Raw genomic sequence first — 57,384 nt, forward strand, 5'->3', positions numbered from 1 at the left:
GGAGGTTGGGGACGCTGTACGGGGAGGGGTGAGGGCATGGCACCGGCCCGTCAAGATCCCGCCGATCCCGTCACTCCAGGTGCGTCCAGCCCCCCGAAGCACGATGCTGGTGCCGTGATGGACGAGACGGAGTTCTGGGAGCTGGTGGACGTCGCTCGGGAGGGTGCCGAGGGGGACCCCGAGGAGCAGACGGACCTGCTGGTCGCGCGGCTGCTGGAGCGGGACCCGGAGGCCGTCCTGGACTTCGCCCGTCACTTCGAGGCGCGGTACAACCGGGCGTACCGGTGGGATCTGTGGGGCGCCGCCTGGGTCCTGCTGGACGGCGTGAGCGACGACGCGTTCGATTTCTTCCGGTGCTGGCTGATCGGCCAGGGCCGGGACGTCTTCGAGGGCGCCCTCCACGACCCGGACTCCCTCGCGGAGCTGCTCGGCGACTTCGACGAGGAGATCGACGGCGACGGCGAGGAGCTGGGGTACGCGGCGGACGAGGCGTACGAGCAGCTCACGGGCGTGGTCGCACCGGACCTCGGCATTCCGCCGGCCCCGCCGGAGCCGGAGGGCACGCCGATCGACTTCGAGAACGAGGCGGCGCTGGCGGAGAGGTACCCGAGGCTGTGGGGGCGGTTCAAGGAGTGACGGGGCGTACGGCGCGAGTGGGTGACGCGCTGGTTCCCGACGGCCGCTCCGCCCCCGGACCACCGCCGCGCGCTCTTCTCACACCCGCCCCCTCCACGCCCCGCTCCTCACGCCCCAACGCTTCACGCGCCCCCCTCACGCCCCCACCGCCCGCCTCCGCGCGCTGTCGCTCGGGATGTACCCCTGCTGAGTCTCCGCCTTGAGCACCGCGTGATGCATCGGCGCCCGGTTCGCCTGGTCCAGCGCGGACGCGGTCGTCGCCGCCGGGCCGAGGACGACCGCGACGACGGCGCCCAGCACCGCCCAGGGGCTGCGGGTCCAGCTCTTCGTCTGCGGTGTGCGGTGCTCGTTCATGTTCCCCGGCCTCCCTGTCGGCTTGTGTCGTGCATGACGTTAGGCACGGGGAATGGGAGGACGCTGAAGGCCGCCTGAGACGTTCCTGTGAACGCCCGCCCCTGCAACTCGGCGGCGCGGGCGCGGATTTGGGGCAGGAGGTCCATCAGTGCGAGGCCGGGGCAGGTGGTCATGTACCCGTCCTTGTGACCGGCGATCACGGGGAGGTCGGCGGTGGTGCCGGAGGCGTACCGGCTGTACCCGCTCGTGGAGGTGAGGCGCGCGAGCCCGCGGGGGTCGACGTCGGACAGCCCGAGTTTCCAGGCGGCGAGCGCGGCGATGGCCTCGGTCATGGCGGGCGGGACCGGCGTCCCGGAGGTGAACGTGCCGAGCGCGGCGATACCTGTCGTCCGGTGGTTGAAACCCTGCGTGTGCGCGCCGGTGACCGCCCGGTCGACGCCGCCCGCGCGGCCCTCGTAGATGGTCCCGCAGCGGTCGACGACGAAGTTGTAGCCGATGTCGTCCCAGTCCCGGACGCCGGTCTGGCCCGCGCGCAGGTAGCGGATGGTGCGGGGCGCGTCGGCGCAGTCGTACCGGTTCGGGGAGTCGGTGTGGTGGACGAAGACGGCGACGACCTTGTCGTCGTAGCGGGGCGCGGGCTGGGCGCGGGGGCCGTCGAGCCAGGCGGCGCGGGGGACGATGCGGGGGCGGGGCGCGGTGTGCGGGGCGGGCCGGGGCTTCGCCGCGGTCGCCGGGGGACGGTCGACGCCGGACGCGCAGAGGCCGAGGGCGGCGACCGCGGCGAGGCCGGGAACGCAGGCGAGGAGCCTGAGCCGGCGTGTCCAGGAGCGGGCCGGGGGTTTGGAGCGGCGTCCGTTGCGCATGGTCTTACTGTCGGTTCGTCGCACTGCGGGCGCGATGTGCGGTGTGCCACTCGGTGGAACCAACGTCCCGTTCCGGGCGTTTCCCGAGGTACACGCACGCGTGGCCGGTTTCGATCACTCGTGCGGGTGCGGCTGATCAAAAGGGCCCTTCCCCCACGTATTCATGGGTTCGAGAGAAAGGCGGCTCCGTGGACCTGCTCGACATCCTGCTGGTGCTGGTCGTACTGGCGTACGCCGGCTCCGGCTACCGCCGCGGCCTGGTGGCCGGCTGCGTCTCGCTGGCCGGCTTCGTCGGCGGCGCGGTCATCGGCGTCTGGGTCCTGCCGTGGGTGATGAAGCTGGTCACACCGGGTACGACAGCGGCGACGGTCACCGCGGTGTGTACGGTCCTGGTGCCGGCCGTCGTCGCGCACAGCCTCGCCGGGCGGCTCGCCCTGCGGCTGCGCCGCGAACTCGACCAGGGCCCGCTGCGCGTCGCCGACGGCGTCGGGGGCGCCGCCGCCAACGCCGTCGCCGTCCTCATCGTCGCCTGGGTCGCGGCCAGCGTCCTCGGCGCGTCCTCCTCGACCCTGGTCACCTCCGCGATCCGCGACTCGCGCCTCCTCGGCACGGTCCAGGACGCCATGCCCGACACGACCCCCGCCTGGTTCTCCGACGCGACCTCCGCCCTCACCCAGGCCGGGTTCCCCCAGGTCTTCAACCCCTTCGAGAACGAGTCCACGGCCGAGGTCGCGAAGCCCACGGGTGACAGCGTCACGGCCAGCGCCACCAACGCGGCGAAACTCAGCACGGTCAAGATCGAGGGCGCGTCCGGCGACCAGGGCCGCGAGGGCAGCGGGTTCGTCTACTCCCGCGAGCGCGTCATGACCAACGCCCACGTCGTCGCCGGCATCGACCGTCCGACGGTCCGGATCGGCGGGGTGGGCCGTTCCTACGACGCGCGTGTGGTGTTGTTCGACCCCGACAAGGACGTCGCCGTCCTGTACGTCCCCGGCCTGCGCGCCCCCATCCTCCGCTTCGACGACGACGCGTCCCGGGGAGACCAGGCCGTCGTCGCCGGCTACCCCCAGGACGGCGACCTCAACCTCCAGGCGGCCACCGTCGCCAACCGCGTCAAGGCCACCGGCCGCAACATCTACAACGACGCGACGGTGACGCGCGAGATCTACTCGATCCGCTCCACCGTCCGGCCCGGCAACTCCGGGGGGCCGCTGCTGACCACCGAGGGGCGGGTGTTCGGGGTGGTCTTCGCGCGGTCGACGTCCGATGACGAGACGGGGTATGTGCTGACGGCGGACGAGGTGGCGTCGGATGCGGAGAAGGGGGTGGGGGCTACGGAGCGGGTGTCGACCGGGGAGCTCATCACATCGTGACTCTGACGGAACGACCCGATCCATCGTGCCGATTACCTACCTTCCGAAAGGGAGGTACAGAATTCCCGCGGCTACCACCGAGACGGTGAGCACCGCCGAACTGCGGAGCAGGAAAGCCGCAGCACGAATTCGACGATCTGAGGCATGACCACGGGATATCGCTGCCTTGGCCATGTAATGCACGGCTAGTCGGGTCACGGTGAGACCCGTGGTCAAGGATGCTCCGATCAAGACCGCAGCCCCTGCCGATGCGCCGACCCAACCGGTGGTAGGGGTGATCAGAAAAAGGAGCGCGATGAAGGTGCTCGACAGGAACCAGCAGAAGCCACTGAATCCCATGAATGATTCAACCCGGCCCCATTCTTCTTCGGTCTCGACCGACAGCGGCCCCGGATTCGACCTGACCGTGTCCCAGGCCAGCGCCAGTTCCTCCGTGCCGGACATCTCTGCGGGAGCGTGGAGCCGGTTGCCGATCTGATCGAGCAACCACCCTGCCAGCGCATCAGCGGACTTCGCCAGGTCCAGGCCGCCACTGCCCTGGGGACGGGCTTGCATAAATCATCTCTCCTTTGAGTTGAGCGACGCTGACGCCAGTCACCATAGGTTCCGTATCCGTACCAGCGGTCAAGGCGATTCGCTTTCACGCGACGGTTCTTCAACCACCTTCCGCGCGGCGACGGACAGCCCCATGCCGACGCGGTCGACCATCTTGCCCCAGCCGAACCGACCGTTGAGGTCGGCGGACACGGCCTGCTTTCCGCCAGGGGGTTCTCCCCACCCCCGGACGGGGGATGGCGTGATGGCTCAGGGGCGTCTCGGCCGACACCATGGACCACATGAGCAAACGATCACTCAAAACCGTCGCCGTTCTGCTCGCGGCAGCGCTCTGTGGAGGTGTCGCCGCCGTCACCCCCGCTCAAGCGACCCAGCCGGAGGGCAAGTTGAGGGGAGAAGTGGAACGCGTCCTCAAGGAGGCCGGGTTCGTCGGGATCTCCGTCGAGGTCAGGGACGGGGACAGGCGTGTCCGGGCGCGGGCCGGCACGGCGGAACTCGGCACCGACAAGCCGGTTCCGTACGGCGCGAACTTCCGCGCCGACAGCGCGACCAAGCCGTTCGTCGCGACCGTCGTCCTGCAACTCGCCGCCGAGGGACGGCTGTCACTCGACGACACGGTGGAGAGATGGCTGCCCGGAGTCGTCGAGGGCAACGGCAACGACGGCGGCAAGGTCACCCTGCGCCATCTCCTCCAGCACACCAGCGGCCTCCACAACTACACGAACGACATGGACTACGACGCGGCAGGTTTCGAGGAGCACCGGTACGAGCACCTGACGCCGGAGCAACTCGTCGCGGGCGCGATGCGCAGTGCGCCCGACTTTCCGCCGGGCGAGCCCGGGGACCCCGAGCCGGAGTGGAACTACTCCAACACCAACTACGTACTCGCCGGGATGGTCATCGAGCGGGTCACCGGCCGGAGTTGGCGGGAGGAGGTGCGGGACAGGATCGTCCGGCCGCTCGGGCTCACGCGGACGTACGCCCCCGGTGACGACCCCACGCTCCCCGCACCCCACGCGCACAACTACCACCGCTTCCCCGGCTCGACGGGCTGGACCGACACGACCGTACGGAACATGTCCTGGGCCGACGCGGCGGGCGAACTGGTCACCTCTCAGCGGGACTTGGACCGTTTCTTCACGGCGCTGCTGAAGGGACGTCTGCTGCCGCCGGCGCAGCTCGCCGAGATGCGGCGGGTCGTGCCCGCCGGCGCCGATTTCCAGATCGCGTTCCCCGGGCTGCACTACGGGCTCGGGCTGATGCGGCAGCCGCTGGAGTGCGGGGGTTATCGGTGGGGGCACGGGGGCAGCGCGGAGGGGGACTTCGTGCGCAACGGGTTCACCGAGGACGGCCGCAGGAGCGTCGTCATCACCGCTTCGGGATCCGTCCCCGAGGAGGGGCCGCTGCTGCGAGCCGAGGCCGCTCTCCAGAAGCTGACGGACACCGCGTTGTGCGAGGGCGTCAAGTAAAAAGACCGGGCCCCGGCGGCAACTCCCGCCGGGGCCCGTCCAGTTCGGGTCCTACAGACCGTAGCGCTCCCGCGCCTCCTTCACGGCCGTCGCCTTGATCTCACCGCGACGGGCGAGCTGGGCGAGAGCCGCGACGACGATCGACTGCGCGTCGACACCGAAGTGCCGGCGAGCGGCCTCGCGCGTGTCGGAGAGGCCGAAGCCGTCCGCGCCGAGGGACGAGTAGTCCTGCTCGACCCACTGCGCGATCTGGTCCGGCACCTGCCGCATGTAGTCGGAGACGGCGAGCACGGGACCCTCGGCCCCCTGAAGCGCCTGCCGGACGTACGGCACCCGGTCCTCGCCCCGCAGCAGCGCCGCGTCGGCCTCCAGCGCGTCGCGCCGCAGCTCGGTCCAGGACGTCGCGGACCAGACGTCGGCGGCGACACCCCACTCCTCGGCCAGCAGCTTCTGCGCCTCCAGCGTCCAGTGGATCGCCGTACCGGAGCCGACGAGCTGGATGCGCGCGGCGTTGGCGGCCGGCGAAAGGCCCGCCGACTCCGCCGTGTTGAAGCGGTACAGCCCCTTGACGATGGCCTCGTCGATGCCGAGCCCGGCCGGTTTCGCGGGCTGGGGGAGGGGCTCGTTGTAGACGGTGAGGTAGTAGAAGACGTTCGGGTCCTCACCGGGCGCGGCCTCGCCGTACATCCGCCGCAGACCGTCCTTGACGATCACGGCGATCTCGTACGCGAACGCGGGGTCGTACGTGAGGGACGCCGGGTTCGTCGCGGCGATCACCGGCGAGTGGCCGTCCGCGTGCTGGAGGCCCTCGCCCGTCAGGGTCGTACGCCCGGCGGTCGCGCCGATGAGGAAGCCGCGGCCGAGCTGGTCGCCGAGCTGCCACATCTGGTCGGCCGTACGCTGCCAGCCGAACATCGAGTAGAAGATGTAGAACGGGATCATGGCCTCGCCGTGCGTCGCGTACGACGTGGCGGCGGCGATGAAGTCGGCCATCGAACCGGCCTCGGTGATCCCCTCGTTGAGGATCTGCCCGTTGGTGGCTTCCTTGTAGTACATGAGCTGGTCGCGGTCGACGGGCTCGTACGTCTGCCCCTTGGGCGAGTAGATGCCCAGCGACGGGAACAGCGACTCCATGCCGAAGGTCCGCGCCTCGTCGGGCACGATCGGCACCCAGCGCTTGCCGGTCTCCTTGTCACGGACCAGGTCCTTGACGAGCCGCACGAACGCCATGGTCGTCGCCACGTTCTGCGAGCCGGAGCCCTTGTCGAAGGACGCGAACGCCTTCTCCGAGGCGGACGGCAGCGGAGCCAGAGCGTGCGTACGACGCGCCGGGGCCGGACCGCCGAGGGCCGCGCGGCGCTCCTGGAGGTAACGGACCTCCGGAGAGTCGGCGCCGGGGTGGCCGTACGGAACCTTGCCGTCGACGAACGCGCTGTCCGGAATGGGGAGTTCGAGCAGATCGCGCATCGTCTTGAACTCGTCCACCGACAGTTTCTTCATCTGGTGGTTGGCGTTCTTCGACGCGAAGCCCGTGCCGAGGGTGTGGCCCTTGACGGTCTGCGCGAGGATCACCGTCGGAGCGCCCTTGTGGGAGACCGCCGCCTTGTACGCCGCGTAGACCTTGCGCGCCTCGTGCCCGCCGCGCGAGAGGTGGAAGCAGTCGAGGATCTTGTCGTCGCTCAGCAGCTTCGCCATCTCGACGAGCGCCGGGTCCTTGCCGAAGAAGTCCTGGCGGATGTAGGCCGCGTCCCGCGTCTGGTACGTCTGCACCTGCGCGTCCGGCACCTCACGCAGCCGGCGGACCAGCGCGCCCGTCGTGTCCAGCGCGAACAGCTCGTCCCACGCGGTGCCCCACAGGGACTTCACGACGTTCCAGCCGGCGCCCCGGAAGCGGGCCTCCAGCTCCTGCACGATCTTGAAGTTCGCGCGGACCGGGCCGTCGAGACGCTGGAGGTTGCAGTTGATGACGAAGGTCAGGTTGTCCAGGCCCTCGCGGGACGCCAGCGTGAGCGCCGCCGTCGACTCCGGCTCGTCCATCTCGCCGTCGCCCAGGAACGCCCACACGTGCGAGGCGGAGACGTCCTTGATGCCGCGCGCGGTCAGGTAGTGGTTGAAGCGGGCCTGGTAGATCGCCGAGATCGGGCCGAGGCCCATGGAGACCGTCGGGAACTCCCACAGCCACGGCAGGCGGCGCGGGTGCGGATACGAGGGCAGGCCGTTGCCGCCCGACTCCTGGCGGAAGTTGTCGAGGTGCGCCTCTGTGAGACGGCCGTCCAGGAAGGCGCGGGCGTAGATGCCGGGGGAGGCGTGGCCCTGGATGAAGAGCTGGTCGCCAGAGCCGGGGGCGTCCTCGGACTCCTTGCCCTTGAAGAAGTGGTTGAAGCCGGTCTCGTACAGCCACGCGGCCGACGCGAACGTCGCGATGTGGCCGCCGACGCCGTACTTCGAACCCCGCGTCACCATGGCCGCCGCGTTCCAGCGGTTCCACGCGGTGATACGGCGCTCCAGCGCCTCGTCACCGGGTACGCCGGGCTCGGCCGCGGTCGGGATCGTGTTGACGTAGTCCGTTTCGAGCAGCTGGGGCAGCGCGATGCCGGTGCCCTCGGCCCTCTCCAGCGTGCGCCGCATCAAGTAGGCGGCCCGGTGGGGGCCGGCGGCCTTCGCGACGGCGTCCAAGGACGCCTGCCACTCCGCAGTCTCCTCCGGGTCACGGTCGGGGAGCTGGTCGAGTGCGCTCGGCTGGATGGCGTTGGGGTCGGTCATGTCGCCGCCTTCCTCAGTCGAAGGGGGGTGCCCTTGGTCTTTGGCAGGACAGGGCGTCGGACCTCGGTGGAGGTCCAACGGGGACTCTAACTCCCTGATCGATGATCGATCAAAGGGGGGAAGGGTAAAACTTCCCGAAGGAGGGAAAGTGGGCACGGGGTGTCTCGAAGCGGGACACCGGGTGCCGCAGAATTTGGCGGTTTGCGCAGGTGAGGGGTGCGTTCTGTAGTTCGGCGGCTACAGGTTCGCTGTGGTTGCTCGCGCAGTTCCCCGCGCCCCTAAAAGACAAAAGACTCGCCGCAGCCACGTCTTTTCAGGGGCGCGAGCAGCCACGACGCACCCGCACCCGCCACGTCACCGCCCCCACCCCACCCCTCACGCGCTCGGCGCACACCCCAGCACATGTGCCTTCACCAGATCCGCGATCCTCGGATCACGCCTCTTGAACGCCGCCACCAGCTCCTCGTGCTCCTCCGCGTACGACTGCTGGACCGTCCCCAGCCAGCGGATCGACAGGGCGGTGAAGACCTCGATGCCCAGGCCCTCCCAGGTGTGGAGGAGGACCGAGTTGCCGGCCGCCCGTACCAGCTCCCGGTGGAACGCGACCGTGTGACGGACCTGCCCCGTGCCGTCGGAGAGGCGGTCCGCCTCGTACAACGCGGCGACGTGAGGTTCGAGGGCGGAGCAGTCAGCGGCCAGCGTCTCCGCCGCCAGCTCCGCCGCGATGGCCTCCAGGCCCGCCCGGACCGGGTAGCTCTCCTCCAGGTCCGCCGCCGTCAGGTTCCGTACGCGTACGCCCTTGTTGGGGGCCGACTCGATCAGCCGGAGCGACTCCAGCTCGCGGAGAGCCTCCCGCACCGGCGTCTGGGACACCTCCAGCTCCGTGGCGATCCGGCGTTCCACGATCCGCTCGCCCGGCTTCCAGCGCCCGCTGACGATCCCCTCCACGATGTGCTCGCGGATCTGTTCGCGCAGCGAGTGGACGACGGGCGCGGTCATGTGGGCTCCTCAAGACGTTTGACGTTTAGACAATAAGGCCGGGAGCCGCCGCAGGCAGGGCACGTGGGCGCCCTTTTACGCAGGTGAGACGAGACTTACATGGAGCCTACGGGGAGAGACGACGAAGCCCCCGCCGGAGGATTTCCGGCGAGGGCGGCGACGTACAGCAAAAAGATCAGAGCCCGAGCTCGACCTCGAACTCGCCCGCTTCCAGGATCGCCTTGACGGCGGTCAGGTAGCGCGCCGCGTCCGCGCCGTCGACCAGGCGGTGGTCGTAGGAGAGGGTCAGGTAGGTCATGTCGCGAACGGCGATGACCGTACCCTCCTCCGTCTCCAGGACGGCCGGCCGCTTGACCGTGGCACCGATGCCGAGGATCGCGACCTGGCCCGGCGGCACGATGATCGTGTCGAAGAGCGCGCCACGCGACCCGGTGTTGGAGATCGTGAAGGTCGCCCCGGACAGCTCGTCCGGCGTGATCTTGCTGGCGCGGACCTTGCCGGCGAGGTCGGCGGTGGCCTTGGCGATACCGGCGATGTTGAGGCCGCCGGCGCCCTTGATGACCGGGGTCATCAGGCCCTTCTCGGAGTCCACCGCGATCCCGATGTTCTCGGAGTCGAAGTAGGTGATGGTCCCCTCGGCCTCGTTGATCTTCGCGTTGATGACCGGGTGGGCCTTGAGGGCCTGGGCCGCGGCCTTGACGAAGAACGGCATCGGGGAGAGCTTGACGCCCTCGCGCGCGGCGAAGGAGTCCTTGGCCTGCCCGCGGAGCTTCATCAGCTTGGTGATGTCGACCTCGACGACCGAGGACAGCTGCGCCTGCTCGTGCAGCGCCTTGACCATGTTGTCGCCGATGACCTTGCGGATGCGGGGCATCTTGACGGTCTGGCCACGCAGGGGCGACGCCTCCAGGACGGGGGTCGTCTTCTTCGGGGCAGCGGCGGCGGCCGGGGCTGCGGCGGGGGCCGCGGCGGCCTTCGCTGCCTCGGCGGCGGCGACGACGTCCTGCTTGCGGATCCGGCCGCCGACACCCGTGCCCTTGACGGCGCCGAGGTCGACACCGTTCTCGGCGGCGAGCTTGCGGACCAGGGGGGTGACGTACGCACCGTCGTCACCGGAGGTGGCGGCGGGGGCCGGGGTGACCGGAGCGGCGGCCACCGGCGCGGGGGCCGGGGCGGCGGCGGGCGCCGGGGTCGGCGCGACGGCGACCGGCGCGGGGGCGGCGGGGGCCGGAGCCGGGGTGGGCGCCGGAGCCGCGACCGGCGCGGGGGCCGGGGCGGCGGCCGGAGCCGGGGCGGCAGCGGCGGGCGCGGCGGCCGGAGCGGCACCGGGAGCACCGATGACGGCGAGCTTGGCGCCGACCTCGGCGGTCTCGTCCTCGCCGACGACGATCTCCAGGAGGACACCGGCGACGGGCGCCGGGATCTCCGTGTCGACCTTGTCGGTGGAGACCTCAAGCAGCGGCTCGTCCTCGGCGACCTCCTCGCCGACCGACTTCAGCCAGCGGGTGACGGTGCCCTCGGTGACGGACTCACCGAGCGCGGGCAGGACGACGTCCGTACCCGACGCGCCACCGGCGGGAGCGGCAGCGGGCGCCTCGGCGGCGGGGGCCGGGGCGGCGGGCGCCTCAGCCACAGGGGCCGGGGCAGCCGGGGCGGCGGCCGGAGCGGCCTCGGCGGCCGGCGCCGGAGCCGCTGCGGGCGCCCCGGTGCCGTCGTCGATGATGGCCAGCTCGGCGCCGACCTCGACCGTCTCGTCCTCGGCGACCTTGATGGACGCGAGGATGCCGGACGCCGGCGCGGGGATCTCGGTGTCGACCTTGTCGGTCGAGACTTCGAGCAAGGGCTCGTCGGCCTCGACGCGCTCACCCTCGGCCTTGAGCCAGCGGGTGACGGTGCCCTCGGTGACGCTCTCGCCGAGCGCCGGAAGGGTTACGGAAACCGCCATGGTTTCGGTTGCTCCTTACGAGTTGCGGAAAGTCTGTGTCGTCGCTTCGGTGACCGAGGGTCAGTCGTGCGCGTGAAGCGGCTTGCCGGCCAGGGCGAGGTGGGCCTCGCCGAGCGCCTCGTTCTGCGTCGGGTGGGAGTGGATGAGCTGCGCGACCTCGGCGGGCAGCGCCTCCCAGTTGTAGATCAGCTGGGCTTCGCCGACCTGCTCACCCATACGGTCGCCGACCATGTGGATGCCGACCACCGCACCGTCCTTGACCTGGACGAGCTTGATCTCGCCGGAGGTCTTGAGGATCTTGCTCTTTCCGTTGCCCGCGAGGTTGTACTTCAGGGCGACGACCTTGTCCGCGCCGTAGATCTCCTTGGCCTTGGCCTCGGTGATGCCCACGGAGGCGACCTCGGGGTGGCAGTACGTCACCCGGGGCACGCCGTCGTAGTCGATCGGGACGGCCTTGAGGCCGGCCAGCCGCTCCGCCACCAGGATGCCCTCGGCGAAGCCGACGTGCGCGAGCTGGAGCGTGGGGACCAGGTCGCCGACGGCCGAGATGGTCGGGACGTTGGTGCGCATGTACTCGTCGACCAGGACGTAGCCGCGGTCCATCGCGACGCCCTGCTCCTCGTAGCCGAGACCGGCGGAGACGGGGCCGCGGCCGACGGCCACGAGCAGGACCTCGGCCTCGAACTCCTTGCCGTCGGCCAGAGTGACCTTCACGCCGTCGGCGGTGTACTCGGCCTTCGAGAAGAACGTGCCCAGGTTGAACTTGATGCCGCGCTTGCGGAACGCGCGCTCAAGAAGCTTGGAGGAGTTCTCGTCCTCAAGGGGGGCGAGGTGCTTCAGACCCTCGATGATCGTGACGTCCGCACCGAAGGACTTCCACGCGGAGGCGAACTCGACGCCGATGACACCGCCGCCCAGGATGATCGCGGACTGCGGGACGCGGTCCAGGACGAGGGCGTGGTCCGAGGAGATGATCCGGTTGCCGTCGATCTCCAGGCCCGGCAGCGACTTCGGCACGGAGCCGGTCGCGAGGAGGACGTGACGGCCCTGGACGCGCCGGCCGTTGACGTCGACGGAGGTCGGCGAGGAGAGCCGCCCCTCGCCCTCGATGTACGTCACCTTGCGGGACGCGATGAGCCCCTGGAGGCCCTTGTACAGGCCCGAGATCACGTCGTCCTTGTACTTGTGGACGGCCGCGATGTCGATGCCCTCGAAAGTGGCCTTCACACCGAACTGACCGGCCTCGCGGGCCTGGTCGGCGATCTCTCCGGCGTGCAGCAGGGCCTTGGTGGGGATGCAGCCGTTGTGCAGGCAGGTACCGCCGACCTTGTCCTTCTCGATCAGGGCGACGTCCAGACCCAGCTGCGCCCCGCGCAGGGCCGCGGCGTAACCACCGCTGCCACCGCCGAGGATCACTAGGTCGAAAACGGTGCTGGCGTCGTTCGCCACGTCACGTCCTCCATGCATGTGCGCCGTACGCCGGTCGTCACTGACCGGCAGGCGGCTGGTGTCCGGCCGCTCATTGCTTCGGCCCTTCGGTGGGGGCCCTGTCCTGCCGGACCCCATCCTCGCACTTGTGGGACGTGGACGAGACACGGGGCTGGGGTGTGAGACACCACACGGGAGGGGTGCTCGGGTCGTCCCCCGAGCACCCCTCCCGCTGGGCGAACCCTCAGCCCAGGTCGCCGGCGGCGGTCAGCTCGGCGAGACGCACCAACGTCCGTACGGCCGACCCCGTCCCGCCCTTGGGCGTGTACCCGAACGGCCCGCCGTCGTTGAACGCGGGTCCGGCGATGTCGAGGTGCGCCCAGGTGATGCCCTCGCCGACGAACTCCTGGAGGAAGAGCCCGGCGACGAGCCCGCCGCCCATCCGGTCACCCATGTTCGCGATGTCGGCGGTGGGGGAGTCCATGCCCTTGCGCAGGTGGGCCGGGAGCGGCATGGGCCAGGCCGGCTCGCCGACCTCCTCGGCCGCGTCGTAGACCGCCGTACGGAACGCGTCGTCGTTGGCCATGACGCCGAACGTCCGGCTCCCGAGCGCCAGCATCATCGCGCCGGTGAGGGTCGCGACGTCCACGATGGCGTCGGGCTTCTCCAGCGAGGCCGCCCACAGCGCGTCCGCGAGGACGAGCCGCCCCTCCGCGTCGGTGTTGAGCACCTCCACGGTCTTGCCGCTGAGCATGCGCAGCACGTCCCCGGGCCGGACCGCGGTCCCCGACGGCATGTTCTCGGCGAGCGCCAGCCACCCGGTGACGTTCACCTCCAGTTCGAGCCGCGCGGCGGAGACGACGGCCGCGAACACGGCGGCGGCCCCGCTCATGTCGCACTTCATCGTCTCGTTGTGCCCGGCGGGCTTCAGCGAGATACCACCCGAGTCGTACGTGATGCCCTTGCCGACGTACGCGAGGTTCTTCGCGGCCTTCGGGTGGCTGTACGACAGCTTCACCAGCCGGGGAGCGGCGGCCGACCCCCCGCCGACGCCGAGGATCCCCCCGTACCCGCCCTCCGTGAGCGCCTTCTCGTCGAGCACCTCGACCTTGAACCCGTGCGCCTTGCCCGCGTCGACGACGAGCGCGGCGAACGCGGCCGGGTCGAGGTCGTTGGGCGGCATGTTGATCAGGTCCCGCGCCCGGTTCAGCTCCTCGGACACGGCGACGGCACGCGCGAGCGCCGCCTTCTGCCCGGCGTCCCGCGGCTTGCCCCCGAGCAGCGCGGCCTCACCGAGCGGCCCCTTGCCGTTCTTCCCCTTCGGGGACTCCTTGTACGTGTCGAAGGAGTACGCCCCGAGCAGCACGCCCTCGGCGACCGCCCCGACCTCCCCGGCATCGCCCAGCGGCAGCGCGAACGCGGCCTTCTTCGTCCCGGCCAGCGCCCGCGCGGCGGACCCCGCGGCACGCCGCAGCGCCTCCGCGTCGTACGCGGCGTCCTTCGCGGGCTCCGCGCCCAGGCCCACCGCGACGACGAGCGGTGCCTTGAAGCCGGCCGGCGCGGGCAGCTTCGTGATCTCGCCCTCGGCGCCGGACGCGCCGAGGGTCTCCAGGACGGTGGCGAGCTTGCCGTCGTAGGACTGGTCCACGGCTTCCGCGCCCGGTGCGACGACCGGGCCCTTCGCGCCCTTGGCGACACCGATCACGATCGCGTCGGCCCGGAGGCCGGGCGCCGCGGCGGTGCTGAGATTGAGAGCAGTCACGGTGGTGATTTCTCCGCTTCCGAATAGGAGAGTGCTGTGGCCGAACGGGGTGGGTCGACCGGGCCCGGCGGACGACCTTAGGTCGGCCGGGGGCGCACGGCTTCGCCGGGGTCTCTCCCGTCGGCGCGGCGAACCGACGCGACAGATCCCGTCAAGAGCGTACGCGGGTGTGCGCGTCCGCTCGTGCCCCCGTGCGTTCACCTCCGGGTGAAGCCGTGGCCATGAATGTGTCCGGGACGGGGGATCATCACGGGGAACGCCGCCGCACAGTCTGGAGCCGGTCCCTTGAGACGCGCCACCCTCGCCCTTCTCCCGCTGCTCCTTCTGGTGGGCTGCACGAGTGCGTCGGGTACCGACGAGGAGGACCCCGCCCCCGCCCCGACCGCGGCCCCCGCGTCGCCGGACGGCCGCTGGCAGCCCCGGCCCGGTGTGGACTGGCAGTGGCAGCTGAACGGCAAGCTCGACACGTCCGTCGACGTCCCCGTCTACGACATCGACGGCTTCGACCAGACCGCGGCCGTCGTCACCGCGCTCCACGCGAAGAACCGCAAGGTCATCTGCTACCTCTCCACCGGCGCGTACGAGGACTGGCGTCCCGACGCCGCCGACTTCCCGAAGTCCGTCATCGGCAAGGGCAACGGCTGGGAAGGCGAACGCTGGCTGGACATCCGCCAGTTGAGCATCCTCGAACCCCTCATGACCAAGCGCCTCGACATGTGCAAGGAGAAGGGCTTCGACGCGGTCGAGCCGGACAACATGGACGGCTACCTCAACGACACCGGCTTCCCCCTCAAGGCCGAGGACCAGCTCGCCTACAACCGCCTCATCGCGGGGCTCGCCCACGACCGGGGCATGTCCGTCGGCCTCAAGAACGACATGGACCAGATCCCGGACCTGCTCGCCGACTTCGACTTCGCGGTCAACGAACAGTGCGCCCAGTACAAGGAGTGCGACACCCTCACGCCGTTCATCGAGGCGGGCAAGGCGGTCTTCCACGTGGAGTACGAACTGCCGACGAGCAGGTTCTGCGGGGAGTCGAAGAGGCTGAGGTTGAGCTCGCTGGAGAAGAAGTACGAGCTGGGGGCGTGGCGGAAGGCGTGCTGACGGGGTGACGACAGGAGGGAGTGGGAGGTTGTGCGGGAGCCGGGAGCCGGGAGCCGGGAGCCGGGAGCCGGGAGCCGGGAGCCGGGAGCCGGGAGCCGGGAGCCGGGAGCCGCGTCTTTTAGGGGCGCGGGGAACTGCGCGATCAGCCACGATGGCGCCGCACCCGCCACTCAACCATCCACCCCCCCCTCGATCCCGCGCTCAACCCACCGTCATCACCACCAGACTCACCACCCCCGCCACCTCCGCCACCCCCCCGAACACATCCCCGGTCACCCCACCGAACCGCTCCCTGCACCGCCGCAACAACAACTCAGCCGCCCCCACTCCCAGAACGGCGGCCGGAAGGGCTGTGAACACCCCGGCCCACCACCCGACCGCAGCCGCGAGCACCCCCACCGCACCCCCGACCCCCCACACCCACCGCACCGGCACGACCCCGGCGACCGCCGCCCCCAACCCCTCCGGGCGGGCCGCCGGAACCCCGGCCCGCGCCGCGAACGTCAGCGCCAGCCGAGCCACCACCGCGGACAGCACCACCGCGAACCCACCCCGAACCCACGACTCCTCGTACAGCCGGGCCACCGCCGCCACCTGCCCCAGCAGCACGAACACCAACGTCAGCACCCCGAACGGCCCGATGTCGGACTGCTTCATGATCCGCAGGGCGTCGTCGGCGGGCTTCCCGCTGCCGAGCCCGTCGGCGGTGTCCGCGAGCCCGTCGAGGTGCAGCCCCCGGGTCAGCACCGCCGGTACGGCCACCGCCGCGACCGAGGCCACCATGGCCCCCGTACCCAGCGCCAGCAGCCCCCCGCCGACAGCAGCCGCACATCCGCCGACCACGAGCCCCACGAGCGGCGCGCACAGCATCCCGCCGCGCGCGGCGTCCCGGTCCCAGCGGGACACCCGGACCGGGATCACGGTCAGCGTGCCGAACGCGAACCGGACGCCGTGGGGGAGGAGACTGTCGGGCATCGAGGGCATCGGCGCAGATTATCCGACGGTCGCACCGGGGCCCACCGTCAGCACCGAGGCTCACCGCCGACAGGGATAAAGTGCGCACATGGGACATTGGCTCCAGCGGAACATCGTAGAACCGGGCAAACTCCCCCTCCTCCTCGCCCTCACCGCCTTCGTCCTCACGTTCCTCCTCACCCGCCTCGTCACCCGCCTGATCCGCGCGGGCAAGGGCCCTTTCGGCAACGTCAAGGCGGGCGGCCTGCACATCCACCACGTCGTTCCCGGCGTCGTCCTCACGGTCATCGGCGGCTTCGGCGCGATCGCGACCGGCCGGCAGGGCGTGGGCGCGGGCGCCGCCGCGATCTGCTTCGGCATCGGCGCGGGCCTGGTCCTCGACGAGTTCGCGCTGATCCTGCACCTGGACGACGTGTACTGGTCGGAGGAGGGCCGCAAGAGCGTGGAGGTGGTCGTCCTGACAGCGGCCCTCGTCGGACTGGTCCTCCTCGGCTACTCCCCGCTCGGCGTGAACGACCTCTCGGACGACGAGGTCGCGGGCAGGGGCGTCGCCCTCACGACCGTCGTCATCAACTTCCTCCTCTCCCTCGTCGCCCTCGCCAAGGGCAAGGCCCGTACCGCGATCTTCGGAGTCATCGTCCCCACGGTCGCCCTGATCGGCGCGGTCCGCCTGGCCCGCCCCGCGTCCCCCTGGGCCCGCCACTTCTACACCCGCCGCCCCCGCGCCAGGGCCCGCGCCGAACGCCGGGCCGCCCGCAGCGACCGCCGCTGGTCCCGCCTGCGCAGGGGAGTGGAGGAACTGGTCGGCGGCAAACCGGACCCGTCGTCCCACGAACCGACGTCGTCCCGCTGACCGACGTGGTCCCGCGTTCTCTGTCCCCACCGGCCCGCGAGCCCGTGCTCACCGCCACCCCCCGACCTGCGCTCCCACCCCTCCCGCACCCCCACCAGCACCCCCACCGCGACGATCGCCGCGACGTGTTCCTTGCCCGCCAGGTTCGCCTTGACCGCCACCTCCGCCACCATCGCCAGCACCACCACCGCCCCCGTGGCGTACGCCCGGTACCGCCAGGCCAGGTACACCGCGAGCCCCACGACGGCCGCCGACGGCCCGGTGTCGACGACCTGCGCGTCCGAGGCGGGCAGCCCCAGCACCGGCACATCGGGACCGAGCGCGATGCCCGCCCGCGCGTACAGCGTTCCGGCGAGCGTCGCCGTGTACGCCACCACCAGCGTCCGCCCCCGGCCGATACAGATCTCCGCCAGCCCGAACACCAGCAGGATCTGCGCGAGCGCCCCCCAGACCGGCAGATCGAGCGCGGGCACGAAGAGCGAGAGCGGCGTACGCAGGAGGGCGAGGGGCAGGGGGTCCGCCGCGCGGACGGCGCCGAGGTCCTGGACGACCTGATAACCCCAGTCGAGATTCTGTACGGCTTGCAGCACCGACGTCGTACAGACCGCCGCGACCGTCATCACCGGCACGGCCCACCGCCGCCGCACGGCGAGCCACAGCGGACCCCACTCGGTCCGGGCCCACCGGCCGAGCGCGTTCACCGGCGGCCTCCCGGCCACCATCCCGGCACGTCCAAGAATCCCTCCGCCCTGGCGGAAGCCCACCCGATCCGGGGCAGGTCCGCGCTCTTCTCGAAGAGCAGGAACCGCGGCTCCCAGATCGGCCGGTACTTCGCGTTGGCCCGGTAGAGCGACTCGATCTGCCACCACCGGGAGCAGAAGCTGAGCAGCGACCGCCACAGCCGCAGCACCGGACCGGCCCCGATCCGGGCCCCACGTTCGAAGACGGAACGGAACATCGCGAAGTTGAGCGAGACCTGAGTGATCCCGAACTCCCGCCCCCGCCGCAGGAGTTCGATGACCATGAACTCCATCAGCCCGTTGTCGCCGTCGCGGTCGCGCCGCATGAGATCGAGCGAGAGCCCGTGCGGCCCCCACGGCACGAACGACAGCAGCGCCCTCGGCGCACCCCCGGCGTCGAAGCACTCGACGACCACGCACCGCCCGTCCTGCGGATCCCCCAGCCGCCCCAGCGCCATGCTGAACCCGCGCTCGGTGGCCCCGTCCCGCCACTCCTCGGCCCGCCGCACGACCCCGGCCAGCTCACCGCCCGGCACCTCCTCGTGCCGCCGGATCCGTACGGTGTACCCCGCCCGCCGCACCCGGTTGTACGCCTGCCGCACGGTCCGCATCGCCCTGCCCTCCAACGTGAACTCGTCCACCTCCACGATCGCCTCGTCCCCGAGTTCCAGCGCGTCGAGCCCGTGCCGCCGGTACACGTTCCCGGCCTCCTCCCCGGCCCCCATCACCGCCGGGATCCACCCGTGCGCCCGCGCCTGCGCCAGCCACGGCCCGATCGCGCCGGGCCACGCCTCCGGATCCCCCAGCGGATCTCCCGACGCCAGCGAAACACCCCCGACGACCCGATAAGTGACCGCCGCTTTGTACGTCGGCGACCACACCACGCTCTTCTCCCGGCGCAGCGAGAAATAGCCGAGAGAATCCCGCTCGCCGTACTTGCCGAGGAGTTCCCGGAGCCGTTTCTCGTCCTCGTGGCCCAGCGGCTCGACGACCCGGCGCGAACGGAACGCGGCATACAGCACGGCGAGCACGAGGACGGTGCTCACCCCGTCGACGGCGGCATCGGCCCACCACCACAGCAGCCCGCCCCCGCCGACCAGCGCCACGAGCCGCGGATTGGCCCGGTCCCCCTTGGCGTAGAACTCCCGCCGCCCCAGCAGCAGCGCCGCCACGAATCCGGCGGTCACCCCGAAGGAGACCCAGTTCTGCGGATGGCGCCGGACCTCGGGCAGGAAAAGGGCCACCGAGAACAGCAGCAGAAAAGCCCCGCCGAGCCCCAGGTTGAGAATCCAGGCGGCCCGTTTCCGCCTCCGCATCATCACGGCGAGAAAGGCGGCGAAAACCCCGGAGGAAAAGCCGGAGGTCAGCAGATAAGGCGTGAAGAGATCAGCCTGATTGTGCTGCCGGACACCCTGCCCCAGCGACTCCCACACCGCGCCGAGGAAGTTGACGCACGCAACCACCCGCAGATACCAGACAGCCACCGCACCGGCCCGAACGCTTCCCATGCGTCGGGATGCTATGTCCCGTTATGCGGAAATTATGCAAGGGGCGCGGCCCGGCACCACCGAACCGCGCCCCTTCCACGCCCCTACTCCTCGGCGGCCCCGGCGGCCCCGGCGGCCTCGACCGCCTCATCCACCGGCTTCTCCACGACCGCCTCCGGCAACTCCGCCGCCAACGCGGCGGCGGCCTGCACCAGCGGCAGCGCCAGCACACCCCCGGCCCCCTCCCCGACCTGCACGTTCTGTTCGAGGAGCGGCTCCAGGGCCATCCGGTCCAACGCCTTCGCCTGCCCCGGCTCACCCGTCCGGTGCGCCGCGAGCCACCAGTCCGGCGCCCGGAACGCGACCCGCTGCCCCACCAGCGCACACGCCGCCGCCACCACCCCGTCCAGCACCACCGGCAGCTTCCGTACGGCGCACTGCAACAGGAACCCCGTCATCGCCGCCAGATCCGCCCCGCCGACCGTCGCGAGGAGCTGAAGCTGATCGCCGAGCACCGGCCGGGCCCGGCGCAGCCCGTCCCGGATCGCCGCGCACTTCCGCATCCAGGCGAGGTCGTCGATGGCCAGGCCGCCACGCCCCGTCACCACGGACGCGTCCGTCCCGCACAACGCGGCGATCAGCACCCCCGCCGCCGTCGTCCCGCCCACGCTCACATCACCCAGCACCACCAGGTCGGTCCCCGAGTCCGCCTCCTCGTCGGCGACCGCCACGCCCGCACGGAACGCCGCCTCCGCCTCCTCCAGGGTCAGCGCGTCCTCGACGTCGAGCCGCCCGCTGCCCCGGCGCACCCGGTGGCGTACGACATCGGCGGGGAACAGGTCCGGCTCGCAGTCCAGGGACATGTCCACCACGCGCACCGGCACCCCGGCCCGCCGCGCCAGCACCGAAACCGGGCGGCCACCCTCCAGGACCGCCCGCACCAGCTCCGCAGCGCTCCCCGCGGGCCGCGCCGAGACGCCGAGTTCGGCCACCCCGTGGTCCCCGGCGAACAGCACCACACGAGGACGGTCCACGGGGCGCACCGGGACCGAGCCCTGCGCCGCCGCCAGCCACTCACCCAGGTCGTCGAGGCGCCCCAGCGCGCCGGGCGGCACGACCTGACGCTCACGCCGCGCCTCCGCGTCGCGCCGTACCCCGCCGTCGGGGCGCTCGATCAGATCGGTGAAGTCGTCGAGATTAAGCGAGCTCATTCGCCGAACAGTACCGGCCCCGGTCGAACAGTTTCCGCGCCACATCTCCCCGCCGGGGGTGCGGCGTCGTTGCACGCAAGATCGCGATCCCATACGTTCCGTTTCGCGAAGATTGTCGCCCACTGGGGAGCACTCATGACGGACGTCCAGGAACCCCGCCGCGACGACTGCCCCTGGTGCGGCTCGCAACGGCTCCCCGAGGGGGGCTTCGCCGCATGCGCCGACTGCGGACACGTGGTCCGTACGTCCGCCGGGGGCCCCACTGGTGTACGGGGAGCCCTCCTGGAGCGTGTCCTCGCCGCCCGCACGACCCGGCGCCGCCTGCGCGCCACCGCCCTCACGATGACGCCCTTCCCGGAACCGGAGAGCTGGCTCGACATCGGTACGGGGGCCGGGCGCTTCCCGGAAGCGGCGAAGGAGTTGTTCACGTACACGTCCTTCGACGGCGTCGACGCGACGTCCCGTGTGGACCGGGCACGCTCGGCGGGCCGCGTGGAGGAAGCCCACCGTGCGCTGAGCCCCGCCCTCGACTCCCGCTACGACGTGATCACCGTCCTCCACCACCTCCAGCACACCCCCGACCCCCGGGCCGAACTCTCCGCAGCCCTCCGCGCACTCCGCCCCGGCGGCCACGCCCTGTTCGAACTCCCCGACCCCGCTTGCGCCTTCGCGCCCCTCCTGGGCAAGTGGTGGCTCCCCCACGACCACCCCCACCACCTGATCCCCCTCGACAACCTCCGCACGGAACTGGAGTCCCAGGGCTGCGACATCATCACGACGGACCGCCGCGGGGCACACATCCCGTACGACGTATCAACGGCGCTGGCTCTGCTCCTGACGAGCCACGTCCCACCCCGCCTGTTGCCCCTGACAAGACCCCTCACGGCCCTGGCAACAGCGCTGGACCACAGCCTGGCCCCGATCCTGCGCCGGACCCGCTTCGCGAACACGTACAGGGTGATCGCGAGAAAGAGGAAGGGGGTGGCATAGGTGGTGATCCGGCTGCGGCCCGGTGGGGGTTGGTCGCGCAGTTCCCCGCGCCCCTAAAAGCAAAAAACTGAGCGCAACCCCTGTTCTTTTAGGGGCGCGGGGAACTGCGCGACCAGCCACACTCCACCCGCACTCGCCCCACCCCCTCAGCCCCGCAGGACCACCGCCTGCCCCGCCACCACCAGCACCACCTGTTCGCACTGTCCGGCCACCCCCGCGTTCAACCGGCCCAGCTCGTCCCTGTACCGCCGGCCGGAGGCCGTTGACGGGACGATTCCCGAGCCGACCTCGTTCGAGACGAGGACCACGGGGCGGCGGGTTTCCCGCAATGCCTCCAGCAGTTCGGCGGAGCGTTCGCGGAGGGATTTCTCGCCGCCGTCCGACCAGACCGCGTCGTCCCACGCCCCGACGGAGTCCATCGCGTCGGTCAGCCACAGGGAGAGGCAGTCGATCAGCAGGGGCGGGCCCTCCGAGGACAGCAGGGGCACCAGGTCGCAGGTTTCCGTCGTGTGCCAGGAGCCCGGCCGGCGTTCGCGGTGGAGGGCGACCCGGGACGCCCACTCCGTGTCACCCCCACGCGTCCCGCCCGTCGCGACGTACAGGACGTCCGGGAACGCCTCCAGCCGCCGTTCCGCCTCGACGGACTTCCCGGAGCGCGCGCCGCCGAGGACGAGGGTGCGGCGGGGTATGTCGGGTACGTCCTCGTAGACGCCGACGGAGAGGGTCGTACCGTCGGGGACGGCCCGCGCCCCCGCCGCCGCGAGCCGGCGTCGCAGCTCGCGTCCCGGCGGGACGTCGTGGTCGAGGTGGACGGCGATGACGTCGGTGGTGGCACCGACGGCTCCCACGGCCCGGAGCCGGGCGAGCGCGTCGGGCCGCCCCACGACGTCCAGCAGGACCATGTCGTACCGCTGCTCCCCGTCGTCGGAGAGCCCCGCGGGTGCACCGCCCGGCGGCAGGTACAGGAGCCGTTGACCGTCGGTGCCGGTGACGGCGTACCCCGTCCCCCCGGCGTCCATCGCGACGGCCCGCACCCGATGGCCCGTCAGGAGGGCCAGCTCCCGCCCGTCGGGGACGCGGCCGGGGCGGGGGAGCCCGAGAGGGACCTCGACGGCGGGCCCGTCGTGGGGGTGCGACAGCAGCACCTGCCGCACACCTCCGAGCGACTGCCCGGCCCGCGCGGCGACGAGCGCGACCCCGGGCGTGAGGTCGAGCAGCAGGGCCCCGTCGACGAGGACGGAGGTGGCCGCCCGGACGTCCGCCCCGAGGGACACGGCACAGACCGCGCAGGCACAGCCGGGGCGGGGGAGTCCAGCGGGGGCACCGGTACCGAGCAGAGTCAATTCCACGGGTTGATTTTCACCCGGAGGAGAAGCAACCGCACGAGCAGCCCTCCACCGGCGCCCGGCCGAACAAACAACCCCGAAGCCCCCTACGCCGCACTCCCCGAACCGCATACTCTGGGCCACCGGACCAAGATCAGACCCCGGTCACACCAGGAGGCGTACATGGCGGCATGGACGTGGCGGTTCGAGAAGGCCGACGGGACGGAGGTCCAACCCGCCGTGGAACCGGAGGAGTTCACCACGCAGGGGGACGCCGAGTCCTGGATCGGAGAACAGTGGCAGGCCCTCGCGGACGGCGGCGCCGACCAGGTCCGCCTGTTCGAGGACACCACGGAGATCTACGGCCCGATGAGCCTGCACCCGGCCGGCTCCTGAGCGGTGACGCCACACCGCCCGGTGGACACTCACCGGGCGGTGACCCGGGACGTCAGCCCCGCACCCCGCACAGATGGACCAGCGCGGCGACCCGCCGATAGGGGTCCGTCCGCCCGGCCCGCTCCTCGGCCGCGAGCAGCGGGCCCAGGTCCGCGGGGATGACCGCGTCGTCGGGAGCCGCGTCGGTGAAGACCCGGACGCCGTACCACGCCTGGAGCGGCGCCCCGATCCCCCCGAGCGCGTCGGTGAGCGTGGCCAGCCGGTCCGCGCGCACGTCCAGCCCGAGCCGGTTCGTGTAGTCGACGGAGTCGAACGCGGCCATCGCGGTGGCCCAGTCCCCGGACAGCCCCGGCCGCATGGCCAGCGCGTCGCCGTTGCGGACGAGCAGGGACACCATCCCCCCGGGCGCCAGCATCCGCCCGAGCCCCGCGAGCAGCGCGTCGGGATCGGGGACGTACATCAGGACCCCGTGGCAGAGCACGATGTCGAAGCTGCCCGGCAGGAAGTGGACCCCGGTCTCCCGGCCGTCGCCCTCTATGATCCGCACCCGCTCCCGGATCCCGTCGGGCTCACGCGCGAGCGCCTCGCGGGCCGTCGCCAGCATCAGCGGACTGCGCTCCAGACCGGTCACCTCGTGCCCGAGCCGGGCCAGCCGCAGCGCCTGCGTGCCCTGGCCCATCCCGACGTCGAGGACCCGCAGCCGCCGCCCGACGGAGTACCGCCCGGCTATCTGCTCGTCGAGCTGGCGTGCCACCAGTTCCTGTCGTACGACGTCCCGCAGCCCGCCCAGCCGGTCCAGCCAGGCTTCGGCCGCGTCCCCGGAGAACGACGGCGTGGCACTCAGAGCTTCGCACCCCGCTTGACCTGCGGCTTCGGCAGGCGGAGCCGGCGAACCTGGAGGGAGCGCATGAGGGCGTACGGAACGGCGCCCTTGTGGCGCTCCTCCGGGAAACGGGCCGTGAGCTGCTTGCGCAGCCGGAAGCTGATCACGAACGAGTCGAGCACGATCAGCACGATCAGGACCAGCCACAGCAGCAGCGACAGCGTCTGGAGCTCGGCGACCCGCACGATGCTCAGCGCGAGGATGACGACCGCCATCGGCAGGAACGTCTCCGCGACGTTCAGCCGGGAGTCGATGAAGTCGCGGGCGAACTTGCGGACCTTGCCCTGGTCGCGCGCGGGCAGGTAGCGCTCGTCGCCCCCGGCGAGGGCCTCACGCTGCTTGTCCAGCGCGCGCCTGCGGTCCTCGCGCTGGCGCTTGGCCGCCTCCTTCCGCGTCATCGGCGTGTTGGCGACGCTGCGGCGCGTGGAGCGGGCCTCACTGCGCTTCGGCGTGGGCCGGCCCTTCGGGGCCTGCGGGTCTCGGGGCTGAGTGGAGTCGGTCAGCGACGCCTCGTCGGCGGCGGCCTTCTCGTCCTTGGTGGCACGGCTACGGAACACAAAACCCAAGGGTAAGCGTTCCGGGCGCATGGACCCCAGTCGGGCGGGGAACGATCCGGCAACGCCGGTCGTCCTGTAACCAAGGGGTCCACCTACTCCTTACGCCGGATCGGGGGCGGGCGCAGTCGTCCTTGGGGAGGAGCGCATCCGTCCCGGAACAGTGCGTCAATGGAGGCAGGGCCCGTACTGTGGGTTCTGTCGCAGATCGTGAGCCGGAGTCTGTCAGAAGGGGGCGCGCGAAGCCCATGAGCGGTGTCATGAAGCGTATGGGGATGATCTTCCGCGCGAAGGCGAACAAGGCCCTTGACCGGGCCGAGGACCCGCGCGAAACCCTCGATTACTCGTATCAGAAGCAGCTGGAGCTGCTCCAGAAGGTCCGCCGGGGAGTCGCCGACGTCGCGACCTCCCGCAAGCGCCTGGAACTCCAGCTCAACCAGTTGCAGTCCCAGTCGTCCAAGCTGGAGGACCAGGGCCGCAAGGCGCTCGCCCTCGGCCGTGAGGACCTCGCCCGTGAGGCGCTGTCCCGCCGCGCCGCGCTCCAGCAGCAGGTCACCGACCTGGAGACGCAGCACTCCACCCTCCAGGGCGAGGAGGAGAAGCTCACCCTCGCGGCCCAGCGCCTCCAGGCCAAGGTGGACGCCTTCCGTACGAAGAAGGAGACCATCAAGGCGACGTACACCGCCGCCCAGGCCCAGACCCGCATCGGCGAAGCCTTCTCCGGCATCTCCGAGGAGATGGGGGACGTCGGCCTCGCGATCCAGCGTGCCGAGGACAAGACCGCCCAGCTCCAGGCCCGCGCGGGCGCGCTGGACGAGCTGCTCGCCTCCGGCGCCCTCGACGACCCCACGGGCCTCGCCAAGGACGACATCCAGAGCGAGCTGGACCGCCTCTCCGGTGGTACTGATGTAGAGCTGGAGCTCCAGCGCATGAAGGCCGAGCTGGCGGGCGGTCCCTCCGCCTCCCAGCAGGCCATCGAAGGCGGCGCAGGCCAGTCCCAGCCCCAGCAGCAGCCACAGGACACCCCCCGCTTCGACAAGCAGTAGGGGGGCCACGCCAAGGAGGGCGTCATGATCGTACGGATCATGGGAGAGGGGCAGGTGGAGCTCTCGGACTCCCACCTCCCCGAACTGAACAAGCTGGACGACGACCTCCTCGCGGAACTCGAATCCGCCGACGAGCAGGCGTTCCGCCGAACCCTGACAGCCCTCCTGGACGCGGTCCGCACCCTGGGCACCCCCTTGCCCCCCGACGCCCTCCACCCCTCCGACCTGATCCTCCCCGCCCCCGACGCGACCCTCGAAGAGGTCCGGGCCATGCTCAACGACGACGGCCTGATCCCGGGCTGAGGTGTGCGGCAGCGGGCGCGACCGATCACGAACAAGCCCCACCACCCCCGATGACGCCCCACCCACCCCCGCCGTACCTTGGCAGCGTGAGCACACGCACGCGCACCCTGGACAGAGCCCGCGGCGGCCTCAAGGCGCACCCGCTCGCGCTTGACGCCACTCTCGCCGCCGGCGTTCTCGTGTGCATGCTCGCCGGCAGCTTCGTGGACCCGCACGGGCAACAAGGTGTCAGTTGGGCGATCCGCACCCCCGACCCCCTGAGCCTCGTCCTCATGACGCTCGGCGCGATTGCGCTGATCTTCAGGCGAAGGGCTCCGATCCGGGTGCTCGCGGCGACGTCCGGCGTAGCTCTCGCGGAGTGTCTGACGGCCGGCGACCCGAGGGCGCCGGTGGTCATGTCGGCGGTGATCGCCCTGTTCACGGTCGCCGCGACGACGGACCGCTCGACCACTCTCCGCCTGGGCATCCTCACGGTCACGGTCCTGACCGGCGCCGCGATGCTGGCCGGCCCCCTCCCCTGGTACGCGCAGGAGAACCTCGCCGTGTTCGCCTGGACCGGCATCGGCGCGACGGCCGGGGACGCCGTACGCAGCCGGCGGGCGGTCGTGCAGGAGATCAGGGACCGCGCGGAGCGGGCGGAGCGCACGAGGGAGGAGGAGGCGCGGAGGCGGGTCGCGGAGGAGCGGCTGCGGATCGCCCGGGACCTGCATGACGTCGTGGCGCACCACATCGCGCTGGTGAACGTCCAGGCGGGAGTCGCGGCGCACGTCATGGACAAGCGCCCCGACCAGGCGAAGGAGGCCCTCGCGCACGTCCGCGAGGCCAGCCGCTCGGCGTTGAACGAACTCCGCGCGACAGTGGGCCTGTTGAGGCAGTCCGGAGATCCCGAGGCCCCCACCGAGCCCGCCCCCGGCCTGGGCCGCCTCGACGACCTTGCGGACACCTTCCGCAACGCGGGCCTGAAGGTCGAGGTCGCGAGGGCGGACCAGGACACGACGCTCCCCGCAGCCGTGGACCTCGCCGCGTACCGGATCATCCAGGAGGCCCTCACGAACGTACAGAAGCACGCGGGCGGCAACGCGAAGGCGGAGGTCAGCGTCGTACGGGTGGGACCGAACGTGGAGGTCACGGTCCTCGACAACGGCACGGAGACGGACGGGCGGCCCGCCGAGGCGGGCGGTGGGCACGGGCTGCTCGGGATGCGGGAGCGGGTCACCGCGCTGCGCGGGACGCTGACGACCGGCCCCCGCTACGGCGGCGGCTTCCGGGTCCATGCGATCCTGCCGGTCAAGACGACCAGCAAGGCGGAGACTGCGCTATGACACCGATCCGGGTCCTGCTCGCCGACGACCAGGCGCTGCTGCGCAGCGCGTTCCGGGTGCTCGTGGACTCGGAACCGGACATGGAGGTCGTGGGGGAGGCGTCGGACGGCGCGGAGGCGGTACGCCTGGCGAAGGACGAGCGCGCGGACGTCGTCCTGATGGACATCCGGATGCCGGGGACGGACGGGCTCGCGGCGACGCGGATGATCAGCGCGGACCCGTCGCTCGCGCACGTCAGGGTGGTGATCCTGACGACCTTCGAGGTCGACGACTACGTCGTGCAGTCCCTGCGCGCGGGCGCGTCCGGCTTCCTCGGCAAGGGCAGCGAGCCGGAGGAGCTGCTGAGCGCGATCCGGGTCGCGGCGGGCGGCGAGGCGCTGCTGTCGCCGGCCGCGACGAAGGGCCTGATCGCGCGGTTCCTCGCGCAGGGCGACGACGACCCGGGCGACCCGGTGCGCGAGGCCCGCCTGGAGGCGCTGACCGTCCGCGAGCGCGAGGTCCTGGTGCAGGTCGCCGGGGGCCACTCGAACGACGAGATCGCCGAGCGGCTGGAAGTGAGCCCGCTGACCGTGAAGACCCACGTCAACCGGGCCATGGCCAAGCTGGGCGCCCGCGACCGGGCCCAACTCGTCGTCATCGCCTACGAATCGGGGCTGGTACGCCCGAGGGTGGAGTGACGTTCGTACGCTCGTACTGCGGGCGGAGTATGCGGCGGATAAGGAACGGGACCTCGGGGCTACACAACCGCCCCGGGCGATGAACCAGGGTTATGGGGGCCCGCACTTCTGCCGCTCCCAGAAGAGAGAACTCCCGCCCTATGTCCTGGCTGTCCAGGTTCAGTCTCGCCCAGCGTGCCCTGATCGGGCTGATGTCGCTGGTCGCGCTCGTCTTCGGGCTGATCGCGATACCCCAGCTCAAACAGCAGCTCCTGCCCACCATCGAACTGCCCATGGTGTCGGTGATCGCGCCGTACCAGGGCGCCTCTCCCGACGTCGTGGAGAAGCAGGTCGTCGAGCCGATCGAGAACAACCTCGAAGGCGTCGACGGCATCACCGGCGTCACCTCCACCGCGAGCGAGGGCAGCGCCGTCATCATGGCGTCCTTCGACTACGGCAACGACACGAAGCGCATCGTCGCCGACGTCCAGCAGGCCGTGAACCGCGCCCGCGCGGGGCTGCCGGACGCTGTCGACCCGCAAGTCGTCGCCGGGTCCACGGACGACATCCCCACGGTCGTCCTGGCCGTCACCTCGCAGAAGGACCAGCAGGCCCTGGCCGACCAGCTCGACTCGACGGTCGTCCCCGCGCTGCGGGACATCGACGGCGTCGGCCAGGTCACCGTCACGGGCGTCCGCGACCTGCGCGTCACGGTCACGCCGGACGACGCGAAGCTCGCGGCGGCCGGTCTGACCGTCCAGTCCCTCGCGCAGGCCCTCCAGGCGGGCGGCGTCACCCTGCCGGGCGGCTCCTTCGACGAGGCGGGCGCGAACCGGACGGTCCAGATCGGGGGCGGCTACACGTCGGTACGGCAGATCGCCGACCTCCGCATCCCCGGTAAGTCCGTCAAGGTGAGCGACATCGCCGCCGTCCGAGAGGGCGAGGCCCCCGCCGACTCGATCACCCGCACCGACGGCAAGCCCAGCCTCGCCGTATCCGTCACCATGGCCCACGACGGCAGCGCGGTCAGCATCTCCAACGCCGTCGAGGACAAGCTCCCCGCGCTGCGCAAGGACCTCGGCGCCGAGATCACCGTCGTCAGCGACCAGGGCCCGGCCGTCTCCAAGTCCATCAAGGGCCTGACGACCGAGGGCGCGCTCGGCCTGCTCTTCGCGGTCATCGTGATCCTGGTCTTCCTCGCGTCGGTGCGTTCGACGCTGGTGACGGCCGTCTCGATCCCGCTCTCCGTGGTCCTCGCGCTGATCGTCCTGTGGACCCGCGACCTGTCGCTGAACATGCTGACGCTGGGCGCGCTGACGATCGCCATCGGCCGGGTCGTCGACGACTCGATCGTCGTCCTGGAGAACATCAAACGGCACCTCGGCTACGGCGAGGAGCGCCAGACGGCGATCCTCACGGCCGTCCGCGAGGTCGCGGGCGCGGTGACGTCCTCGACGCTCACCACCGTCGCCGTGTTCCTGCCGATCGGGCTGGTCGGCGGCATGGTCGGCGCCCTCTTCGGCTCCTTCAGCCTCACGGTGACAGCGGCCCTGCTCGCGTCCCTGCTGGTGTCCCTGACGGTCGTACCCGTCCTGTCGTTCTGGTTCCTGCGCGCCCCCAAGGGCACCCCCGAGGACGCGGCCGAGGCCCGCCGCGTCGCGGAGGAGAAGGAGGAGAACAGCAGGCTCCAGAAGGCGTACGTCCCTGTCCTGCGGTTCGCGACGGGTCGCCGTCTGCTCAGTGTGGGGATCGCGGTCGTCATCCTGCTCGGCACCTTCGGCATGGCACCGCTGCTCAAGACCAACTTCTTCGACCAGGGCGAGCAGCAAGTGCTCACCGTCAAGCAGGAGTTGAAGCCGGGTACGAGTCTGGCGGCCACGGACGCCGAGGCGAAGAAGGTCGAGGCGCTGCTCGCGCGGACCGAGGGCGTCAAGGACTACCAGGTCACCATCGGGTCCTCCGGGTTCCTCGCGGCGTTCGGCGGGGCGACCGACAGCAACCAGGCGTCGTACCAGGTCATGCTGGAGGACTCCGCGTCCTACGACGACGTCCAGAAGCGCGTCGAGGACGGGATCAAGAAGCTCGACGGCGCCGGGACGGTCACCGTCTCCGCCGGGGACGGGTTCGGGGCGCAGGACCTCAGCGTCGTCGTGAAGGCGTCCGACGGGGACACGCTGCGCACGGCGTCCGAGGAGGTCCGCAAGGCGGTGGCCTCGCTGGACGACGTCACGGACGTCACCAGCGACCTGTCGCAGAGCGTGCCGCGGATCTCGGTCAAGGCCAACTCCGAGGCCGCCGCGGCCGGGTTCGACGACCAGACGCTCGGTCTCGCCGTCGCGCAGGCGGTACGCGGTACGACCGCCGCCAAGGCCGTCCTCGACGACACCGAGCGCGATGTCGTGATCACCTCCGCGAAGCCGGCGAAGACACTGGCCGAGCTGCGGGCGCTGTCGCTGGGCGCGGTGAAGCTCGGTGACGTGGCGACGGTCCAGGTCGTCGACGGCCCGGTCTCCATGACCCGCATCGACGGCCAGCGCGCGGCGACCGTCACCGCGAAGCCGACCGGCGACAACACGGGCGCGGTCAGCACGGCCCTCCAGTCGAAGATCGACGCCCTGAAGCTGCCCGAGGGCGCGCGGGCGGAGATCGGCGGTGTGACCTCCGACCAGGACAGCGCGTTCAAGAACCTCGCCCTTGCCATGCTGGCGGCTATCGCGATCGTCTTCATGCTGCTCGTGGCGACGTTCCGCTCATTGGTTCAGCCACTGATCCTCCTGGTCTCCATCCCGTTCGCGGCGACGGGAGCGATCGGGTTGTTGTTGATCACCGGCACCCCGATGGGCGTCCCCGCGATGATCGGCATGCTGATGCTGATCGGCATCGTGGTGACGAACGCGATCGTCCTGATCGACCTGATCAACCAGTACCGGGCTCAGGGGTACGGCGTGGTCGAGGCGGTCGTGGAGGGTGGCCGCCACCGTCTGCGCCCCATCCTGATGACGGCGTTGGCAACGATCTTCGCCCTGCTCCCGATGGCCCTCGGGGTCACCGGCGAGGGCGGCTTCATCTCGCAGCCGCTGGCGGTCGTGGTGATCGGCGGGTTGATCACGTCGACGCTGCTGACCCTCCTCCTCGTCCCGACGCTGTACGCGATGCTGGAACTCCGTAAGGAGAGGCGGGCGGCGAAGAAGGCGGGCACGGTGGCTGAGGAGAGGCCGGTGGAGGAGCCGGTGGGCGTGTGACCCAGAAGGGCCGGGTTCCTTATACGGGACCCGGCCCTTTCCCATGCTCAGAGGAACTCGGTGGTCTCCAACTCGAACCCGAAGGGCTCGGGGAGGGGGAGGGGTTCACCTCCAGGACCAGGGCCACGCCGTCGGGAGGCATCCAGATGTCGGCGCCACGGTAGAGGCGGAGCGCTTGGGGAGTGAAGGTGCCGTCCGGAACCACGAGGTCCCTCGAAGCGTTGCTCCTCAGATCCAGGCCCTTGTTGCCGGAGAACTGCATGTCGACCCGCGATTTCCTGATCACCTGGCCCACGATCAGGCCGATGCAGTCCTCGTGGTCCCCGTCCGGCGGCGGCGTCACAACGATCTCCCCTTCGATCAGCTCGGCCCGGAAACTCTCCGGAATACCCAGCGCGAGGAAGCCCTCCAGCAGAACCTCTGCCATGTCACGTCCCTCCCTCTGTCGCTCGCCAGACTGGAGCACCGGTAGATCACTTGTCCGGGAGATCGGGAACCGGTCCCTCGATCGTGGAACCCCGCGTGCTTTGCATATCCTGTGACCTCGAACTGCTTTGCGGGTGAGGGGTGAACGGGGCGGTGGCACTGCGCGAGGGCGACCCCGAGAAGCTCGGCGAGTATGTGATCGTCGACCGGCTCGGGGCCGGGGGCATGGGCGTGGTGTATCGGGCCCGTTCCCGTTCCGGGCGGGAGGTCGCCGTCAAGGTCGTGCATGACCAGTACGCCGCCGACGCGGTGTTCAGGGCGCGGTTCCGGCAGGAGATCGCCGCCGCGCGGAAGGTGAGCGGCGCGTTCACGGCGGCTGTCGTCGACGCCGATCCCGATGCCGATCGGCCCTGGATGGCGACGCAGTACGTGCCGGGGCGTTCCCTCGCGGCCCGCGTCCGTGATGACGGGCCGCTTCGGGGCATCGAACTGCGCCGCCTGGCGCTCGGGCTGGTGGAGGCGCTGCGGGACATCCACCGGGCCGGGGTCGTCCACCGCGATCTGAAGCCCGCGAACGTCCTGATGGCCGACGACGGCCCCCGGGTCATCGACTTCGGCATCTCCCGGGCCGCCGAGAACCAGCAGCTCACCGAGACCGGCCACATGATGGGCACGCCGCCGTTCATGTCCCCGGAGCAGCTCACGGACGCGCGTACGGTCGGCCCGGCCTCGGACGTGTTCTCCCTCGCCGCGCTCCTCACGTTCGCCGCGACGGGGAAGGGCCCCTTCGACGCGGACAGCCCGTACATAGCGGCGTACCAGGTCCTCACCGACCCCCCGGCCCTGGACGGCGTGCCCGAGGCCCTGCACGCGACGCTGGTCCACTGCCTGGCGAAGGACCCGGCCGAGCGCCCCGCCCTCGACGCGCTCGCCCCCACCCTGGCGACGGCCCTCCCGGACGACGACGGCCCGGACGAGATGCCGACGGTCCCGCACCGCCCGCCGGACCCGGCCCCGACCCAGCTCCCGCCGGTCGCCGCACCGCCCGCACCAGCGCGGCGCCGAAGACGCCTGCCCATGCTCGCCGGGGTCGCCGCCGTCCTCTCGATCGCCCTCACGGCGTACGTCGTGGGCCCGTTCGGCGAGAAGGACGACACCGCGAAGCCGTCCCCGTCCCCCTCGCCGACCCGCTGGGAGGCCCTCCCCGCCGGCTGGAAGCCCTGGCAGACGACCGTGTACGCGACGGCCGCCGCGGGGGTGAAGCAGACGACGCGGCCGAGCACCGCCGACTACACGTACCCGTCCTGCGTCCTCGACCTCGGCTCCGTCTACTGCACGGGCAACAGCACCCTCCCCGTCCGCATCGACGCCGGGACCGGCCGCATCCTGTGGCGCGTCGACCCCCTGCCCTCCGGCGTCACGGCCGACCGCTACATCGCCCAGGTCATCGGCGTGCACGACGGCGTCCTGCTCCTGAACGAGACCACCAACGACCGCGCGGGCAACGTCACCACGGACCAGGTCACCGCGTACGCCACCGCCGACGGCGAACGCCTGTGGACCCGCCCCGTCGACGAGGGGTACGCGCACCCGACCCTCGTCGGCGACCTGGTCCTCCTGCCGAGAGGCGGGTCCGTCACGGCCCGCGACCCGAAGGACGGCAAGGCCCGCTGGAGCACGACGCTCCCCTCCGGCTACGGCTGCGACTTCCACGCCGGCTACATGGACTGCACCAACCACCGCTCGCCGTCCGGCCCCGACCGCCGCCTGTACACGGTCGACCCCGCCGACGGCACGACCAGCCGCCTGCGCTCGGCCCCCTCGGTCGACTCCTGGTACGCCGGCCTCCTCGACGGCCGGCCGCTGTACATCGAGCGGAGTGACCAGTCCGACTTCTCCCAGAGCCGCTACACGAAGATCTTCGCCATCGACCTGACGGCCGACAGCATCCGTACGACGCCCCTGGCGCAGCAGCAGGGCGGCATGGCGGCCCTGGCCGACGGCGCCCTGACCTTCGCGACGTCGAGCGGCCGGGTGACAGCGGTCGACCCCCTCACCGGCAAGCAGCTCTGGCAGACGGCGACGACCCTCGAACACCCCGGCAGACCCGTCTTCGACACCCGGTCCACGCTCTTCCTCACCACCGCCAGCGGCAGGGTCGCCGCCCTGGACTCCCAGACCGGCACGCTCCTGTGGGAGACCCGCCCCCGGGTGACCGTCCCCAGCATGGTCGGCGGCATGTCCCCCGACGCGCTGCTCGGCCACGGCCCGTGCCTGGTCCTCACCCCCGAGGGCACGCTCTTCCGGATCGACCCGGCGAACCCCGGTAACTGACCGGCTGAGCGCCCTCACCGATCGTCAGCCTCTGGCCTGAACATGACTCAACAGTCAGGTCCGGGCGTGCCACGCTCTTTGCCGACAGTCCGGCGCCACGCGGACCGGGGGAACCGCTCTGGCGGCAGGCATGTTTCCGGCTGCGCCGGGCGGCTCCCTGAACCTGTGAGTTCCTCTTTCCCGACCAGAAAGCAGGGCAGTCGCATGGGAAATCCACTACGTCGCATCCCCCGCCTGATGGCTACGGCCACGCTCGCTGCCGTGCTGGCCGCGGTACCGGGCATCGGCCTGTCCGCCCCGGCCTCCGCCACTACGGACACCGTGGCCGCGGTCTCTCCGTACGGCTCCTCCATCGGCTCGGCCAGAAACGCCGACGGCAGACTCGCGCTCTTCGGCACCAACAGCGCCGACAACATCTGGCACCGCGCGCAGACCAGCATCGGCGGTTCCTGGAACGCGTGGACCCAGTTCGACGGCGCGCTCCGCTCCATCGCTGCGGAGACCAACGCGGACGGCCGCATCGAGGTCTTCGGCGTCAACGGCGCGGGCCAGATCTGGCACCGCTCGCAGACCACGCCCGGGGGTTCGTGGTCTGCCTGGGTCCAGTTCGACGGCGCCCTGTCCTCGATCGCCGCCGCCCGAAACGCCGACGGCCGCCTACAGATCTTCGGCTCCAACAGCGCCGGTCAGATCTGGACGCGCTCCCAGGTCTCCATCGGCGGCGCCTGGTCGAGCTGGGTCCAGCTCGACGGCGGCCTCTCCCAGGTAGCGGCGGAAACAAACGCGGACGGCCGCATCGAACTCTTCGGCGTCAACAGCGCGGGCCAGGTCTGGCACCGGTCGCAGACCACGCCGGGTGGTTCGTGGTCGGCCTGGGTCCAGTTCGACGGCGCCCTCGACTCCATCGCCGCGGCCCGCAACGCGGACGGCCGCTTGCAGATCTTCGGCTCCAACAGCGCGGGTCAGGTCTGGACGAGGTCGCAGGTCTCCATCGGCGGCGCGTGGTCGAGCTGGGTCCAGCTGGACGGCGGCCTGACGCAGGTGGCGGCCGAGACGAACGCGGACGGCAGGATCGAGCTGTTCGGGGTCAACAGTGTCGGGAACATCTGGCACCGCTCGCAGAGCACGCCGGGTGGTGCGTGGTCGAGCTGGGTGCAGTTCGACGGGGCGCTGAGGCCGTAGCAGGCTGATCCGATGCGGGGCAGTGCTGTTGACGGCGCTGTCCCGCATCGGCTTACGGCTTGAGAGGGGCCACCGAAATCCCTTTGCCCAATAGAACACCCGTACGTAATCTGATCCGGCGCCGAGCGGATCTTGACCACTTCTGTTCGGGTGTTTGGTAGTTGGTGACCGGGGGGTTTCTGTGCGTTCCAGACCTATTGCTTCTCTGCCTCGTAGACGGGGGTTGTCCACTCGTCTGACGCTTCTGCTGGGTGCCGCCGCGACGTTGGCGTCGCTGGTCGTGCGGCCCGAACTCGCCGTGGCCGATACGGCCGTGGCGAGTTCGAGTGATCGGCCGGACGACTGGTTCGAGACGACGGCCGCTGAGCAACTGCGGTTCGACCAGTGCCTGATGAACGACGCTGTGCGGCTGGGCGGGCGACAGATGCACGACTTCGCGCAGGGGGCGCTGAACCAGACGCCGGAGAAGCTGCGTGAGATGGCGACGCTGGACGGTGCTCATAACGGTCCGCTGAGGCAGGTGAACGAAAAGGACAAGGCCGCTCGCGAACGTGATGTGAATCGCTGGGACACCGTCATGAAGGGGTGGGAGGCCCCGGTCCAGGGGCTGGAGACCCCGGGCGGGTTCGCTTCCAGTGCCGACTTCGAGGAAGTACCCGACTACACCGACGAGGGTGGGGACTTCTACGACCAGGCGGGTTTGGGAAACTGGGCTGCGGCTGTCAACTGGACCAAGACGTTCGACTTCTACGACCCGACCACGGAGTTCGACGCCGCGACGCGGAAGGCCGTCGTGGATCTCGGCACTCCGCTGTACACCAAGGAGTACGACCCCGCCACATGGGCCCGCTACTACTACGAGAAGCAGGCGTTCGAGTACCTGCTCGACGGGTCCGACGGTAGTGGCGCCGACGACGCCCGGATCTTCCTCGCGTCCGGCGGCTGGTCCGCGACCGCACCGGAGCCGGGGACGGCGGAGTACCGGATCGCGGTGGAGGACCTGAAAACCCGGTTCGCGGCGTGCACCTGGCGCGATCCCATCGACCCGAACAAGGCGCTGCGCGCGGTGGAGGACACCGCGGCGGCGGAGTGGCAGCAGGAGATCGCTTCCCAGGCCGTCCAGCGCAACCAGATCCTGACCGCCGGCCGGGACGCCAGGCAGGCGCTGGTCACGGGTGCCGAGACGATGGCTGATCTGCTGGGCCAGTCGTGGACCGCCGACCATCTCGCGCGCTGGCAGGACTACTGGAGCCCCGGAGGTATCGGCCCGATCGGGGAGGGCCGCGTCGTCGTCCAGGTGGAGGCGGCCAAGGGCAAGTGCCTGGACGTCGCGAACGCGGGGACGGCCAACGGCACTCCCGTACAGCTCACCACCTGCAACAAGAGCGTCGCGCAGAACTGGCAGCTCGTCCCGTACTCCGGCGGATTCTCCCTGCTGAACCCGAACGCGGGCAAATGCCTGGACGTCTCAGGCAGCAACCCCGCCAACGGCACGAAGATCCAGCTCTACACCTGCAACAGCAGCCCGGCCCAGCAGTGGAAGTTCGACATCCGCGCCGGGGGCGAGCTGCGCAACGCCGTCACCGACAAGTGCCTCGACCTCGCGAACTTCACCAACGGAACCGACGCCCGCCTGTGGGCCTGCACCGGAGGCAACTCGCAGAAGTTCCGGGTCGTCCCCACGGAACAGAACGGCAAGGTCCCCCCGGCCGCCCAGTTCGACCAGGCCAAACGCGGCATCACGGCCGCCCAGGCCCAGGCGAAGAAGCAACTCGCGGTCCTGAAGACCCAGTTGGAGACCGCCCGCAAGGCCGCCACCGCATCCGACACGGCCGTCCAGACCGCGTACGGCATCGCGGACACCACCGGCGCCCCACGTGGCCGTGGCCTCCTGGCTGCCCAGCAGAAGGCGCAGGTCACCAAGGGCGTGGTAGCCGCGCTGACGGCGATGGTGAAGGCGGGCGAGACGGCCGAAGCGGCGACGCGTGCCTCTGGCGCCGACAGCCAGACCATCGCGCAACGGGCCCTGGCACAGGCCGCCCAGTCGAAGGCGGAGTTCCGTCGGGAAGCCGCGCGCACGGCCGAGTTGCAGGCGAAGGCGGCAGCGGACGCCGCGAAACTGCACCGCGACAACGCGAAGAAGGACAAGGAGACGGCCGAGGCGAAACTCGCCGTCGCGCTGAAGGCGGAGGGCGACGCGAAGGCCGCCGCAGCGGACGCGCACGCCAAGCGGCTCGCCGCCGAGGCGGAGGAGAAGACGGCCCTCGCGGAGCAGAAGAACGCCGCCGCGAAGCAGGCCGAGGCGAACCAGTACAAGCAGACGGCCCAGACCGAGGCCGCGAACGCGCAGACGTCCCGGGAGCAGGCTGAGGCCGCCGAGGCGACGGCTTCCGCCCGCCGCGACGACGCGGTGAAGGCCCGCGACAACGCGAAGGCGAAGCGGGACGACGCGTGGGAGGCGGAGCAGAAGGCCGACGCCCTGCGCGCGAAGGCGGACGCGAAGGAGGCGTACGCGCAGTCCCTGGACGCCGGGGACGCCGCTGATGCGGCGCGGGGTGCCGCCGACGAGGCCGACCGGCACGCTGGAGACGCGGAAGCGGCGGCGGGCCGTGCCCGTACAGCCGCCGACGCGGCCACCCAGGCCGCAGCCGACGCCGACGCCGCAGCCACCCGCGCGGAGGCCGCCGCCAAGCGGTCCCGTGCGAACGCGGACGGCGCCCAGGCGGCGAAGCTGCGGGCCGACGCGGCGGTGAAGACGGCGACGTCGGCTGTCGCGGACGCCATCGAGGCGGCCCGGCACGCCGCCGAGGAGGCCGACGCGGCCGTCGCCCAGGCCGCGAAGGCGGAGGCGCTGGCGCGTACGGCTCGGGCAGAGGCGGGCGCAGCGCGCGAGGAGGCCGCGAAGGCTCTGGCCGCCTCGGCGAAGGCGGCAGGCTTCGCGTACGTCACCGCCCAGGCCGCCGCCGACGCCGGCGCGGCTGCCGCCCAGGTCGCCGACCCCGCAAACGACGCGATCCAGATCGGCTCCGCCTACCAGGAGAAGGACTCGGTCGCCTCCCTGGTAGTCCTGACCGGCCAGGCATCAAAAACGATCGCCGAACAACAGAAGGCCGTAGCCGACGCCCACGCGAAGAACGCCGCCGCCGAGGCCGCAGCCGCGAAGAACCTCGCCGACCAGGCGAAGGGCGACGCGAAACAGGCGTACGTCCACGCGGCGAACGCGGCAGGGTACGCCTCCACGGCCCGGGGCTACGCCAACGAGGCCCTCGGATACTCAGCGGACGCGGCAAAGGCCGCCGCAGCGGCCTCCACGTCCCTGACCCGCACGGTCGAGTACGACCGCCAGGCGACCGCGGACGCGACCGCCGCGGACGCCGCCGCCGGCCGTGCGGAGGGGTACGCCACCTCGGCCCGCGCCTCCGCCGACCAGGCGGCGCTGGACGCCTCCGCCGCACGGGCCGCCGCCGCTGAGGCCGAGCAGGCGGCGAAGGACGCCCGCGCCGCCGCCGACCGGGCGAACGTGGCCGCGACCGAGGCCGAGCAGGCCGCGAAGGACGCGGACAAGTACGCGAAGGAGGCCCAGGAAGCGGCTGACTCCGCCGAGCGGAAGGGTGCCAACGACCAGGTCAAGAACGGCGCCGGTACCGGTCTCGGCGGCATCTTCTACGTCGTCGACGAGAACGACGTCGAGGTCACCGACGCCAAACAGGACAACCCCTGCGAGCTTCCGCCGGGCATCGGCACGAGCTGCACCGTCACCTTCACCTTCACGTTCAACGCGAAGGTCGACTTCTACCTGTGCACCAACCCGGATGTCCCCGCCACGGAATCCGGCTGCCCGACCGCCGACACGGTGTTCCTGTCCACCCAGCCCTACAAGGGCCTGACCAAGAAGGTGACCCGCACCTTCAGCCAGCTCGACATCCTCAAGGGTCTCATCGAGACCTACCTCACGATCGGCAAGGACCTGCTGGTCCAGGACTTCATCGACTGCTGGCACGGCAGCGCGGGAGGTTGCGCCTGGGCGGCTTCGAACTTCATCCCGGGCAAGGCGTTCGGCAAGGTTGCCGAAGGCATCCGCGCGCTGGATGCGGCCATGCACACGGGTGTCGGAGTGCGTGACGCGTTCAAAGCGCTGAAGGCCCTGGACGGCATCGACCCGGCGACCATCGCCAAGATCGAAGGCGCGGTCAACGTCTACGAAGACGCGGTCACCGCCTGCCGCCGCAACAGCTTTCCAGGCGTCACCGAGGTACGCATGGCGGACGGTTCCCGCAAGCCGATCCGCGACATTCGGGTCGGTGACATGGTTCTTGCCACGGACCCGGAATCCGGCCGGACTGTCGCTCGCTCTGTGACCGATACTTTTCGGCACGACACTCGACGACTGCTGGACATCACCGTAGCCAGCGGAGTGCTCACCACCACCGTGGGACATCGCCTCTACGCCGAGGGACGCGGTTGGACCATCGCCTCTGACCTGAGGGCGGGAGACCTCCTGCGCGCTTCGGACGGCATGCTGCTGACCGTGACCGCGTTGAAGGACCGGTCCGGGCTGGCGCCGCACGAGGTGTACGACCTCACAGTGGACGAGTTGCACTCGTTCTACGTGGCCGCTGGGGGCGACCGTCCGCAAGACGTTCTTGTCCACAACTGCACCGATATCGTGGGCGATGAGGGTATCGAAGGGGCCCATACGCTGGGGGATCATGTCAGACCCGATGACGAGGCGATGGTGCGGAAGGCGAGGGGATCACAGAGAGGCATTGCGACGCGCTGGGCCAGCGAGGACATCGCAGCGCAGGCCGTCGACATGGCCATGCAGCAGTGGATCGCCCAGCCCGGCAAGGCGCAGGAGCTGGCGGACTGGACGATCAAGCAGGCTCAGCGGATCGGGAAGAGGCAGCCCTTTATTCCGACCCGCGATCTGAAGACCATCCGCTGGGACGTCAGGAACATGCCGGGCCCTCTCGGGAAGAAGTGGGTCGTAAGAGGAGATGACGTGGAGGTTCACGACGTTGAGAGCAACGTCGTTGTCATTCAGTTGAAATACGTAGGAAAACCCCACAAGGGTAAGTACGTCGTCTACACCTCATACCTGGAGGGCTGACCGTGATACCGGAGGACTCGTACTTCGAGGACGACAACGTTGAGGACATCGGTCTCACGTGGGTGGCCTCGAAGCGGAGCGTGTTCGATGCTCTTTCGGCGGAGGATGCCGAGCGTTTCCTGTCGGACGGCGGCCCGGACATGATGTGGCTGCACTTGGCCGAGACCGCGGTGGACACGTTCGACCGGACGAAGGCGCGGCAACTCGGGCAGGACATCGACCGGCTGACAGGCTCTCCGCTTTCCGAAGACACCCTGCACACGGTGTGGCTAGGGGCCGTCCATGGCTGCTTCGACCCGGCCGAGCACGGTCTGGACACGCGGGCCTGGCTGAATCGGATGAGGGCGGTGTGGCTGGCGCGTGTCCGCCAGGACGACCCGGACTTCGTTCCTGCACCGCCGCGACCTGTACGCGACGAGGAACTTCGGCGAGCCGTTCTCCGAGCCGTCGAGCTGGTCGCGGGCGATCTCGACCGGGCGCTGACGGACGAGCGTCTGTACGGCGTCCCGGTGACCGGCTTTGTTCCTGCTCTGGAAGCGGTCGTCGGCCAGGCATGTGCCGATCTCGGGTACCGGTTGTTGCTGCGCGCGATGAAAGAGTATTTCGTGAGGGTCGAGACACCGGTCTATGGCACCTTCATCGCTCTGGGAAAGCGCTTCGGCCATCCGCCGGTTCTTGTGGGAGACAACCTCAACTACCAAGACTGAGGCGGGGAGAGACTGCTGACTGGATGCTGGACCGGTCAGTTCGTGCCGGAACTGGAGTTCTCAGGGGAGTACTTCTTCCACTGGAAGTCAGGGGCCAAGATTCCCAGCCGCATCGACCGGTAGGCGTTTGAGTCCTGGAAGACGTGCTACTGGAAGAACCGAGCGAAAGAGATCGCTGGATGACGGCTGCGGTCGAAGCAAGTGAACGGGCCATTGTGCTCATCCGTGCGAATGGTGATATTGCCCATCATGCCGAAGGCTGTGACGGGCAGACGCTGGCAGCCGCCGAGCGTGCGTTGGGTCTGAAGTTCCCTCCGTCCTGTCGTCGTCTCATCGAGGAGTTCGGTACCTGGGACGTACCCCCGAAGGAATTCCTGGGTGTCTACCGGACTCCTGCCAGAGGGGACACCTTGCTGGGGTCGGTCGCGCAGACCTTGGAGGCCCGGACTGCTGTGCGGCTGCCGAGGCACCTGCTGGTCGTCATGCTCGACGATGTGTGGTCCTTCGTCGTCCTCGACACTTCTCAGACTGACGAAGACGGCGAGTGTCCGGTATTCGCGTGGAATCCCGGTGTTCCTGAGGGCGGACTCATGGACGGCTGAGGAAGGAAGGGGGAGGGCATGGGTGACCCGTACTCGGACGTGGTCGCTTCCGGTGGCCTCGGGGCGGCTGCGGGGACGCGATATCGGAGTGCCGAACTGGGCCATCGATTACGTCACGGTCGCGACGACGAGGGGGTATATGTCGGTCGATCCAGCCGACGGGGAGCGTCTCTTTCGTCTGCGTGTCCACATTCCCGGCTTTGCTTGGGAGATCGGGGCTACGGACGACCTCGGGCTCCTCGTCGACGTGATCGCCGCGTGGCGGGACGGGGTGGCGCTCGACGTGTTGGCTGCGGAGTTCGAGTTCCTGGAACTGGAGGAATTCGCCGGAGCGCTCGACAGAGGTGAGCCGACCTCCTCACAGTGGGCCGACCTTCTGTCCTCCGACGACGACTCAGGAGACCTTCTGCGCCGTCTCCACGCGGATGAGGGACTGCGGACCATGTTCCCGACGATCACGCACCGTGCCGTACGCCTGCGAGTGGATCCGATGGACTGGAGAAGCCATCACGTCCTGGTGTACGAGGTGGACACGGAGCGTTACATGACTGAAGGGCCCGGAGCGCCCCGGGCAGAGGTGCCGGCCGGCGACCTCATCCGTCACTTGAGGGCGGCCCTGGACGAGGGGCAGTGATTGAGTCAGAAGTGCGATGACATGCGGTTCATGGGGAAGGGGCGACCGACCTACGTCGAGCTGGGTTACTTCGGAGACTTCGGACTCACTGGCCTGACAGAGCAGTTGAGTTCCTGCTCCGACGCCGACTTTCCGGCCGCGCTCACGATCACCGCTGACCTGATGGACGGGTTCGGCGACGTGGAACCCGTCGCACTCGGGGAGGACGTGCGGCGTTTGCTGGGTGGGGTGTTGGCGGAGGTGACTCTTCACAGGGTATGGGTGGCTGCGGTTGGGCGGGGTTTTGATCCAGTCGAGCACGGCGGCATGGATACCTCTGCCTGGCTGAGGGCTGTCTCGGAGCTGGCCAAGGACCGCCTCCGCCGGAACAGGCGCTCTGACACCCCGCTTCCGGTTCAGCCGGTACGGGACGAGGACCTGTGCGAGGAGATCGTGGCGGAGCTGCGCGGGCTGAGCGCGGATCTGGCCTCGGACCTGGAACAGGTGGTCGTGCTGGCCGACGCCGATGTCGGCTTCCGGCTCTTCCTGCGAGCCTTGAAGACGCACTCCGTGTGTGTCTCGAAGGAGCGTTACGACAGGTTTCTCGGCCTCGGTGAGCGGCTTGGGTACCCGGTCGCGGTAGTCCGGGACGGTCTCACCGTCGACTGGCCGCCCATCGACACCACGCACCGTCAGACGTCGTGGGACTTCGGGTTCTCCCGTCTTGCCGGAAACGCTCACCAGGACTGGCGTCCCGAAGCCGCCGCGGACGAGGTCCACAGGGTGGCTGACACGGACGAACCCCTTCAGTCCCCGGGGGCGTCGGCCGCTCTGCTGCTGGAGGACGCGCTCCGGCTGTTGCGCTCCCCGTTGCCCGACAACGTGATCACCGAGTTGTGGATCGCCGTATCGGACGCGGCACTTCGCATCGACGGACGCGACTGGTTGCGGCTGGTCACGACCGTCTGTGAAGAACGGCTGCGGGAAGTCGCCCCCGCGTACACCCCCGTGATCCCGCCCGTTCGAACAGACCTGACGGACACGGTGCTGGCTGAACTGAGGGAGATCGCGCTCGTAGTGGGAGACAAGGCCATCAGCCCCTACTGGCAGCCGCTTCCCGCCGCGAACGCCATGACCGCACTGGAACAGGTCATCGAACGGGTCGATCCCGATCTCGGGTTCCGGCTCTTCCTGCGCGTGCTGTGGACACTGTCCGTGCGGATCACGCGGGAGCAGTACCAGCGGTACGCGGCGATCGGGGAGCAGTTCGGATACGGCGAGTATCACGTCAGTGACGTCGAGCAGCTGGTCGAGTAGGCGGCGATACGGCCGGGTCCTGGGGCCCGGCCGCTCGTTCTCGGCTATGCCTTGAGGGAGCTGATGAAGGCGTCCCAGACCGGCGTTGGGACAGTGAGCATGGGGCCGCCGGGGTTCTTGCTGTCGCGGATCGGTACGAGGCCGGGGGAGTGGTCGGCGACCTCGACGCAATTGCCGTTGTTGCTGCCGCTGTAACTGCTGCGGCGCCAGCGGGGGTTGGGCGGCATGAGGTCCCCTAGGACTTGAGGGAGCGGACGAACGTGTCCCAGGCGAGGGTTGGGACAGTGAGCGCGGGGCCGTGAGGGTTCTTGCTGTCGCGGATGGGGACAACACCGGGGAAGTCCTCACTGATCTCGACGCAGGCTCCCCCGTTGGCGTTGCTGTAGCTGCTCCGGCGCCAGCGGGCGGCGTTCAGCTCGGGGGTGTAGCGCATTTCTCGTAGTCCTCCATCGCCTGTTGGATCAACTCCGCCGAGTCTTCCGGAGGGAGAGCCTTGGAACGGAGCACTTCGTACCGCCGTCGCCACTTCTTCACCGAGTCCCGGTCCTCGTAGAGGCGGCCGACCTCGATGCCCTCCTCGTAGGCCACAACAGAGTTGTTGGGAAGAGCCAGCAGGTGCAGGGCGCCCCCCATCAGGTAGTGCGCACCGGCGCTGAAGGGCATGACCTGAACCTTGCTCTCCGCAGTATCCACGTGTTCAAGCAACCGAGCCAGTTGGTTGAACATGCACTCCGCACCGCCCAACGGCCGCCTGAGGACTGCCTCGTCGATGATCGCCCAGCGCAGCGGAGGTTCTGCCGCGCGGAGGCGATCCTGCCGGGACAGGCGGGCGTTGACGAGTTCCTCCACCTTCTCCGAGGACAGTTCCTCCTGGAGCCGGAACTGAGCTGTGCAGTACTCCCGAGTCTGCAGCAGCCCGGGGAAGACCTGCGGATCGTAGGTATCGATCCCCTCCGCCCTCGCCTCGAAGTCCATGAACCGCCGGTACTGGTCCGGATGCGCCTCCCTCTTCGCCAGCTCATACAAGTTGCAGTACTTCTCCCCCGTCCCGAACGCCGCGTCCAAGTGCGGCGGCAGATCCGGCGGCGGCATCAACTCCGCCGTCTCCACCCTTGCCAACGTGCTCTTGCTCGACGCGACGATCCCCGCGAGCTGGACGAGGGACAGGCCGGCGATCTCGCGGTCCCTCCTCATCTCCGCTCCGAAGTAGTGCCGGGCCGAGAGGAAAGGAGTCAGCTCATGCGGCGTGAACGTCATTGTTCGAACCCTCTCTTTCAGCCGGTGTCCCATTCTCAACGGCGGGACCGGAAAGCCCGGTTGGGATATCTGCCGGACAGCAATGATGGTGGCACAGAAGGTGACCCGGCGAAGGAAAGAGAGAAAAGAACGTGCGAGATTCGAGTGGACGTCCGATGAGGCTCCTGCCGTGGACGTCGGACACGGGGATGCCCTGCTATCTGAGCACGGACGACCCCGACAGCAGGATGAGCCGGCTCGCGGACAGGGTGGAGGCCGAACTCCTGGACTCCGCGAGGGATGTTCTGGGCCACGCCAAGGAGCTGCTGCGGGGACAGGCGCCCCTGCGCAGGGAGTTGACCTTCGCGGGGGCGCAGCTCGCCGCCGCGCTGGAGGACACGCTGAGGATCGCGAAGAGCCGCGGGGGACGGCTGACGCCGGAGGAATAGCAGAATCGTTGGCCAAAGCTCATGGCCCACAAAAGGAAACGCACAGGGCGCCCCCTCGAAAAAACCGAGAGAGCGCCCCGCGTACTGAACGAAAACCCTTTACGGCAGCGCCAGCATCCGCTCCAACGCCACCTTCGCGAACTTCTCCGTCTCCTTGTCGACGGAGATCTGATTGATCAGCTTCCCGGCGGCGAGGGATTCCAGCGTCCACACGAGGTGGGGAAGGTCGATCCGATTCATGGTCGAGCAGAAGCACACCGTCTTGTCGAGGAAGACGATTTCCTTGCCCTCGGGGGCGAACCGGTTGGCGAGCCGCCGGACGAGATTCAGCTCCGTACCGATGGCCCACTTGGAACCGGCGGGCGCGGCTTCGAGGGCCTTGATGATGTACTCCGTCGAACCGACGTAATCCGCCGCAGCCACGACCTCGTGCTTGCACTCGGGGTGGACGAGGACGTTCACGCCGGGTATCCGCGCCCGCACGTCCTCCACCGACTCCAGCGAGAAGCGCCCGTGCACGGAGCAGTGCCCCCGCCAGAGGATCATCTTCGCGTCGCGCAGCTGCTCGGCGGTGAGCCCGCCGTTCGGCTTGTGCGGGTTGTAGACGACACAGTCGTCGAGGGACATCCCGAGATCCCGGACGGCGGTGTTGCGCCCGAGGTGCTGGTCGGGAAGGAAAAGGACCTTGGTGCCCTGCTCGAAGGCCCACTCCAGCGCACGCTGGGCATTGGACGACGTACAGATCGTCCCCCCGTGCCGCCCGGTGAACGACTTGATGTCGGCGGACGAGTTCATGTAGGCGACGGGCACGACCTGATCGGCGATCCCCGCCTCGGTCAGCACGTCCCAGCACTCGGCGACCTGCTCGGCGGTAGCCATGTCGGCCATCGAGCACCCGGCGGCGAGGTCGGGCAGGACGACCTTCTGGTCGTCGGAGGTCAGGATGTCCGCGGACTCGGCCATGAAGTGGACGCCGCAGAACACGATGTACTCCGCCTCGGGCCGAGCGGCGGCGTCCCGCGCGAGCTTGAAGGAGTCGCCCGTGACGTCGGCGAACTGGATGACCTCGTCGCGCTGGTAGTGGTGGCCGAGCACGAAGACCTTGTCGCCGAGCTTCTCCTTGGCCGCGCGGGCCCGCTCGATCAGGTCGGGGTCGGACGGCGAGGGCAGGTCGCCGGGACACTCGACGCCTCGCTCGCTCCGGGGGTCGGCCTCGCGGCCGAGCAGCAACAGGGCGAGCGGAGTCGGCTGTACGTCGAGTTCCGTGGTCTGGGCGGTGGTCACGGCACGCACCCTTTCTACTTTTCGTCGATCTGACGTTATCTATGATAACGCGATTAGTGTCACCTTGACGATGGTCATAGCGTCGATGTGACATGAATCCCTGCGACGCCGCCAATCGCGCCGAACGAGGCGTTTTCCGTGCCGCGAGCCATGTGCGAGCATGAAGAAGAACGGCCAGACCCGGAATGAATCCGGGACCCCGTCGGTTGCAACCGTCGGCAAGCAGTCTCCGTACAACCCGGGAGAGATGTAGATGTCCGTATCGGACGAGACCAGCACCGCCACCGACGGCATCATCCTGAGTGACGCCGCCGCGGCCAAGGTCAAGGCCCTGCTCGACCAGGAAGGCCGGGACGACCTCGCTCTGCGCGTCGCCGTGCAGCCCGGTGGCTGCTCCGGCCTGCGTTACCAGCTCTTCTTCGACGAGCGCTCGCTCGACGGCGACGTCGTCAAGGACTTCGGCGGCGTCAAGGTCGTCACCGACCGCATGAGCGCCCCGTACCTGGGTGGCGCGTCCATCGACTTCGTCGACACGATCGAGAAGCAGGGCTTCACGATCGACAACCCGAACGCGACGGGTTCCTGCGCCTGCGGCGACTCGTTCAACTAAGCGGTACGAAAATGGCGGCACCCCCTGAAGAAGGGGATGCCGCCATTTTTCCGTACGCGATTACCGCACCGTTTCCGGCAGCCGCGCCCCGGGCTTCACGATCGGAATCGCCGCCCCGTCCGACCCCACGACCTTCCGCTCACCGAGCGCCTTCTCCAGCTTGACCGTCCGGTCGTACTCCTTGGCGATCATGATGCAGACCTTGTCCTGCCACGGCGTCTCCGTCACGGTGACGGTCACCTGCGCGTCCGTCTCCTTCGCGCTCACGCTGTAGTCCCCGCACACCCCGCCCGTGAACCGCACGGTCAGCTCGTTCCCGGCGGCGGTGTACCCGTCGACCTTCACGTTCCGGGGCATCGACTTCCCCGGCGAGGAAGGCGCCGGAGTGGCCTCCCCGGCAAGGTACTTGGGATCGACGGCCGGATAGCTGACGACGTACGGCGTCACCGCGTCCACGGTGAACATCCAGGACGGCACGAGGAGTTGCTTCCCCTGCGAGGTGTGCGCCGCGAGCCCGAACACGGCCCCCGACACCTTCGCGACCGACTGCTTCGGCCCCTCGGTCGTGGTCGTCTTCCCGCACGGCTGCTCCAGCCGGTCCTTCAGCGGCATCGGCGTCGCGCACCCGCCGATCCCCATCCGATGCGTGTTCCCCTGCGCCGAGTTGAGCAGCTCCAGCGTCCGCGCGGCGCTCAACACCGGGTAGGACGCGCCCTTCTCGGGCGCCGCCAACTGCCCTGTCCCGCTGACGACTTCACCCTGGCCGTTCACGGTGATCCCGGTCGTCCACCCGTTCGTCGGCAGCTTCCCCAGCACCGGGTCCGCGTTGACGACCCGCTGCGCCCCGGCGGTCTGGCTCGCGTCGATCTTCGCGTCGCCCTGCCCGACCGCCTTCAGCACCGGCTCGGCCGCGTCCTTGGCGGCGGCCTCGCTGACGGGGTCGGCCGTCGTGTCCAGCGGCTGCTTCGGGCAGGTCGTGAGGCCGACGCAGTTGTCCGTGCCGGGGGCGTACCGGATGAACGTCCACATGCCGGGGGCGGTGCGGTTGACGCGCAGGACAGGGCCCGTGCCGTCCTGGCCGCCGCCGATCCGCCAGGCGGAGCCCTCCACGACGGGGGCCCCCTCGACGCCGAGCGCCTTCGCGAGGCGCGTGACCTCCGACTGGTCCACATCCCCGGTCGCCCAGTAGACGGGCGCGGACGTCGGGCCGTCGGGGAGGGTACCGGTCGCCCGGTACGTCGTCCCGTACGGGTTCGGCTCGCCCGGCGCGATGCCGTTGCCGCCGCTCCCGGCGCCCGGTGCGGTGTACCCGTCCAGCGCGAGATTCGGCGGCGGAGCGTCGTCGTCCGCGTCACTCTGCGCGGGAACCCCGGCCTCCTTCTTCCCCTCCGGCCCGGCGGACGCGTTCGACGCGATCAGCGCACCCCCCGCACCGACCAGCAGAACAGCGGCGGCAGCGATGGACACGATGAGAGCGGAGGGCCGGCGCTTACGAGGGGCACCGATGACGTGTACGTCGCCGTCGGTGTCCCCCGCGTTGTCGCCGGGCGCCTCGGCGGGGGCCTCCTCGACGGGGCCGAGACGCCGGATCCGGCCGGTGTCCTCGACCACGACATCGTCGTCCGGGGTGGCGGCGCGGGCCTCGTCCTCGGCCTGAGCCTCCTCGCCGGGGGCCTCCTCGACCGGGCCCAGCCTGCGGATCCGGCCGGCGTCGTCGTCCTCGGCCTTCTCGGTCTCGGCCGTGGCTTCCTCGGCTTCCGGCGTCTCGGCCTTCGCCTCCTCGGCCTCGGCCTTCGCTTCCCCGGGCTCCGGCGTCTCGACCTCGGCCTCGGGCTGCTCGGCCTCCGGCCTCGGTGACGCGGTGCCGTCGTGGTCGGGTCGCTCGGTGTTCACCGCATCGCTCCTTTTGCTGCGCAACTGTTCCGTGGGGGCGGCAGGCGGGGCGTACCCCGCCTCCCCTTTACGGGGGACAGCGATGGGACGCAGCGGGGGAGCGCGCGGTTCCCCTGGGATGCGCCCCGGATCAGTTCCCGTAGTCGGGCATGGCGTCCAGGAGGCGCGCGGAGGCGGCCGGGACGCGCACCCCGTGGATCCGCGACGGCGAAACGGGCCGGTCGGAGGACTTCTCGGGAGCCGCCCAGTGGGGGACCATACGAGCGCAGTCGCCGCGCAGCGCCGCGAGGTCGCCCTCGTGGTCCGCCGGAGCCGTTGTCAAGGACCGTTCGAAAGATGTCATGTCGCACGGTAGGCATGATCGACCTCGCCGGGAAAGATCTACTATCGGGTAGTTTCGCCCGCTTCTGCGGCCTCACCCGAACGGGTAGCGTGAACTGTCAATTCGCCTCCCCCTCTGGAGAGACCCCGCCGTGCGCATCGCAGTCACCGGCTCCATCGCCACCGACCACCTCATGACGTTCCCCGGCCGCTTCGCCGACCAGCTCGTCGCGGACCAGCTGCACACAGTCTCGCTCTCCTTCCTCGTGGACCAGCTTGAGGTCCGCAGGGGAGGCGTCGCCGCGAACATCGCGTTCGGCATGGGCCAGCTCGGCACGGCCCCCGTCCTCGTCGGCGCGGTCGGCGCGGACTTCGCGGAGTACCGGGCCTGGCTCGACCGGCACGGCGTCGACACGCAGTCCGTGCATGTCTCCGAGACCCGGCACACCGCCCGGTTCGTGTGCACCACCGACGCCGACCACAACCAGATCGGCTCCTTCTACGCCGGCGCGATGAGCGAGGCGCGGTTCATCGAGCTGAAGGCCGTCTCCGACCGGGTCGGCGGCATCGACCTCGTCTCCATCGGCGCGGACGACCCCGAGGCGATGCTCCGCCACACGGAGGACTGCCGGACCCGGGGCGTCCCCTTCGCCGCGGACTTCTCCCAGCAGATCGCCCGCATGGACGGCGCCGAGATCCGCTCCCTCCTCGAAGGCGCCACGTACCTCTTCTCCAACGAATACGAGAAGGGCCTCATCGAGACCAAGACCGGCCTCTCCGACGCGGAGATCCTGGAGAAGGTCGGCCACCGCGTGACCACGCTCGGCGCGCGGGGCGTCCGCATCGAGGCCGTCGGCGAGCCGGTCATCGAGGTCGGTGTCCCCGAGGAGGAGCGCAAGGCCGAACCCACGGGTGTCGGCGACGCGTTCCGGGCCGGGTTCCTGTCGGGGCTCGTCTGGGGGGTCTCGAAGGAGCGGGCCGCGCAGGTCGGGTGCATGCTGGCGACCCTCGTCATCGAGACGGTGGGGACGCAGGAGTACACGCTGGAGCGGGGGCACTTCCTGGAGCGGTTCGCCAAGGCGTACGGGGAAGAGGCCGCGGCTGAAGTGCGGGCTCACTTGAGTTAAGAGGGTTCGTTGTCGGGTGCGCGTGGGCTGTGGCTGGTCGCGCCCACGCGGCGGTAGCCGCAGATCAGATACAGCCCCGCGCCCCTAAAAGACAAAAGCATCACCGCACCCGGCGCACCTGATACGCCGTTCCCTCTGCTCCTACGTACTCATTGCCTGTCATCTCGCACCAAGCCGGAATGTCCAGGCGGGCCGCCTCGTCGTCCGCCAGGACCGTGACCACCGTCCCCACCGGCACCCCCTTGATCGCCTTCGCCAGTTCGATCACCGGGATCGGGCAGCGCTTGCCCAGTGAGTCGACGACCGTGCCCTGGACCGGCGCCACCTCCGCGCCGAGCTTCTCGCGGACGCCGGCGACCACTCCCGGCAGTACATCGAGGAACCTCTCCACGTCCGCCTCCGCCACGCCCGTCGGCAGGGAGACCCGTACGTTTCCCTCGCTCAGCACGCCCATCGCCTTGAGGACATGGCTGGGCGTCAGGGTGTCGCTGGTGCACGACGACCCGGAGGAGACGGCGAACCCCTCGCGGTCCAGCTCGTGCAACAACGTCTCCCCGTCGACGTACAGACAGGAGAACGTCACGATCCCCGGCACCCGGCGTTCGGGATCGCCGACGACCTCGACGTCGGGGACGACGCGGGCGACCCGTTCCCGGATCCGCGCCGTCAACTCCCGTACCCGTACGGCCTCCGCCGCGGCCTCGGCCCGTACGGCCCGCAGCGATGCAGCCGCCGCGACGATCGCCGGCAGATTCGCGAACTCCTCGTCCTCCCGAGGCGCGAACCGCACCCCCTTCCGCACGGCGAGCACCCCCACACCGGCGGGACCACCCCACTTCCGGGCGCTGCCGGTCAACACGGACCACCCCTCTTGGACAGCCCCCCACCCCAACGACTGGGCGGCATCCACCAACAAGGGCACGTCCCCACACACCTCGGCCACCTCGGCCACCGGCTGCAAGGTCCCCACCTCATGATTGGCGTCCTGCAAACAGGCCAACGCGGTGTCAGCCCGCAGAGCCTCCCGATAAGCCTCGACCCCGACGGCCCCCAACCGCCCCACCGGCACCTGGGTGACCTCCCCACCCCACCGCTCGGCCATATGGAGCACGGAAGAGTGCTCGACGGATGACACGATCAGGTGACCCCCCACGCGCCGCCGCCCCTCCAACACCCCCGCCATACCCACCTGCACGGCCCGGGTACCGGACGAGGTGAACCGCACCTCATCGGCCCGACACCCCATGGCGTCAGCTACGGCCTCCCGAGCGGCATCGAGAAGCACCCGGGCTTTCCGCCCCTCCCGATACAACTTCCCAGGATCAGCCCACCCGTCCTCCAAAGAGGCCAACAGGGCCTGACGGGCAACGGGATGGAGAGGAGAACCGGAAGCGGCGTCAAAGAAAGGCACCGGCCCACGCTAACGCCCCCTGGGGCGCGGGGCTGTGTCTATTAGCGGCTCCGCCGCGGGGCGCGATCAGCCACAAACAGCCCGCACCCGCCAAACCAGCGAACCACCCGAGTTACTAGGCACCCCTCCCCGCGAACCCCCGGAGGGCGTCGGCTAGGGTTTGGTCCGCATAAACATCCAAACCCCTGCCCGACGCAGGGCGGCGCCCGGCCACCGACCACCGACGGAGTCAGGCCGCAGCCAACCCGCGCGGGCGAGACTCTCGGGAAGGCGCTACGTGAGTCCCAACGGCTCCGACCGCTCGCCGCGGCGCCCGATGCGGCGGAAGCTGCTCCAGGCATTGACCGCGGGCCTGGTCCTGGCGACCGCCACCGGTTGCACATCTAAGGACTTCCCCCGCCTTGGTATGCCCACCCCCACGACGGAAGAGGCTCCGCGGATCCTCTCCCTGTGGCAGGGGTCCTGGGCGGCCGCGCTGGTTACCGGCGTGCTGGTGTGGGGCCTGATCCTGTGGAGTGCTTTCTTCCACCGGCGCAGCCGCACCAAGATCCAGGTTCCGGCGCAGACGCGTTACAACATGCCTCTTGAGGCGCTCTACACGGTCGTTCCGATCGTCATCGTCTCGGTCCTCTTCTACTTCACGGCGCGGGACGAGTCGAAGCTCCTCAGCCTGGAGAAGAAGCCGGACGTCACGGTCAACGTGGTCGGTTTCCAGTGGAGCTGGTGCTTCAACTACGTCGAGAACGTCCCCGGTTCCACCGGCGACGCGAAGACCGACGAGAACCTGGACGCGATTCCGGACCGGTTCAAGAAGGACTTCCCCGCGGACGCGGGCGGCGTCTACACCTGCGGTGTCCCCGGTGAGCGGAACCCGCAGACCAACAACCCGGGTCCGACCCTCTGGCTCCCCAAGGGCAAGACGGTCCGCTTCGTGCTGACTTCGCGTGACGTCATCCACTCCTTCTGGGTGGTGCCGTTCCTGATGAAGATGGACGTCGTCCCGGGCCACACCAACGCCTTCCAGGTGACCCCCAACAAGGAGGGCACCTTCCTGGGCAAGTGCGCCGAGCTCTGCGGCGTCGACCACTCCAGGATGCTGTTCAACGTGAAGGTCGTCTCTCCTGAGCGCTACGAGCAGCACCTCAAGGAACTCGTAGAGAAGGGGCAGACCGGTTACGTTCCCGCGGGTATCGAGCAGACCACCCACGAGAAGAACCGGGAGACGACAAACCTGTGAGCATCCTCAACGAACCCCAGGGTGCCGAGGCCGACTCGTACGAGAACGAGCTGCCGGTCCGGCGCAAGCAGCCCGGCAACGTCGTGGTCAAGTGGCTCACCACCACTGACCACAAGACGATCGGGACGCTGTACCTCGTCACGTCGTTCGCGTTCTTCTGCATCGGCGGCGTCATGGCGCTGTTGATGCGCGCCGAACTGGCCCGCCCGGGCCTCCAGCTCATGTCCAATGAGCAGTTCAACCAGGCGTTCACGATGCACGGCACGATCATGCTGCTGATGTTCGCGACGCCGCTCTTCGCGGGCTTCACGAACTGGATCATGCCGCTCCAGATCGGCGCCCCCGACGTCGCCTTCCCGCGGCTGAACATGTTCGCCTACTGGCTCTACCTGTTCGGCTCGCTCATCGCCGTCGGCGGCTTCCTCACCCCGCAGGGCGCGGCCGACTTCGGCTGGTTCGCCTACAGCCCGCTGTCGGACGCGGTCCGCTCGCCGGGCATCGGCGCCGACATGTGGATCATGGGTCTGGCCTTCTCCGGCTTCGGCACGATCCTCGGCTCGGTCAACTTCATCACCACGATCATCTGCATGCGCGCGCCCGGCATGACGATGTTCCGGATGCCGATCTTCGTGTGGAACGTGCTGCTGACGGCCGTTCTGGTCCTGCTGGCCTTCCCGGTCCTGGCGGCGGCTCTGTTCGCGCTGGAGGCTGACCGCAAGTTCGGAGCGCATGTCTTCGACGCCGCGAACGGCGGTGCGTTGCTATGGCAACACCTCTTCTGGTTCTTCGGCCATCCAGAGGTGTACATCATCGCGCTACCGTTCTTCGGCATCATCTCCGAGATCATCCCGGTCTTCTCCCGCAAGCCGATGTTCGGCTACATGGGCCTGGTCGGCGCGACCATCGCCATCGCCGGTCTCTCGGTGACGGTGTGGGCGCACCACATGTACGTGACCGGCGGTGTGCTGCTGCCGTTCTTCTCGTTCATGACGTTCCTCATCGCGGTGCCGACAGGCGTGAAGTTCTTCAACTGGATCGGCACGATGTGGAAGGGCTCACTGTCCTTCGAGACACCGATGCTGTGGGCCACCGGCTTCCTGATCACCTTCACCTTCGGTGGTCTGACCGGTGTCATCCTCGCCTCGCCGCCGATGGACTTCCACGTCTCCGACTCGTACTTCGTGGTGGCCCACTTCCACTACGTCGTCTTCGGCACGGTCGTCTTCGCGATGTTCGCCGGGTTCCACTACTGGTGGCCGAAGATGACGGGCAAGATGCTCGACGAGCGGCTCGGCAAGATCACCTTCTGGACGCTGTTCATCGGCTTCCACGGCACGTTCCTCGTCCAGCACTGGCTGGGCGCCGAGGGCATGCCGCGCCGGTACGCCGACTACCTGGCGGCCGACGGCTTCACGGCCCTGAACACGATCTCCACGATCAGCTCGTTCGTCCTCGGTCTGTCGATCCTGCCGTTCTTCTACAACGTGTGGAAGACCGCCAAGTACGGCAAGAAGGTCGAGGTCGACGACCCGTGGGGCTACGGCCGTTCGCTGGAGTGGGCGACCTCCTGCCCGCCGCCGCGCCACAACTTCCTCACCCTGCCGCGGATCCGCAGTGAATCCCCGGCGTTCGACCTGCACCACCCCGAGATCGTCGCGCTCGAACAGCAGCAGCTGGAGCACGCGCACGCCGGTGCCATCGCGGGCGGCAAGGAGGCCGGCAAGTGAAGGTCCAAGGCAAGATGTTCATCTGGCTGAGCGTCTTCGTCCTCGCCATCGCGATCGTCTATGGCGTCTGGTCGAAGGAGCCGGCCGGTACGACGGCCCTCTTCCTCACGTTCGGCCTCTGCATCATGATCGGCTTCTACCTCGGCTTCACGGCCAAGCGGGTCGACACGGGCGCACAGGACAACAAGGAGGCGGACGTCGCGGACGACGCCGGCGAGCTGGGCTTCTTCAGCCCGCACAGCTGGCAGCCGCTGTCCCTGGGCATCGGTGGCGCCCTCGCCTTCCTGGGGGTCGCGGTCGGCTGGTGGCTGCTGTACTTCTCGGTGCCGATGCTCCTGATCGGGCTGTGGGGCTGGGTCTTCGAGTACTACCGCGGTGAGAACCGCACCCAGTAACACCAGCACAGCGCGGTCGAGGCCGGACACTCCGTCAGGAGCGTCCGGCCTCACGCTTTTGCCGTACGCCGGGTAGCTCGTACGAGTGACTCGGCGCGCAGGGTCGGCGTGCCGTTCCTAGCGTGAAGCCATGACCCACCCGAACCGTACGACGCCCCGCCCCGCCACAGTCGTCCGCTGCACCCTGCTGGTGAGCGCTCTGGTCGCGGGCGCCGCCGCCTGCGGCTCGGGCGGACACCCGCTCGCCTCACGGCCGTTCGACGCGACCGACCAGGTGGTCTTCGCCGGGCTCCCCGGCGACGGGCGCAAGGCGGACCCCGACAAGCCGCTGGAGATCACCGTCAAGGACTCCGAGGGGCCCCTCACGGACGTCACCGCCGTCGACGCCACAGGACGCTTCGTCGCGGGCGAACTCGCCGCGGACGGACGCAGATGGCACTCCACCGAGCCGCTGGCCGCGAACGCCCACTACACGGTCCGTGTGAGCACCGAGGACGACGACGGGGCCCCCGGCCGCCGCGTCCTCACCTTCGACACCGGGGCGCCGGTCTCCAAGAAGCGCCTGGAGGTCACCTTCGGCCCCGACGCGGGCACGTACGGCGTCGGCCAGCCCATCACCGCGACGCTGAGCCGGCCCGTCAAGGACCCCGTACAGCGCTCGATCGTCGAACAGGCGCTCAAGGTCGACTCCACGCCCTCCGTGCCGGGCGCCTGGCACTGGGTCGACTCCAAGGAACTCCACTACCGCCCCAAGGACTACTGGCCCGCCCAGACCCGCATCCGCGTCCACAGCCACCTCGACGGCATCAAGATCGGCGACCGGCTCTGGGGCGCGCGGACGAAGGACCTGAACCTCAGGATCGGCGACAAGGTCGTGGCCGTCACCGACGCCTCGTCCCACTGGATGACCGTCTACAAGAACGGCGAGGAGATCAACTCCATCCCCGTCACCACCGGCAAACCCGGCTTCGAGACCCGGAACGGCGTCAAGGTCGTCCTGGGCAAGGAGTACAACGTCCGCATGCGCGGCACGACGGTGGGCATCTCCGCCGGCTCCTCCGAGTCCTACGACCTCTCCGTCTACTACGCCACCCGCGTCACCTGGTCCGGCGAATACGTCCACGCCGCCCCCTGGTCCGTAGGCTCCCAGGGCTCAGCCAACGTCTCCCACGGCTGCACCGGCATGAGCACCGGCAACGCCGCCTGGTTCTACGAGAACATCCGCGAGGGCGACGTGGTCAAGGTCGTCAACAGCTACGGCGACGACATGGAACCCTTCGGCAACGGCTTCGGCGACTGGAACGTCACCTGGAAGAATTGGCAGGAGGGAAGCGCGTTGACGACGAAGAGGGGCCCACAGGAGGACACGTCAAGATTGCAGCCGACGGTGGTGTGATGCTTTTAGGGGCGCGGGGCTGTGTCATTAGCGGCTCCGCCGCGGGGCGCGACCAGCCACCGCGGCGGGCCAGTCGCGCACCCAACAGAACCCCCCACCCCTTTAGGCGCTCTGAAGCCTCTCCTGCCGCAGCAGAGAAGCCAGCGCCCCCGCGAACTCCACCGGCTCGACCGGAAGCGTCACAGCGCCATCCGCACGGCTCCACGTGGCCAGCCACGCATCCTGCGGCCGCCCCATCAACACCAGCACGGGCGGGCAGTTGAAGACCTCGTCCTTCAACTGACGGCACAACCCCATGCCCCCCATCGGCGCGGCCTCCCCATCGAGGATCACCACGTCGATCCCGCCCTTGTCCAACTCCCGCTCAACCGCCGGAGCCGTCGCACACTCCACAAAGCTCACCAACGGAGTGTCAGGCGCGGGCCGGCGACCGGTCGCCAGCCTCACCTGCTCCCGCGTGTTCGCGTCGTCGCTGTAGACCAGCACCGTGGCGGTCGGCTGCATCGTTCCTCCGTGACTTCGGCGACACTGGCGTCGTACGGAAAGGCCCATCCGGCCGGATGCTACTCCCCGATACGCCCCGCTGAACACCACGTCAACACCGGTTCGGCGGGCAGTGACACTCCGAACGGCACCCCCCGGAGTGAGGGCGGGATAAGCGACCGACATAATGTCGGTCGTGGCGACAGCAACGACAGCAGAAACCGGGCACGCGCACCCGTCGGTCAACCGACCGAACCTCACCAGCGTCGGAACCATCATCTGGTTGGCTT

At 69.8% G+C, this 57,384-nt stretch carries 51 protein-coding genes and 1 pseudogene (2 of these 52 only partly in view); 28 read left to right on the forward strand and 24 right to left on the reverse strand.

The window, feature by feature from the left end; genetic code table 11:
• A protein-coding gene (locus ACLZOT_RS02795) for a helix-turn-helix transcriptional regulator (RefSeq protein WP_416967065.1) crosses the window boundary here: on the forward strand, positions 1-32 show its end. The gene continues 934 nt to the left of window position 1, outside the view; 32 of the gene's 966 nt are visible here — the last part of the coding sequence; its start codon lies off the left edge, out of view; the stop codon is at positions 30-32.
• Positions 33-117: 85 nt separating this feature from the next.
• Complete coding sequence (locus ACLZOT_RS02800; RefSeq protein ID WP_416967421.1) at positions 118-636, forward strand: DUF4240 domain-containing protein; 519 nt, start codon at positions 118-120, stop codon at positions 634-636.
• A 135-nt stretch (positions 637-771) separates the two neighbouring features.
• On the opposite strand, the gene ACLZOT_RS02805 is transcribed toward ACLZOT_RS02800, so the two are convergent.
• Together ACLZOT_RS02805 and ACLZOT_RS02810 are read right to left on the reverse strand one after the other, a co-directional pair.
• Positions 772-990 carry a hypothetical protein gene (locus ACLZOT_RS02805; RefSeq protein ID WP_416967066.1) on the reverse strand — a complete coding sequence of 73 codons (219 nt, stop codon included), beginning with the start codon at positions 988-990 and terminating at the stop codon, positions 772-774.
• Entirely contained in the window at positions 987-1,853 is an 867-nt protein-coding gene (locus tag ACLZOT_RS02810) for an N-acetylmuramoyl-L-alanine amidase (protein ID WP_416967067.1), read from the reverse strand. The genes ACLZOT_RS02805 and ACLZOT_RS02810 overlap by 4 nt, the downstream gene beginning before the upstream one ends.
• A 188-nt stretch (positions 1,854-2,041) precedes the next feature.
• Here ACLZOT_RS02810 and ACLZOT_RS02815 point away from each other — a divergent pair, with 188 nt between their 5' ends.
• Positions 2,042-3,226: a MarP family serine protease gene (locus tag ACLZOT_RS02815; protein WP_416967068.1), complete on the forward strand. Its 1,185-nt coding sequence runs from the start codon at positions 2,042-2,044 to the stop codon at positions 3,224-3,226.
• Between the two features lie 36 nt (positions 3,227-3,262).
• Here the strand turns inward: ACLZOT_RS02815 and ACLZOT_RS02820 are convergent, their stop codons facing one another.
• Positions 3,263-3,781, reverse strand: a complete 519-nt coding sequence (locus tag ACLZOT_RS02820; protein WP_416967069.1) for a hypothetical protein — start codon at positions 3,779-3,781, stop codon at positions 3,263-3,265.
• A 69-nt stretch (positions 3,782-3,850) separates the two neighbouring features.
• On the reverse strand, positions 3,851-3,973 hold the full coding sequence (locus ACLZOT_RS02825) for a hypothetical protein (RefSeq protein ID WP_416967070.1): 123 nt from the start codon (positions 3,971-3,973) through the stop codon (positions 3,851-3,853).
• 89 nt (positions 3,974-4,062) lie between these two features.
• Between ACLZOT_RS02825 and ACLZOT_RS02830 the strand changes: the two genes are divergently transcribed.
• Positions 4,063-5,250, forward strand: a complete 1,188-nt coding sequence (locus ACLZOT_RS02830) for a serine hydrolase domain-containing protein (RefSeq protein WP_416967071.1) — start codon at positions 4,063-4,065, stop codon at positions 5,248-5,250.
• Positions 5,251-5,301: 51 nt separating this feature from the next.
• On the opposite strand, the gene aceE is transcribed toward ACLZOT_RS02830, so the two are convergent.
• The 5 genes from aceE to ACLZOT_RS02855 all read right to left on the reverse strand — a co-directional run bounded on the left by aceE (position 5,302) and on the right by ACLZOT_RS02855 (position 14,147).
• Positions 5,302-8,013, reverse strand: coding sequence for a pyruvate dehydrogenase (acetyl-transferring), homodimeric type (gene aceE, locus ACLZOT_RS02835; RefSeq protein WP_416967072.1), 2,712 nt, complete (start codon positions 8,011-8,013; stop codon positions 5,302-5,304).
• A 375-nt stretch (positions 8,014-8,388) separates the two neighbouring features.
• Positions 8,389-9,012, reverse strand: coding sequence for a GntR family transcriptional regulator (locus ACLZOT_RS02840; RefSeq protein WP_416967073.1), 624 nt, complete (start codon positions 9,010-9,012; stop codon positions 8,389-8,391).
• Between the two features lie 175 nt (positions 9,013-9,187).
• The gene (sucB, locus tag ACLZOT_RS02845; protein WP_416967074.1) at positions 9,188-10,957 is read right to left on the reverse strand and encodes a 2-oxoglutarate dehydrogenase, E2 component, dihydrolipoamide succinyltransferase; all 1,770 of its coding nucleotides are present in this window, start codon (positions 10,955-10,957) and stop codon (positions 9,188-9,190) included.
• Positions 10,958-11,017: 60 nt separating this feature from the next.
• Positions 11,018-12,406, reverse strand: a complete 1,389-nt coding sequence (gene lpdA, locus ACLZOT_RS02850; protein WP_416967075.1) for a dihydrolipoyl dehydrogenase — start codon at positions 12,404-12,406, stop codon at positions 11,018-11,020.
• Positions 12,407-12,629: 223 nt separating this feature from the next.
• A complete protein-coding gene (locus ACLZOT_RS02855; RefSeq protein ID WP_416967076.1) occupies positions 12,630-14,147 on the reverse strand; it encodes a leucyl aminopeptidase in 1,518 nt (505 codons plus the stop codon).
• Between the two features lie 285 nt (positions 14,148-14,432).
• Here ACLZOT_RS02855 and ACLZOT_RS02860 point away from each other — a divergent pair, with 285 nt between their 5' ends.
• Positions 14,433-15,251 carry an endo alpha-1,4 polygalactosaminidase gene (locus ACLZOT_RS02860; RefSeq protein ID WP_416967077.1) on the forward strand — a complete coding sequence of 273 codons (819 nt, stop codon included), beginning with the start codon at positions 14,433-14,435 and terminating at the stop codon, positions 15,249-15,251.
• Positions 15,252-15,452: 201 nt separating this feature from the next.
• On the opposite strand, the gene ACLZOT_RS02865 is transcribed toward ACLZOT_RS02860, so the two are convergent.
• The gene (locus ACLZOT_RS02865; protein WP_416967078.1) at positions 15,453-16,235 is read right to left on the reverse strand and encodes an adenosylcobinamide-GDP ribazoletransferase; all 783 of its coding nucleotides are present in this window, start codon (positions 16,233-16,235) and stop codon (positions 15,453-15,455) included.
• A 79-nt stretch (positions 16,236-16,314) separates the two neighbouring features.
• Between ACLZOT_RS02865 and ACLZOT_RS02870 the strand changes: the two genes are divergently transcribed.
• The gene (locus ACLZOT_RS02870) at positions 16,315-17,079 is read left to right on the forward strand and encodes a hypothetical protein (protein ID WP_416967079.1); all 765 of its coding nucleotides are present in this window, start codon (positions 16,315-16,317) and stop codon (positions 17,077-17,079) included.
• 697 nt (positions 17,080-17,776) lie between these two features.
• Here ACLZOT_RS02870 and ACLZOT_RS02875 read toward each other — a convergent pair.
• The gene (locus ACLZOT_RS02875; protein WP_416967080.1) at positions 17,777-19,327 is read right to left on the reverse strand and encodes a phosphatidylglycerol lysyltransferase domain-containing protein; all 1,551 of its coding nucleotides are present in this window, start codon (positions 19,325-19,327) and stop codon (positions 17,777-17,779) included.
• A gap of 83 nt (positions 19,328-19,410) precedes the next feature.
• Positions 19,411-20,517 (reverse strand): nicotinate-nucleotide--dimethylbenzimidazole phosphoribosyltransferase, encoded by a 1,107-nt coding sequence (gene cobT / locus ACLZOT_RS02880; RefSeq protein WP_416967081.1) that lies wholly within the window; start codon positions 20,515-20,517, stop codon positions 19,411-19,413.
• A gap of 135 nt (positions 20,518-20,652) precedes the next feature.
• On the opposite strand from cobT, the gene ACLZOT_RS02885 reads away from it, so the two are divergent.
• Positions 20,653-21,507: a class I SAM-dependent methyltransferase gene (locus ACLZOT_RS02885; protein WP_416967082.1), complete on the forward strand. Its 855-nt coding sequence runs from the start codon at positions 20,653-20,655 to the stop codon at positions 21,505-21,507.
• Between the two features lie 146 nt (positions 21,508-21,653).
• Here ACLZOT_RS02885 and ACLZOT_RS02890 read toward each other — a convergent pair whose 3' ends face one another.
• The gene (locus tag ACLZOT_RS02890) at positions 21,654-22,856 is read right to left on the reverse strand and encodes a bifunctional adenosylcobinamide kinase/adenosylcobinamide-phosphate guanylyltransferase (RefSeq protein WP_416967083.1); all 1,203 of its coding nucleotides are present in this window, start codon (positions 22,854-22,856) and stop codon (positions 21,654-21,656) included.
• A 159-nt stretch (positions 22,857-23,015) separates the two neighbouring features.
• Here ACLZOT_RS02890 and ACLZOT_RS02895 point away from each other — a divergent pair, with 159 nt between their 5' ends.
• Positions 23,016-23,228 carry a hypothetical protein gene (locus ACLZOT_RS02895; protein ID WP_055723876.1) on the forward strand — a complete coding sequence of 71 codons (213 nt, stop codon included), beginning with the start codon at positions 23,016-23,018 and terminating at the stop codon, positions 23,226-23,228.
• Positions 23,229-23,280: 52 nt separating this feature from the next.
• On the opposite strand, the gene ACLZOT_RS02900 is transcribed toward ACLZOT_RS02895, so the two are convergent.
• Together ACLZOT_RS02900 and ACLZOT_RS02905 are read right to left on the reverse strand one after the other, a co-directional pair.
• Entirely contained in the window at positions 23,281-23,982 is a 702-nt protein-coding gene (locus tag ACLZOT_RS02900) for a class I SAM-dependent methyltransferase (protein WP_416967084.1), read from the reverse strand.
• Positions 23,983-24,068: 86 nt separating this feature from the next.
• Complete coding sequence (locus ACLZOT_RS02905) at positions 24,069-24,698, reverse strand: DUF3043 domain-containing protein (RefSeq protein WP_416967085.1); 630 nt, start codon at positions 24,696-24,698, stop codon at positions 24,069-24,071.
• A gap of 215 nt (positions 24,699-24,913) precedes the next feature.
• On the opposite strand from ACLZOT_RS02905, the gene ACLZOT_RS02910 reads away from it, so the two are divergent.
• The 5 genes from ACLZOT_RS02910 (at position 24,914) to ACLZOT_RS02930 (ending at position 31,234) form a co-directional block, all read left to right on the forward strand.
• A complete protein-coding gene (locus ACLZOT_RS02910; RefSeq protein WP_416967086.1) occupies positions 24,914-25,711 on the forward strand; it encodes a PspA/IM30 family protein in 798 nt (265 codons plus the stop codon).
• 24 nt (positions 25,712-25,735) lie between these two features.
• A complete protein-coding gene (gene pspAA, locus ACLZOT_RS02915) occupies positions 25,736-26,014 on the forward strand; it encodes a PspA-associated protein PspAA (protein ID WP_416967087.1) in 279 nt (92 codons plus the stop codon).
• A gap of 50 nt (positions 26,015-26,064) precedes the next feature.
• On the forward strand, positions 26,065-27,336 hold the full coding sequence (locus ACLZOT_RS02920; RefSeq protein WP_416967088.1) for a sensor histidine kinase: 1,272 nt from the start codon (positions 26,065-26,067) through the stop codon (positions 27,334-27,336).
• Complete coding sequence (locus tag ACLZOT_RS02925) at positions 27,333-28,013, forward strand: response regulator (RefSeq protein ID WP_416967089.1); 681 nt, start codon at positions 27,333-27,335, stop codon at positions 28,011-28,013. The genes ACLZOT_RS02920 and ACLZOT_RS02925 overlap by 4 nt, the downstream gene beginning before the upstream one ends.
• 140 nt (positions 28,014-28,153) lie before the next feature.
• On the forward strand, positions 28,154-31,234 hold the full coding sequence (locus tag ACLZOT_RS02930; protein ID WP_416967090.1) for an efflux RND transporter permease subunit: 3,081 nt from the start codon (positions 28,154-28,156) through the stop codon (positions 31,232-31,234).
• Positions 31,235-31,340: 106 nt separating this feature from the next.
• Here the strand turns inward: ACLZOT_RS02930 and ACLZOT_RS02935 are convergent.
• Positions 31,341-31,661 (reverse strand): annotated as a pseudogene (locus ACLZOT_RS02935) (Uma2 family endonuclease); the annotation flags it as partial.
• 152 nt (positions 31,662-31,813) lie between these two features.
• On the opposite strand from ACLZOT_RS02935, the gene ACLZOT_RS02940 reads away from it, so the two are divergent.
• The 7 genes from ACLZOT_RS02940 to ACLZOT_RS02970 all read left to right on the forward strand — a co-directional run bounded on the left by ACLZOT_RS02940 (position 31,814) and on the right by ACLZOT_RS02970 (position 43,525).
• Entirely contained in the window at positions 31,814-33,994 is a 2,181-nt protein-coding gene (locus tag ACLZOT_RS02940; protein WP_416967091.1) for a protein kinase domain-containing protein, read from the forward strand.
• A 237-nt stretch (positions 33,995-34,231) separates the two neighbouring features.
• Positions 34,232-35,176, forward strand: coding sequence for a tectonin domain-containing protein (locus ACLZOT_RS02945; RefSeq protein WP_416967092.1), 945 nt, complete (start codon positions 34,232-34,234; stop codon positions 35,174-35,176).
• Positions 35,177-35,567: 391 nt separating this feature from the next.
• Complete coding sequence (locus ACLZOT_RS02950; RefSeq protein WP_416967422.1) at positions 35,568-40,286, forward strand: ricin-type beta-trefoil lectin domain protein; 4,719 nt, start codon at positions 35,568-35,570, stop codon at positions 40,284-40,286.
• Between the two features lie 2 nt (positions 40,287-40,288).
• Complete coding sequence (locus ACLZOT_RS02955; RefSeq protein WP_416967093.1) at positions 40,289-40,993, forward strand: hypothetical protein; 705 nt, start codon at positions 40,289-40,291, stop codon at positions 40,991-40,993.
• Between the two features lie 179 nt (positions 40,994-41,172).
• A complete protein-coding gene (locus tag ACLZOT_RS02960; RefSeq protein ID WP_416967094.1) occupies positions 41,173-41,595 on the forward strand; it encodes an SMI1/KNR4 family protein in 423 nt (140 codons plus the stop codon).
• Positions 41,596-41,683: 88 nt separating this feature from the next.
• Complete coding sequence (locus ACLZOT_RS02965) at positions 41,684-42,229, forward strand: hypothetical protein (RefSeq protein WP_416967095.1); 546 nt, start codon at positions 41,684-41,686, stop codon at positions 42,227-42,229.
• A 306-nt stretch (positions 42,230-42,535) separates the two neighbouring features.
• Positions 42,536-43,525, forward strand: a complete 990-nt coding sequence (locus ACLZOT_RS02970; RefSeq protein ID WP_416967096.1) for a hypothetical protein — start codon at positions 42,536-42,538, stop codon at positions 43,523-43,525.
• 44 nt (positions 43,526-43,569) lie between these two features.
• Here the strand turns inward: ACLZOT_RS02970 and ACLZOT_RS02975 are convergent, their stop codons facing one another.
• Genes ACLZOT_RS02975 through ACLZOT_RS02985 form a run of 3 tightly spaced genes read right to left on the reverse strand, consistent with a single transcriptional unit; the run spans position 43,570 to position 44,782 of the window.
• Complete coding sequence (locus ACLZOT_RS02975; protein ID WP_416967097.1) at positions 43,570-43,752, reverse strand: DUF397 domain-containing protein; 183 nt, start codon at positions 43,750-43,752, stop codon at positions 43,570-43,572.
• A gap of 8 nt (positions 43,753-43,760) precedes the next feature.
• Entirely contained in the window at positions 43,761-43,958 is a 198-nt protein-coding gene (locus tag ACLZOT_RS02980) for a DUF397 domain-containing protein (RefSeq protein ID WP_416967098.1), read from the reverse strand.
• The gene (locus ACLZOT_RS02985; RefSeq protein ID WP_416967099.1) at positions 43,937-44,782 is read right to left on the reverse strand and encodes a DUF5753 domain-containing protein; all 846 of its coding nucleotides are present in this window, start codon (positions 44,780-44,782) and stop codon (positions 43,937-43,939) included. Before ACLZOT_RS02985 ends, ACLZOT_RS02980 begins: the two co-directional genes overlap by 22 nt.
• A gap of 155 nt (positions 44,783-44,937) precedes the next feature.
• Here ACLZOT_RS02985 and ACLZOT_RS02990 point away from each other — a divergent pair, with 155 nt between their 5' ends.
• Positions 44,938-45,210: a hypothetical protein gene (locus ACLZOT_RS02990; RefSeq protein ID WP_416967100.1), complete on the forward strand. Its 273-nt coding sequence runs from the start codon at positions 44,938-44,940 to the stop codon at positions 45,208-45,210.
• Between the two features lie 99 nt (positions 45,211-45,309).
• On the opposite strand, the gene nadA is transcribed toward ACLZOT_RS02990, so the two are convergent.
• Entirely contained in the window at positions 45,310-46,494 is a 1,185-nt protein-coding gene (gene nadA, locus ACLZOT_RS02995) for a quinolinate synthase NadA (RefSeq protein WP_416967101.1), read from the reverse strand.
• A 253-nt stretch (positions 46,495-46,747) separates the two neighbouring features.
• Between nadA and ACLZOT_RS03000 the strand changes: the two genes are divergently transcribed.
• Positions 46,748-47,104: an iron-sulfur cluster assembly accessory protein gene (locus tag ACLZOT_RS03000; protein ID WP_031487357.1), complete on the forward strand. Its 357-nt coding sequence runs from the start codon at positions 46,748-46,750 to the stop codon at positions 47,102-47,104.
• 60 nt (positions 47,105-47,164) lie between these two features.
• Here ACLZOT_RS03000 and ACLZOT_RS03005 read toward each other — a convergent pair whose 3' ends face one another.
• Both ACLZOT_RS03005 and ACLZOT_RS03010 read right to left on the reverse strand, forming a co-directional pair.
• A complete protein-coding gene (locus ACLZOT_RS03005) occupies positions 47,165-48,997 on the reverse strand; it encodes a hypothetical protein (RefSeq protein ID WP_416967102.1) in 1,833 nt (610 codons plus the stop codon).
• 130 nt (positions 48,998-49,127) lie between these two features.
• Positions 49,128-49,340 carry a hypothetical protein gene (locus ACLZOT_RS03010; protein WP_416967103.1) on the reverse strand — a complete coding sequence of 71 codons (213 nt, stop codon included), beginning with the start codon at positions 49,338-49,340 and terminating at the stop codon, positions 49,128-49,130.
• Positions 49,341-49,470: 130 nt separating this feature from the next.
• Between ACLZOT_RS03010 and ACLZOT_RS03015 the strand changes: the two genes are divergently transcribed.
• Positions 49,471-50,445, forward strand: coding sequence for a carbohydrate kinase family protein (locus ACLZOT_RS03015; protein ID WP_416967104.1), 975 nt, complete (start codon positions 49,471-49,473; stop codon positions 50,443-50,445).
• A 100-nt stretch (positions 50,446-50,545) separates the two neighbouring features.
• On the opposite strand, the gene ACLZOT_RS03020 is transcribed toward ACLZOT_RS03015, so the two are convergent.
• Positions 50,546-51,856 (reverse strand): cysteine desulfurase/sulfurtransferase TusA family protein, encoded by a 1,311-nt coding sequence (locus ACLZOT_RS03020; protein ID WP_416967105.1) that lies wholly within the window; start codon positions 51,854-51,856, stop codon positions 50,546-50,548.
• 277 nt (positions 51,857-52,133) lie between these two features.
• Between ACLZOT_RS03020 and coxB the strand changes: the two genes are divergently transcribed.
• From coxB to ACLZOT_RS03040, 4 genes are all read left to right on the forward strand, one after another.
• Complete coding sequence (gene coxB, locus ACLZOT_RS03025; protein WP_416967106.1) at positions 52,134-53,093, forward strand: cytochrome c oxidase subunit II; 960 nt, start codon at positions 52,134-52,136, stop codon at positions 53,091-53,093.
• The gene (ctaD, locus tag ACLZOT_RS03030) at positions 53,090-54,820 is read left to right on the forward strand and encodes a cytochrome c oxidase subunit I (protein ID WP_416967107.1); all 1,731 of its coding nucleotides are present in this window, start codon (positions 53,090-53,092) and stop codon (positions 54,818-54,820) included. Before coxB ends, ctaD begins: the two co-directional genes overlap by 4 nt.
• The gene (locus ACLZOT_RS03035; protein ID WP_416967108.1) at positions 54,817-55,215 is read left to right on the forward strand and encodes a cytochrome c oxidase subunit 4; all 399 of its coding nucleotides are present in this window, start codon (positions 54,817-54,819) and stop codon (positions 55,213-55,215) included. Before ctaD ends, ACLZOT_RS03035 begins: the two co-directional genes overlap by 4 nt.
• 130 nt (positions 55,216-55,345) lie before the next feature.
• Positions 55,346-56,611 carry an Ig-like domain-containing protein gene (locus ACLZOT_RS03040; RefSeq protein WP_416967109.1) on the forward strand — a complete coding sequence of 422 codons (1,266 nt, stop codon included), beginning with the start codon at positions 55,346-55,348 and terminating at the stop codon, positions 56,609-56,611.
• 102 nt (positions 56,612-56,713) lie between these two features.
• On the opposite strand, the gene ACLZOT_RS03045 is transcribed toward ACLZOT_RS03040, so the two are convergent.
• Positions 56,714-57,115, reverse strand: coding sequence for a hypothetical protein (locus ACLZOT_RS03045; protein WP_416967110.1), 402 nt, complete (start codon positions 57,113-57,115; stop codon positions 56,714-56,716).
• Positions 57,116-57,281: 166 nt separating this feature from the next.
• Between ACLZOT_RS03045 and ACLZOT_RS03050 the strand changes: the two genes are divergently transcribed.
• On the forward strand, positions 57,282-57,384 hold the 5' end (the start) of the coding sequence (locus ACLZOT_RS03050) for a cytochrome c oxidase subunit 3 (RefSeq protein WP_055722353.1). Its footprint extends 518 nt past the window's final position; 103 of the gene's 621 nt are visible here — the first part of the coding sequence; the start codon lies at positions 57,282-57,284; its stop codon lies off the right edge, out of view.

It is taken from the genome of Streptomyces sp. 4F14 (assembly GCF_048159485.1).
Lineage (GTDB): Bacteria > Actinomycetota > Actinomycetes > Streptomycetales > Streptomycetaceae > Streptomyces.

Coding starts and splice junctions, on each gene's coding strand:
- ACLZOT_RS02800 (WP_416967421.1), top strand. CDS start 118: ATGGACGAGACGGAGTTCTGGGAGCTGGTGGACGTCGCTCGGGAGGGT.
- ACLZOT_RS02805 (WP_416967066.1), bottom strand. CDS start 990: ATGAACGAGCACCGCACACCGCAGACGAAGAGCTGGACCCGCAGCCCC.
- ACLZOT_RS02810 (WP_416967067.1), bottom strand. CDS start 1,853: ATGCGCAACGGACGCCGCTCCAAACCCCCGGCCCGCTCCTGGACACGC.
- ACLZOT_RS02820 (WP_416967069.1), bottom strand. CDS start 3,781: ATGCAAGCCCGTCCCCAGGGCAGTGGCGGCCTGGACCTGGCGAAGTCC.
- ACLZOT_RS02830 (WP_416967071.1), top strand. CDS start 4,063: ATGAGCAAACGATCACTCAAAACCGTCGCCGTTCTGCTCGCGGCAGCG.
- aceE (WP_416967072.1), bottom strand. CDS start 8,013: ATGACCGACCCCAACGCCATCCAGCCGAGCGCACTCGACCAGCTCCCC.
- ACLZOT_RS02840 (WP_416967073.1), bottom strand. CDS start 9,012: ATGACCGCGCCCGTCGTCCACTCGCTGCGCGAACAGATCCGCGAGCAC.
- sucB (WP_416967074.1), bottom strand. CDS start 10,957: ATGGCGGTTTCCGTAACCCTTCCGGCGCTCGGCGAGAGCGTCACCGAG.
- ACLZOT_RS02865 (WP_416967078.1), bottom strand. CDS start 16,235: ATGCCCTCGATGCCCGACAGTCTCCTCCCCCACGGCGTCCGGTTCGCG.
- ACLZOT_RS02870 (WP_416967079.1), top strand. CDS start 16,315: ATGGGACATTGGCTCCAGCGGAACATCGTAGAACCGGGCAAACTCCCC.
- ACLZOT_RS02875 (WP_416967080.1), bottom strand. CDS start 19,327: ATGGGAAGCGTTCGGGCCGGTGCGGTGGCTGTCTGGTATCTGCGGGTG.
- cobT (WP_416967081.1), bottom strand. CDS start 20,517: ATGAGCTCGCTTAATCTCGACGACTTCACCGATCTGATCGAGCGCCCC.
- ACLZOT_RS02885 (WP_416967082.1), top strand. CDS start 20,653: ATGACGGACGTCCAGGAACCCCGCCGCGACGACTGCCCCTGGTGCGGC.
- ACLZOT_RS02895 (WP_055723876.1), top strand. CDS start 23,016: ATGGCGGCATGGACGTGGCGGTTCGAGAAGGCCGACGGGACGGAGGTC.
- ACLZOT_RS02905 (WP_416967085.1), bottom strand. CDS start 24,698: ATGCGCCCGGAACGCTTACCCTTGGGTTTTGTGTTCCGTAGCCGTGCC.
- ACLZOT_RS02910 (WP_416967086.1), top strand. CDS start 24,914: ATGAGCGGTGTCATGAAGCGTATGGGGATGATCTTCCGCGCGAAGGCG.
- pspAA (WP_416967087.1), top strand. CDS start 25,736: ATGATCGTACGGATCATGGGAGAGGGGCAGGTGGAGCTCTCGGACTCC.
- ACLZOT_RS02920 (WP_416967088.1), top strand. CDS start 26,065: ATGACGCCCCACCCACCCCCGCCGTACCTTGGCAGCGTGAGCACACGC.
- ACLZOT_RS02925 (WP_416967089.1), top strand. CDS start 27,333: ATGACACCGATCCGGGTCCTGCTCGCCGACGACCAGGCGCTGCTGCGC.
- ACLZOT_RS02930 (WP_416967090.1), top strand. CDS start 28,154: ATGTCCTGGCTGTCCAGGTTCAGTCTCGCCCAGCGTGCCCTGATCGGG.
- ACLZOT_RS02945 (WP_416967092.1), top strand. CDS start 34,232: ATGGCTACGGCCACGCTCGCTGCCGTGCTGGCCGCGGTACCGGGCATC.
- ACLZOT_RS02950 (WP_416967422.1), top strand. CDS start 35,568: ATGAACGACGCTGTGCGGCTGGGCGGGCGACAGATGCACGACTTCGCG.
- ACLZOT_RS02960 (WP_416967094.1), top strand. CDS start 41,173: ATGACGGCTGCGGTCGAAGCAAGTGAACGGGCCATTGTGCTCATCCGT.
- ACLZOT_RS02970 (WP_416967096.1), top strand. CDS start 42,536: ATGGATACCTCTGCCTGGCTGAGGGCTGTCTCGGAGCTGGCCAAGGAC.
- ACLZOT_RS02975 (WP_416967097.1), bottom strand. CDS start 43,752: ATGCCGCCCAACCCCCGCTGGCGCCGCAGCAGTTACAGCGGCAGCAAC.
- ACLZOT_RS02980 (WP_416967098.1), bottom strand. CDS start 43,958: ATGCGCTACACCCCCGAGCTGAACGCCGCCCGCTGGCGCCGGAGCAGC.
- ACLZOT_RS02985 (WP_416967099.1), bottom strand. CDS start 44,782: ATGACGTTCACGCCGCATGAGCTGACTCCTTTCCTCTCGGCCCGGCAC.
- ACLZOT_RS02990 (WP_416967100.1), top strand. CDS start 44,938: ATGAGGCTCCTGCCGTGGACGTCGGACACGGGGATGCCCTGCTATCTG.
- ACLZOT_RS03000 (WP_031487357.1), top strand. CDS start 46,748: ATGTCCGTATCGGACGAGACCAGCACCGCCACCGACGGCATCATCCTG.
- ACLZOT_RS03010 (WP_416967103.1), bottom strand. CDS start 49,340: ATGACATCTTTCGAACGGTCCTTGACAACGGCTCCGGCGGACCACGAG.
- ACLZOT_RS03040 (WP_416967109.1), top strand. CDS start 55,346: ATGACCCACCCGAACCGTACGACGCCCCGCCCCGCCACAGTCGTCCGC.
- ACLZOT_RS03045 (WP_416967110.1), bottom strand. CDS start 57,115: ATGCAGCCGACCGCCACGGTGCTGGTCTACAGCGACGACGCGAACACG.